The following is a 56829-nucleotide window of genomic DNA, read 5'->3' as shown; positions in this document are numbered from 1 at the left end:
AAGCGTGCTCAGCGCCGTGGGCGGCGGCACCGGCCTCGTCGGCCCCGTCACCAGGCTCGCCGACGCGATGGGGCATGCGTGGACCGGCACGACATACGCCCTGCTCGTCGGGGCACTCTTCCTCGCCGCCGCCGCGTATGTCGCCCGCTCCCGCCCCAGCCTCGCGGCTGCCTGGCTGGGGCTGGCCGGCCTCGTTCTCATCGCCCTCGTGGGCTGGAATCAGCTCTTCCCCGGCCCCGAGTGGGGTGGCTTCACGATCACCGACATCGCCCGGGCGGGGTCCGTGCTCCTCCTCGCGGGCGCGGTGTGGTTGCTCGTGCGGCTGCGGTCATTGCCGCTGCTGCTCGCGGCGTTCGACGTTCGGGAAGCCTTCGCGATCAGCGGCGTGCTCGTGTTGATCTTGCAGGGCTCGTTCGCGGCCGATCCGTTCGGTGCGCTCTTCGGCTTCGCCGGGATCGGGTTGGTCTTCTTCGGTGTGGTCTGGGGCTTCCTGACCTCCGGCGCGCACTCCTCCGTCACCGGCCTCCCCGGCCTCGGGCGCACGGCGGTGTTGTTGTCGTATGCCGTGCTCAGCACCACCCTGCTCGCCTGGGGGCTCGCAACCGGCCCGGACGCGCACGCCACGATGAGTGGCGCCTTCGGTCAGGTCGGCAGCAATCTCCTGGGCAGCACCGTGCTGCTCGCGCTCATTGCCGCGTGGCTGCCAGGTCAGTCGACGCCGATTCACTCCCGGGCAGCCTGACGCGCTCGGTAGGCCGCGACGGCATTGCGATTGCTGCAGGCGGTGGAGCAGTAAATCCGCGAGCGATTGCGCGACAGGTCGAGCACCACGCCCTCGCACGTTTCATCCGCGCACACCGCAAGCCGGCTGAGCTCGTCCGCGCGGATGAGGTCGATCATCGCCATCGCCGTCTCCACGAGGATCCGATCGGCCCACGGTGCATCCGGCCCCGACGCGTGGATGTGCCAGTCGAAACCTTCGTGCCGGACCAACTGCGGCAAGGCTTTGGCCTCCGCGAGCATGGCGTTGATCAGCGCGGGCGCGGTGTCGCGGTCGGCGAGCAGCAACTCGCGCAGCCGTGGCCGCAGGCCGATGACCTGCGCAAACTCTGCCCTGTCCCGGTCGTGACGACCGGTGTATTCCCATTGGACAAAGAACGCATCGAGGTCGGCCGGGGTCGTGAGGGTCGCCGGCTCCAAGCCCGAGTTGACCAATGCCGCGGCGGCCGTGAGGGCCAGCCGTGCGTCATGAGTCAAATTCATGTTGACATATTACCTGCTCCTTCCGTACTGTAATGCGTCATGGCACTGATGACGGATGACGTGGTGGCCGTGCAGGGGGCGTCTACCGCGTCCTCCCGACTCGGCGTCGGCCTGGGCTTGGCTCTGGCGTCGGCGACCGGGTTCGCACTCTCCGGCCCCCTGGCCCGCGGTCTCCTCGACACCGGCTGGAATGCCGCCGCTGTCGTCCTCGTGCGTATGACCGTCGCCGCGCTCGTCCTGCTGCCCTTTGGCGTGCGCGCCCTTCGCGGGAACTGGACTGCGCTGCGCCAGACCTGGCGCACCGTCCTGCTCTATGGCGCGCTCGCCGTCGCCGGCGCCCAGTTCTGCTACTTCTCCGCCGTCGCCCACATGGCCGTCGGCCCGGCCCTGCTCATCGAGTACACCGCCCCCGCAGCGGTCGTCGGTTGGCTCTGGCTGCGACACGGTCAGCGCCCGGGATTGCTCACGCTCGCGGGAGCTTTCGTCGCCGTCCTCGGTTTGGTCCTCGTGCTCGACCTCCTTTCTGGTGGAGCCGACGTCAGCCCCATCGGTGTGCTCTGGTCTCTCGGCGCTATGGTCGGCGCCGCGTCGTACTTCATCATCTCGGCCGACACTGACAACGGCCTCCCGCCGATCTCGCTGGCCGCCGGAGGACTGGTCGTTGGCGCTGCTCTGCTGGGCCTCCTGGGCCTCAGCGGGATCCTGGACATGCAGCGCGCGGCGGAGGACACGACATACGCGGCCCACACTTTCCCCTGGTGGGCACCCCTGCTGGCGCTGGGCGTGGTGACGGCCGCGGCGGCATACGTCCTGGGCATCATGGGCACCCGCATCCTCGGCTCCCGCCTGGCCTCCTTCGTGGCGCTCTCCGAGGTGCTGGCGGCCGTGATCTTTGCCTGGCTGCTGCTCGGCCAGGTCCCCGCCCCCGTGCAGATCCTCGGCGGCGCGCTCGTGCTGCTCGGCGTCATCGGCGTCAAGCTCGGGGAGAAGACCGTCGAGGTCGGCCCCGAACTCGAGCTCGACATTCCCTAAGCCGACGCCCGCAACGTCAGCGAGCGGCCGCAACAACACCCGACCGGCGCATCGACACCCACTGCAGAGTGTGTCAATGCGCGGATCGGGTGTTTGAGTGGCCCGGCGAACTGCCCTCAGCCCGGCAGAACGCTGACTCCCGCCGTCCCCGCAGCCCTTCGCAAGCGCACGTCCAATGTCGCAAGGGGCAGGCCGCGGGCTTCCGCGAGCCAAAGGTTTGATGCGTCGTAGGTCGTGAGCCCATGAGTTCGCGCGAGGCCAAGCACGACGGCTGGAGTCGGACAGTCCGGCGCGATGGTGATCGGAAGTTGCATCAGCAGATTCACAAAACGTGCGCTCTGTGCTTCCGTGAGCCGACCGCGCCGCTCCGCGGAGATCAGCCCATTCGTGACTTCCAAAGTCCACAACGGCGAGGCCAATGCGCCCTCGGCGACCACGAGGTCAAGGATGTCCTCCGTCGAGGGAGTCGCCTCATCCTCAAAGCACCACGTCATCGTCACCGAGGTGTCGATGACAACGCTCACCGCCGGCCCTCATCTCGCAGTCTGAATGGACTCAGCTGTCCTGAGTCAGCCCCAAGGGGTCGGCGACGGCGGCGACCGCCTGCTCGTGCTCGGACTGCATACGTCTCAGGAAGGTCTGGGTGCGCTCGTGCTGCGGGTTGTTGATGACCTGCTTGGGGTCACCCTGCTCGACGACGACCCCGCCGTCCATGAAGACCACTCGGTCGGCGACATCGCGCGCGAAGGCCATCTCGTGGGTGACGACGATCATCGTCATCCCCTCCTTGGCCAGCTCCCGCATGACGGTCAGGACCTCGCCGACCAGCTCGGGGTCGAGCGCCGACGTCGGCTCGTCGAAGAGCATCAGCTTCGGTCGCATCGCCAGAGCCCGCGCAATCGCGACCCGCTGCTGCTGCCCACCCGAGAGCTGCCCGGGGTATGCCAGCGGCTTGTCCGCGAGCCCCACGCGCTCGAGCAACTCCTTGGCCCGGACGGTCACCTCGGCCTTCTTCTCCCCCTTGACCTGCACCGGGGCCTCGATGATGTTGTCGAGGACGGTCTTGTGCGGGAAGAGATTGAAGCGCTGGAAGACCATGCCGATCTCGCGGCGCTGGCGGGCGATCTCCTTGTCGTGCAGGCGATGCAGCACCCCGCCCTTGTCGGCATACCCCATGAGCTCGCCATCGACCCAGATCCGGCCGCCGTTGATGGTCTCCAACTGGTTGATGCAACGCAGGAAGGTCGTCTTGCCCGAGCCGGAGGGGCCGAGGAAGCAGACGACTTCACCCTTGTGGACGTCCATGTCGATGCCCTTGAGCACCTGGTTGTCGCCGAATGACTTGGTCACATTGACCGCGTGGACGAGCGGCATATCGGCCATTAGTGATCACCCGTCCGAGAGAGCAGGTCCTTGACCTTGCGTTCGCGCTTGGTTGGAGCCTGGGCGCCAAAGCCGCGACCAAAGTAGCGCTCCAAGTAGCTCTGGCCGACCATGAGAATCGAGCAGACGATGAGGTACCACATCACGGCCGCCATGAAGCCGGGCACGATCTTGAAGCTGCGCTGGCCGAAGCCATAGGCCTGGAAATACAACTCGGTGATGATCGAGGCCGCGATGAAGAGCGAGGTGTCCTTGACCATGGCGATGGTCTCGTTGCCCGTGGGCGGCACGATGACGCGCATGGCCTGGGGCAGGATGATGCGGCGCATGGCCTGGCCGGGCGACATACCCAGGGCTTGGGCTGCCTCGCCTTGGCCCTTGTCCACGGACAGGATGCCGGCCCGGGCGATCTCGGCCATGTAGGCCGCCTCGGACAAGCCCAAGCCGAGGATGCCGACCCAGATCGTGCTGGAAATGTCATTCCAACTGAACGACCAGAAGGTCAGGTCCGTCGAGAGCCCGAGGGCTCCGGCGATCTGTTGACCAAACGGGACGCCGATGTCGAACTCGCGGTAGAGCAGCGCAATCGCGCCGCCCATGAAGGCGAGCAGCACATAGCGCGGCATCGCGCGGAAGAACCAGGTGTAGGCGAAGGAGACTCCGCGCAGAACGGGATTCTCCGACAGGCGCATTACCGCGAGGATCACCCCCAGCACGATGCCGAGGATCATCGCGCCGATGGTGCCGAGGATCGTGCCCTTCCAGAGGCCGTTGATGACCGGCTTCTGCTGCATGATCTGGAACGCGAAACCCCAGTCCCACTTGGGATTCGTGATGAACGAACTGATCAACATCGCGACGAGGATCGCGATGATCACCAGGGCGACCCATCGGCCGGGATGCCGGACCGGCCGGGCGTGGATCTCGCCCGGCCGGTCGACGGTGTCGGTGCTCATCAGCCGACGGACGGGTTCACGGCGAAGTCGTTGATCGCGCCGCCCTCGGTCTTCCACTTGGTGAGGATGGTCTTGTACGTGCCGTCAGCATCCAGCGACTTCAGCGCATCCGCGATGGCCTGACCGAACTCGGTCTGATCCTTGGGCAGGACGTAGCCGTAGGGCGCGGAGTCGTACTACTCGCCGAGGAGTTCGAGCTCCCCATTGGTCGTCTCGACCGCGGAGATCGCCGGCGGCAGGTCGACCATCATCGCGTCGGCCTTGCCGGACTGAACCATCGCGGTGACCTTGCCCTGGTCGGCGTCGATCAGCAGCTCGATCGGGGGCTTGCCGGCGTCCACGCACTTCTTGTTCCGCGCGGGGTAGTCGACATCGGACTGCACGGTCGCCTTCTGCGCCGCGACCTTCTTGCCGCAGGCGTTCTCGGGGTCGACGCCCGCCGGATTGCCCTTGGCAACGACCCACTGCGTGCCGGCGGTGAAGTAGCTGACCATCGTCGCTTCCTTCATCCGGTCGGCGTTGATGGTGAAGGAGGAGATGCCGATGTCGTACTTCCCGCTGCCGACACCAAGGATGATCTGGTCGAAGCCGGTGGGGACCCACTCGGTCTTCATGCCGAACTTTGCGGCGACGGCGTTGAAGAGGTCGACATCCATGCCGATGACGGTCTTGCCGTCGGCGTCGAGATATTCGTTGGGCTGGTAGGTCGCGTCCGTGCCGATCTTGATGACGCCCGCTGACTTGATGGACGCCGGCAGCTTCGCGACGAGCGCGGGGTCGACGGCTTCGGTCGTGCTGGACGAGGTCTGGCTGCCAGCGCCGCCGGAGGTCGAGGAAGTCGTCGACAGGGAATCGGACCCACACGCGCTGAGTGTCAGGGCGGCGCAGGCGATGCCGGCGAGGGCGAATGCGGGGGAACGGCGGAACACGGTTGAGCCTCCAGAGCGCGGCGATGCGGTGGCCACCGGCTGGCGGCCTCTCGGGGAGAGTAACCCGTCTCACTTTCCCTGCCCAGCACGCACACGTCACGATCCTGTTCCCGTCGCGCCGCGGTTCTGCCAGTTGTCGGCCGGGCCTGCCAGGATGGGGCGTATGCAGAACATGCTCATCAAGGTCGGGGTCAACGCGGTTGCCCTGTGGGTTGCGGCGCTCGTGGTCGACGGCGTGCGACTCGGCGAGGACGCGGACAAGCTCTCGACGCGGCTGCTGACCATCCTGCTGGTGGCGGTCATCTTCGGTGTTGTGAACGCTCTGGTGAAGCCGATCGCCAAGGTCCTCTCGTTCCCGGCGATTGTGCTGACGCTCGGGCTGTTCACCTTCATCGTGAACGCCTTCATGTTGCAGATCACCGAATGGGTCTGTGATGCGTTGAATTGGACTTCACCATCGACCACTTCTTCTGGAATGCCGTCATGGCGGCGCTGGTGATCACGTTGGTCTCGATGGTCCTGAACTTCGTTCTGCCCGACAACGATTGATGCAGGACGTATGACGATGGGTCACGACCTCCCCCAGCCGCGCGCCGTCCTGGGCGGGCTCCCCGCATACAAGCCAGGCAAGCCGCCGACCCCGGTGGCCGGGTTGACGGCATACAAGATCTCCTCCAACGAGAACCCATATGCCCCGCTGCCCAGCGTCCTCGACGCGGTGCGGTGTGCGGCCGAGCGGATGAACCGCTATCCCGATATGGGCAATACCGCTCTGCGGGAAGCGCTTTCGACATACCTAGGTGTCCCCGCTGAGTGGATCGCCTGCGGCACCGGCTCGGTCGCCGTGCTCGGTCAGATCGTCGATGCGATGTGCGATGCCGGCGACGAGGTGATCTACGCCTGGCGCTCCTTCGAGGCCTATCCGATCGTGGTGGCTCTCGCGGGTGCCTTCTCGGTGCAAGTGCCGCTGACCAAGGAACACCGCCACGACCTGCCGGCGATGGCCGCGGCCGTCACCGACTCGACCAAAGTCATCCTCGTCTGCACTCCCAATAACCCCACCGGGACGATCGTCACCGACACCGAGTTGCGGACCTTCCTCGGGCGGGTGCCGCCGCACGTGCTGGTGGTCATCGACGAGGCGTATCTAGAGTTCGGGACCGATCCGGCGGCGCCGGATGCGCTCGCGTTGCTGCACGAGCACCCGAATGTCGTTGTGCTGCGGACCTTCTCGAAGGCCTACGGCCTCGCCGGCCTGCGGGTCGGATATGCCGTGGCCCACCCCGAGATCGCCGAGGCCTTGCGTATGACGGCCACGCCCTTCGGCGTGAACCTGCTCGCCCAGGAGGCGGCGGTGGCGTCACTGGCTGCGCGCGACGAGTTGGAGGTGCGGGTCAAGGACTTGGTCGCCGAGCGCGACCGCGTCGAGGCCGGGCTGGCCGAGCAGGGCTGGGTGTTGCCGCCCTCTCAGGCCAACTTCGTCTGGTTCCCGCTCGGCGAAGACACCCCCGCCTTTGCGGCCGCCTGCGAGGAGCAAGCCCTCACCGTGCGCCCGTATGCCGTCGACGGCGTCCGCGCCACCATCGGCGAGCCCGAAGCCTCCGACCGCCTGCTAGACATCGCCGCCGCCTGGCGCGCCGCGCGTCACTAGGTCCCGCCCGCCCAGGGTTTAAGGGCCCGGGTGATCAGGCGCGGACAGCTGCTGAGGGTGTAACAAGGTGTAAAGTTTCCCGTATGGCCCTGAACATCAAGAATGACCGGGTCTGCGCTCTCGCAGCAGAGGCGGCGCGCAAGACCGGGCGCACCCAGGTCAGCGTGCTCGAGGAGGCGCTGACCAAATTCCTCGCCGACCTGACCACCGACGAGGACCACGCAGCGGCTGTGGCGCGCCGCATGGCCGCGTCGGAGAAGGTTGTGCAGGCCGCTAGGGCACTACTGACCGACGCCGACCGCGCGGCCATCAAGGCGGAGATGGCGGATATGTATGACGAGTGGGGCCTCCCGCGCTGATGGTCTCGATCTGATGGTGCCTGTCTGATGGTCATCGACACTTCGGCCGTGATCGCCATACTGCTCGGCGAGCCCGGGGCTGATCGGCTGCTTGGAGCCGTGAGCGCCGCGCCCGACAGATTGATGTCCTCGGCGAGCCTGGTCGAATGCGGGTTGGTCCTGCAAGGCCGCCTGGGAGCCGGCGCGGAGTCGCTTGTTTACGCGTTGTGCGCGGCGCAGGAAATCACGATCCTCCCGCTCACGACCGAGCAGGCTCGCATGGCCATTGCGGCACACTCACGATTTGGGCGCGGCAGTGGAAGCCGAGCCAGGCTCAACTTCGGTGACTGCTGCACCTACGCGCTGGCCAAGGCCACCCACCAGGAACTCCTCTTCGTCGGCGATGACTTCACGCATACCGATCTCAACTGGGCACCCTGGTGACGGCCGGGGAGCGAGTGCTCGGCGGTCCGCGCGGCATACGACCTCCGATAACCTTGCCCACAACGCGCAAGCGAGACGCGGCCACGAGGACGTGACCGTGACGCCCGCCGCGCCGCAGCCCGTCTCAGCCGGTCACCCCCGGAGCGGACGCCGGCTGTGGACGGCGATTCGACTGAAGCACCCGGCCGGCGGACACCCCGCATACGGGTGGGGAACGGAGCGAGATGGGTGAGCAGGAGCGCCAGCGGCGGATCGAACCCTCCGACGGCGGGCCGGACATGGTCCAGCTGGTCACACCGGAGGGCGAGCGCGTCTCGCATCCGGAGTATGACGCGATCGCCGATGAGGTGACCACGCAGGAGCTGCAGGGCTTCTACCGCGACATGGTCATCGTGCGGCGCTGCGACAACGAGGCCACCGCGCTGCAGCGGCAGGGTGAGCTCGGCCTGTGGGTGCCGAGCCTGGGCCAGGAGGCCGCGCAGGTCGGCTCGGGTCGCGCGATGCGCACGCAGGACTTCGCCTTCCCGACCTACCGCGAGCACGGCGTCGCCTGGTGCCGCGGGGTCGACCCGCTGAACCTGCTCGCGATGTTCCGCGGCGTGCACAACGGCGGCTGGAACTCCTTCGAGAAGAACTTCCACCTCTATACGATCATCATCGGCGCCCAGACTCTGCACGCGACCGGCTACGCCATGGGCATCCAGCGCGATCACGCCGTCGGATCCGGCGACCCGGACCGCGACGCCGCGGTCATCGCCTACTTCGGTGACGGGGCCTCCGCGCAGGGCGATGTGGGCGAGGCCTTCGTCTTCGCCGGCGTTAACAATGCGCCGGTCGTCTTCTTCTGCCAGAACAACCAGTGGGCGATCTCGGAGCCCAACGAGCGGCAGATGCGCATCCCAATCTACTTGCGCGCCAAGGGATATGGATTCCCCGGCACCCGCGTCGATGGCAATGACGTGCTCGCGACATATGCCGTGACCAAGCGCTTCCTCGATGACGCCCGCGACGGGCAGGGGCCGGCGCTGATCGAGGCCTTCACCTATCGGATGGGCGCGCACACGACCTCCGACGACCCGACGAAGTACCGCGTCTCCGCCGAGGTTGAGGTCTGGAAACTCCGCGACCCGATCGCTCGGTTGCGCAACCTGCTGGCGCGGGCACACGGCGTACCCCAGAGCTTTTTCGAGGAGGTGGACGCGGAGGCGGCCGAGGTCGGCACCGACCTGCGCGCCCGCTGCCTCGCCCTGCCCGACCCGAGCCCGGCGTCGATGTTCGATCATGTGTATGCCGAGCCGCACCCGGTCATGGATCGCGAGCGAGCCGAGCTGACGGCATACCTCTCGTCTTTTGAGGGGGCTCACGCATGAGCACGATGACCATGGCCAAGGCGCTCAACAGCGGGCTGCGGGCCGCGATGGAGAAGGACCCCAAGGTCCTGCTCATGGGCGAGGACATCGGCAAGCTCGGCGGGGTTTTCCGGATCACCGAGGGGCTGCAGAAGGACTTCGGTGAGGACCGGGTCATCGACACCCCGCTCGCGGAGGCCGGCATCGTCGCGACGGCGATCGGTATGGCGCTGCGCGGCTACCGCCCTGTCGTCGAGATCCAGTTCGACGGCTTCGTCTATCCGGCCTTCGACCACATCGTCAGCCAGGTCGCGAAGCTGCACGCGCGCTCGCTCGGGAATGTCACGCTGCCGATGGTGATCCGCATCCCCGTCGGTGGCGGCATCGGTGCGGTCGAGCACCACAGCGAGTCGAATGAGGCGTATTTCGCGCACACCGCCGGGCTGCGCGTCATCTCCTGCTCGAACCCAAATGATGCGTTCTGGATGATCCAGCAGGCGATCGAGTGCCCGGACCCGATCATCTTTTACGAACCCAAGCGTCGCTATTGGGACAAGGGTGAGGTAGCCGAGGCGCCTGAGCGGGACTTGTTCTCCGCCAACGTGATTCGGCCGGGTTCCGATGTCACGGTGCTGGCGTATGGACCGATGGTCCGCTCCTGCTTGCAGGCCGCCCAGGCGGCCGAGGAGGAAGGCATTTCGATCGAGGTCATCGACCTTCGCTCGCTGTCACCGCTGGACACCGAGGCGATCTTCGCCTCGGTCCGCAAAACCGGGCGGTGCGTCGTGGTGCACGAGGCCGCGACCTTCCTCGGGCTCGGCGCCGAACTGGCCGCGCAGATCCAGCAGGAGTGCTTCTATTCGCTGGAGGCGCCGGTGCTGCGCGTGGGCGGCTACAACGTGCCCTACCCGCCGAGCCGTCTCGAAGAGGACTTCCTGCCCGACCTGGACCGAGTGCTCGACGCCGTCGACCGGCTGATGCAGCACTGAGGAGCGCGAAACACCATGCGAGAGTTCAAACTTCCCGACCCGGGTGAGGGTCTGACGGAGGCCGATGTCGTCACCTGGCGGGTAGCCGTCGGTGATGTGGTGGCCGTCAACGACATCGTCGTCGAGATCGAGACGGCAAAATCCTTGGTGGAGTTGCCGATTCCGTATGCCGGCACCGTCTCGGCGCTGCTGGTCAGCGAGGGCGACACGGTCGAGGTCGGTGCGCCGATCATCGTGATCGATGACGGCTCGGGCGCCGCGGCAGGTGACTCGGCGACCGACGCGACCGCGACGACGACCGAGGGTGCGGCGCCCAGCGAGGCGGTGGCCGGTGGACAAGCAGGTTCCGGCGAGGCGGGCGGGCCCGTTGCGGTCGCGGCCGAGCAGCCGAAGGCTTCTGGCGCTCCCGAGCCGAAGGCTGGTGCTGCGGAGCCGAAGGCGGAGCGCACGGCGGTGCTCGTGGGCTATGGCGTCAAGCAGACCGAGGCCAAGCGTCGCCCCCGGCGCAAGCAGAACCTGCTGCAGACCATTGCGCACTATCCGGATGAAGAGCCGGCGGTCAAGGAGTCGGTGCATGCCGATGCCAGCAGCGGCGTCGGCGAGTTGGTCGCGGCGCACTCCACGCACGTCCTGCGCGACCAGCGTCCGCTGACCGAATTGGCCCAGCATTCACGCGCCGACTTGGAGCGGGCCTGGGTGCTCGCCAAGCCGATGGTGCGCAAGCTGGCGAAGGATCTCGGCGTCGATCTGGTGACGGTCGAGGCCACCGGTGATGGCGGCACCATCACGCGGGATGACGTTCTGGCAGCGCGTGATTCGGCGCGTGGCCTGGCCCCGGCGGCCTCCCCGGGCATCAGCCGCGGCGAGGCAGCCACGGGAGGGGGCGAGCGGCATACAGCTGCAGCGTCGGCCCCCACGTGGTCGGGCGACCGCGGCGAGGAGCGCACCCCGATCAAGGGCGTTCGCAAGGTGACCGCGGCGGCGATGGTCAGTTCGGCGTTCACCGCGCCGCACGTAACCGAGTGGGTCGAGGTCGACGTCACCGCGACGATGGATCTCGTCGATCGTCTCAAGAAGGACAAGGAGTTCGCGGGCGTCAAGGTCACCCCGCTGCTCGTGCTCGCGAAGGCGATGTGTGTTGCCGTGCGCCGGAATCCGGGCGTCAACGCGACCTGGGACGAGGCGGCGCAGGAGATCGTGCTCAAGCGCTATGTCAACCTCGGCATCGCCGCCGCCACCCCGCGCGGGTTGCTCGTGCCCAATGTCAAGGACGCCGATCTGATGTCGATGGCGCAACTGGCCGGGGCGATCGGCGAACTCACCGAGACCGCGCGGCAGGGCAAGACGCAGCCCGCCGACATGTCCGGCGGGACGATCACCATCACCAATGTCGGGGTCTTCGGCATCGATGCCGGCACCCCGATCCTCAACCGCGGCGAGTCGGCGATCCTCGCCTTCGGCACCATCACCCGCAAACCGTGGGTGGTCGGCAAGGGCGACGACGAGCGGATCGAGCCGCGCTGGGTCACGACCCTGGCGTTGTCCTTCGACCACCGCCTCGTCGACGGCGAACTCGGCTCCCGCTACCTCGCCGACGTCGCCGCCATCCTCCACGACCCCGCCAAGGGCCTCGTCTGGGGCTGAGCCCTCATCGCTAAGTACGACGTTCGGCGGGCCAGAACCCGCCGAACGTCGTACTTAGCGAGGGGAGGACTGCTGGATTCCCTGCTCCACCTGCCGCATGAACGCGTCCGGCGAGACGCGCAGACCGATAACGGGTATGCGGAGGACTCGCCGATTCTGCAAGGTCACGTGATTCGCGCGGAGGGCATCGTCCACGGAAGCCAGGCCCCAGCCGTGTTGGGCGCCGTCAATCTCCACGACCAGTCCGCAGGCAAACTCGGCGTCGAGATACACCCGGCCCTTGGGCCCACGGCATACCTTCTGGCGCACTGGTTCGGGCAAGTTTCGCGCCCGGCAGAGCCCCGCGAAGTCCAACTCTCCCAGCGAGTGGGCGCCGTCGCAGACATCCGCGATGACTGGACCGATGAGGTGTCGTCGCTTGGATCGCAGGATCTCGCCCCAGCGCTGTTGCAGCTTCGCGGGTCGCACGATGCCTTGCTGCACTGCCATACAGATCACAAGGGCGGCCTGGCGATCGCTGACGGCCAATTGAGCCGCTCGGATTGTGGCCATCGCGGCTTCCACGCGGGGGATGCCGCCGGGCGCGAGCGCCCCGACAGGCCTGCGCTGCTTGACTCGGATGCCCGGATGTCGCCAGATGCGCGAGCCGGCCTCGACGGAGACATCGATGAAGGGGAGAGTGAATCCTGATAACCCCGATGCCGTCAAGGAACTGGCGCCGTCGAGGACGGCGCCCGTACCGGACTCCCATATCGCCCACCACAACGAGGCAGGGGAACTCTTGCTCTCGTAGGTGACCGGGGTGGTTGCCATGTGAGCGTGTTTTGGGCCCCCGCCGGCGGACCAAGCGGGAAGCGGCGCTTGGAGGATGGCAATGGTGTTTGGTCCTACGGCTTGCCAGCGGCGCGCTGCCAGCTCCGCGTCGATTTCATCCTTCGTCACGCCGGCACCCAAGAGCAGCGCCCGAGCCACGATGCCGCCATACTTCCCCGCCAGATCGGTCGCGATCACCTGCCGCCTGCGGGCGCCAGCGCGCGAGTGCTGCGGCGGCGGTGCAGCTGCTGGAGTCGTCATCTCGGCAGTAGACCGCGACCTCGCCTTTCGCGCGAGGGGCTGCTCGCGAGCCTGTGGATAACGCCCCGCTGACCCGCGCTAAGTACGACATTCGGCGGTTAATAGGCCGCGGAATGTCGTACTTAGCGCGGAGGGTGTCGCTCGGCGAGGACGGGGGCCTCGCCGGGGGCGGGGCGGCGCAGGTCGATTTGGGGGATCATCCAGGTGATCACAGCGCCCACGGCCATCACCAGCGAGGCGACGAGGAAGACGTGGTCCATCGACTCGGCGAAGCCTTGCAGGAAGGGCTTGGCCAGGCGGGGGTCGAGGCTGGTCAGGAAGGAGGAGTCCTTCATGATCCCCTCACCGGCCGCACCGGACTTCAGCGAGGCGACGAATTCGGCATTCGCCGGGTCCGCCAGCGCCGCGCGGAACTCGGCGGTCCCCTGCGCCGCCGTCAACGACGAGGCGATCTTGTCCGGCAGCAGCGAGAACAGGATCGAGAGGAAGACGGCCGTGCCGAGCGTGCCACCGATCTGCCGGGTGAAGGTCGCCGACGCCGTCGCGATCCCCATATCCCGTCGCTCGGCCGCACTCTGCACCGCGAGCATCAGCGGCTGCATCATGAAGCCCATCCCGAGGCCGAAGAGCGTCGAGACGATCATGATCTGCCACATCGGGGTGTCCCACGCGATGTAGTGGAAGATGAACAGCGCCACCGCGATCAGCGGCGCCCCCAACCGCAGGAAGACGCGATAGCGGCCGGTCCGGCTGATCGTCTGACCCGAGATGATCGAGCCCGACATGATGCCCAGCGTCAGCGGCAGCAATTGCAAACCAGCCTCGGTCGGCGAGGAACCCTTGACGATCTGCAGATAGAGCGGCAAGCACGCGATGCCGCCAAACAAGGCAATGCCCAACACCGTCGAGGCGATTGAGGAGATGCCGATGGTCTTGTTGGTGAAGAGCCGGATCGGCAGCAGCGCCTCATCGCCCATCCAGCGCTCGATCGTGAGGAAGGCCAGCACGCCTAGGCCACCGATCACATAGCAGATCATCGAATCGGTTGAGCCCCAACCCCATTCGCGACCCTGCTCAGCCACGAGCAACAGCGGCACCAGCCCGACGGATAGCGCCGCCGCGCCCCACCAGTCGATCCGGTGGTCCAGACGCGTATGCCGCAGGTGCAGGGTGCGCATCACGACGAGCAGCGCGACGATCCCGATCGGGACGTTGACGAGGAAGACCCAGCGCCAGCCCGCGATGCCGAGGAAGCTCGTCATACCCGCGAAGAAGCCGCCGATCACCGGACCGAGCACGGAAGAGGTGCCGAAGACGGCGAGGAAGTAGCCCTGGTATTTCGCCCGCTCCATCGGCGGCACGATGTCGCCGATGATCGCCAGTGCCAGGCTGAACAGGCCGCCGGCACCGACGCCCTGCACCGCGCGGAAGGCCGCGAGCTGGGTCATCGAGTCGGCGAAGGTGCACATCACCGAGCCGATGACGAAGACCGTGATCGCCGTGATGAAGAAGGGCTTGCGCCCGTAGATATCGGACAGCTTGCCGTACAGCGGCGTCACGATCGTCGAGGTGATGAGGTATGCCGTGGTGACCCACGCCTGGCGATCCAGGCCCTGCAGGTCATCGGCGATGGTGCGGATCGCGGTGGCCACGATCGTCTGGTCGAGCGCCGCCAGGAACATCCCGAGCATCAGCCCGATGATGATCGTGACGATCTGGTTGTGACTGAGTGGAGACTCCGGGACGTCGGTCGACGTCAACTCGGGAGTAGCGGACATCAAAGGGCCTTGTCTCGGTAGGCCTCGACGCAATCGCCGAAGCGGGTGAGCAGTTCACGCAACTGGGCGACATCCTCGGCGCGCCAATCGGAGAGGAGTTCGGAGAACCATTCCTGCCGTTGCTCCTGCAGCGCGCCGAGGGCGTCGAGGCCATCGTCGGTGAGGGAGAGCAGGTGAGCCCGCCCATCGGCCGGGTCGGGGATGCGCTCGATGATCCCGTGGCGCTCCAGGGCGCTCGCCGCGCGGCTGACCGTCGACACTTCGACATGGGTCCGCTCGGCGAGGGTGGAGGTTCGCAGCGGCCCGCAGGCGAGGTTGAACAGCAGGGGGTATGCCGTGCCGTCCACCGCCGGGTGCGCGCGGGGTGCATCGCTGCGCATGGTGCGCAGCAGTTTGGAAACCCGCACCAGCTGGTATGCCAGCGCGTCCTCCGGTGAGCGTTCGCCCGGCATCGCCGCCGGGCACTGGCCCGTCGACGCGGGGTGAGAAACTTGCATACGCAAACAAATAGCAGATACTTGCTTGCGTCCGCAACTATTTCTCTCGGCCGGTATGCCAGCGCCGGATCAACGTGATCCGCTCGTGCACCTGCTCGGTGGTGGCCTTCGACAGTGGCGGGCCACCCGCCTGCCGGCGCAGCTCCGCGTGAATATGGCTGTGCGGCACACCTTTTGCGTGCGCGAACTGGCTCACGAGTGAGTTGAGCACGCGCCGCTGATCGGCCAGCGCTCGATGCAGCGAGACCTCGGGGGCGACCTTCTCGCGCCGATCGGCCCGGCGCTGGCGGGCGGCATGCCGGCGCTGCCGGTCGCGCAATACCTCCGCGACCTGGTCCGGCTCCAGCAAGCCGGGCAGGCCGAGATAGTCCTGCTCGTCGCGGGAGCCGGCTGCGGCCTGCAGGCCGAACTGGTGCGCGTCGAAGAGCACGTGATCGAAGTTCGCCAGCGAGGACAGCGCCTCCCACTCGCCGAGCAGATCGTCCGAAGCACCCTCCGCGCGATTGGCCTCAGCCACCAACTCCCCTTCCTCCGACCAGTCCCCGCCGCGCGCCGCGCCGAGCACGTGATCGCGCTGCCGCTCCAGCAAGGTCGCGTGCGACATCAGGGGCGCGACCGTCGGTAGGAAGATCGTCGCGACCTCGCCTCGCCGCCGAGCCCGCACGAACCGGCCGACCGCCTGGGCGAAGAAGAGCGGCGTCGAGGTCGCCGTGGCATAGACCCCGACCGCCAGCCGCGGCACGTCGACGCCCTCGGAAACCATGCGCACCGCCACCAGCCAGCGATCCTCGGACTCGCTGAACTCCTCGATTCGCTTCGACGCGCCCGCATCATCGGACAACACGACGGTCGGCTTGACCCCCGTGAGCCCTTCCAGGAGCCGGGCGTATGCCCGAGCCTGGGCCTGATCGGTGGCGATGACCAGTCCGCCCGCATCGGGGATATGGCGGCGCACTTCGGTCAGTCGCCGGTCCGCCGCGCGCAGCACTGATTGGATCCACTCACCCTTGGGGTCGAGCGCGGTGCGCCACGCGTGCGCGGTGAGGTCCTTGGTCAGTGGCTCCGCGAGCTCGGCTTCCAGCTCATCGCCGGCCTTGGTCCGCCAACGCATCGGGCCGCCATACGCCATGAACAGCACGGGGCGCACGACGTGATCGCGCAGCGCATCGGCATACCCATAGGTGTAGTCGGCGGCGGAGCGGCGAGTGCCGTCCGGCAGGTCGTCATACCGCACGAACGGGATCGGATTGTCGTCGGACCGGAACGGCGTTCCGGTCAGCGCGAGCCGCCGGCGGGCCGGGGCGAAGCACTCGGCGACCGCCTCGCCCCAGGTCCGCGCATCGCCGGCATGGTGGATCTCGTCGAGGATGACGAGGGAATTGGAGTTCTCGGTGACCGCGCGATAGTGGAAGGGGCGCGCGGCGACGCCGGCATAGGTCACGGCCGTCCCGACATACTGCTTCGAGCGGCCGCGACGCGAACCGCCCAGGCCCGGGTCGATATTGATGCCGGCACGGTGCGCAGCATCGGCCCACTGCACCTTCAGGTGCTCGGTCGGGGCGACGATCGTGATCTTGTTGATGACCCGCGCGTCGAGCAATTCGCGGGCGACCCGCAGGGCGAAAGTCGTCTTGCCGGCGCCGGGCGTCGCGACGGCCAGGAAGTCCTGCGGGGCCTCCCGGAGGTACTGCTCCAAGGCCGCCGCCTGCCACGCGCGCAGACTGGAGGCGGTGCCCCATGGCGCACGTCCCGGGAAGGCCGGGGAGAGGTGCTGGAAGTCCTTGCTCATCAATCCGTATCGAATCGTTTCGGGCGCAGGCGCGAAGTCACTATCTTGCCGCATCCTCTCGCCGGCCACTGACAGCCCGGCAATTCGGCGCTGTCGGTGCACCTCCTTAGGCTGGGTTGTATGACGCCCGCTCCGCCCACCCTCGACCGCCGAGTCAGCCTCGCGGTCCTGCTGCCGGCGCTCGTTGTCGGCGTGGTGGGTGCCGGGCTGTCCGGGGCGGTGGTCGCGTATGCCGTGGGCGACCCGGGCGCGGTCATGCGGTGGAGCGTGATCGTCACCCGCATTCTGCGCGATGTCGGGGCGGCTATGACGATCGGATTCGCCCTGGTCGGGGCCTTCCTCGCACCGGAAACCACCCGGACGCACCGGCGCGCCACGGCGAGTCGGCTCGCGGCGGCGTCGGGCACGCTCTGGCTGGTCGGGCTGCTGGGCAGCGTGGTCGCGGACTTCGCCGACGTCAGTGGACTGACGCCCAATCAGCCGCGCTTCTGGTCCCAATTCTTCGGGCTGTCCTGGGAGTTGGGCCTGACCCGGATGGGCATCATCAGTGCCTTCCTGGTCGGGATCATTGTCGTGATCTGCAGCGCCCCGCGTGGGCGCACAGGCCTGGCCTGGTCGGTCATGCTGGGCTGGCTGGCCCTCCTGCCGCAAGCGCTCGCCGGCCATGCGTCGGTCAGCCGCGATCACATGAGTGCCATCAACGGCCTGGCCGTGCACCTGATCGCCGTCACAACCTGGGTCGGCGGGCTGCTCGCGCTGATCGTCCTGCGCCGCCAACTCCAACCGCATCTCGGGGTGACGGCGACGCGCTTCTCCACGGTCGCCGGGTGGTGTTATGCCGCCCTCGCCGCGAGCGGGGTGCTCATTGCGTGGTTCGGCCTCTCAAGTCCCGGCGAGCTGGCCAGCGCGTACGGCGCCCTGCTGCTCATCAAAGCTGGTGCACTCGTCCTCCTCGGACTCGCCGGCTGGCAACACCGCCGCCGGATGCTGGATCGCCTCGACGCCGACTCTCACGACAGCGGGGCCTTCGCCCGGCTGGCCTTCGGTGAACTCGTGCTCATGGGGGTCGCAATGGGCGCCGCGGTAGCGCTCTCGCGCACCCCGCCGCCGGCCGCCGAACGCCTCTCACCCGACCCGACGACCGTCTACAAACTGACCGGCTATCCCGATCCGGGACCGCCTGGGCCGGACGCGTGGCTGACCACCTGGCATACGGACTGGCTTTGGCTCGCGGTCGCGGCCGTCGCGGTCTTCGTCTATGTCCGCTGGGTCGTACGCCTGCACCGCCGCGGCGACCGCTGGCCGGTGTGGCAGCTGATCTGCTGGGTGCTTGGCTGGGCGGTCTTCGTCTATTCGATGTGTGGTGCGCCGGGGGTCTACGGCCGAATCCTGTTCTCCTGGCACATGATCATGCATATGACGATCGCCATGCTCGTCCCGCTGCTGCTCGTTCCGGCAGCGCCGATCACACTGGCGCTGCGCGCGCTGCCCGCCCGCCGAGACAAGACGCTGGGGCCGCGCGAGTTCTTGCTCGCGCTGGTGCACTCGCGCTATCTACAGGTCGTCGCCAATCCGGTCGTCGCTGCGGTCATCTTCTTCTTCAGCCTGGCGACCTTCTACTTCACACCGCTCTTCTATTACGCGCTCGCCACCCACACCGGCCACATCCTCATGACGGTGCACTTCTTGCTCTCGGGCTATCTGTTCACCTGGGTACTCGTGGGCACCGACCCCGGCCCGCGCAAGTGGCCACCGCTGATCCTGCTCGTGATCCTGTTCGCGACGATCTCCTTCCACGCCTTCCTCGGGGTCATCATCACCGGCAGCCACACGCTGCTCGCGCCGGAGTTCTATACCCAGCTCGGCTTGCCGTGGTTGCCGGACCCGCTCGCCGACCAGCAGAAGGGCGGCGCGATCGCCTGGGGTGTCGGCGAGGCGCCGACGTTGGCCCTTGCTTTGATGGTGACCGTCCAGTGGCTGCGGCAGGATCGCCGGGAGACTGAGCGGCTCGACCGGCAGGCCGAGCGCGACCACGATGCCGAGCTGACGGCATACAACGAACGCCTTGCCCGCCTCGCCGCCCGCGATCGCGGGCAGTGACCGATCCGGATCGCCCCAGGAGGAGCCCATGAAGGTCGCCGTCATCCAGCTCGCGTATGACGATGCCGAGCCCCTCGCCACGCGGCGCGAGCGGGCGGCGGACCTGGTGCGCGCTCAGCGCGGACACGACCTTGTCATCCTCCCGGAGCTGTGGGGCCCAACGGGTTTCGACTATTCACGCTGGGAGGCGAGCGCCGAGCCGCTCGACGGCCCGACTATTGCCGCCTTGTCCGCGGCTGCTACCGAGATCGAGGCGCTGGTGCATTGCGGCTCGATCGTCGAGCGCCTGACGGAGCCGGGCGTCGAGGGGCGCACGCTGTGCAACACCTCGCTCGTGGCCTCGCCGACGGGCGAGCTCGTCGCGGTCTATCGCAAGATCCACCGTTTCGGTTTCGGCGCGGGTGAGCCGAAGCTCATGGAGGCGGGGGACCAGATTGTCACCGTGGGCTTGCCCACGACCGGGCACACGGCGGCGCTCTCCACCTGCTACGACCTGCGCTTCCCCGAGCTCTACCGGCGCCAGGTCGACGCGGGCGCGGACGTCTTTCTGATTCCGGCCGCCTGGCCGATGCCGCGGGTCGAACACTGGCGAGTGCTCGCGCGGGCGCGCGCCATCGAGAACCAATGCGTGGTGATCACCTGCAATACCGCAGGCACCCACGGTGGCTATCAGATGGGCGGCGCGTCCGCCGTGATCTCGGCCAAGGGCGAGGTGCTCGCCGAAGCCGGGCCAGCGCAGGAGGTGCTCAGCGTCGACATCGACCTCGGCGAGATTGGGCAGTGGCGCGCGAACTTCCCGGTGTTGGCCGACCGGCGCCTCTGAGCTTGCGCGTGTTCCGTTGAGGAACGGTCAGAGGCCGTCGACGCGGGTTTCGTCGACCTGGGTGCCAGTGTTGGGGTCGGTGCGGGTGACCCGGGTCGAGGAGTAGCCGCCCGCGGAAGTGCCGCGGTTGCCCATGACCAGCGAGAGCAGCACGGCCAGGGCGCCGCCCGCCATCATGATGTAGCCGATCATCGTCAGGTCGACGGCGCTGATGCTGTCGCGCACGGCGAAGGACAAGATGGCGCCGACGACGAGGAGGAAGATTCCGAGGCCGACATACATGAGATAACTCCTGAAGGCAGGGGTAATTCGTCGGCGCAAGGTTAGACAGAGATTGACCGCCCAGTGGGCCTTAGCGGTCGCCTAATTTGGCGAGGGAATCCCGTAGAACGATTCCAACAGCATGACTGCTGCCCCGGTCGCGACGAGATCGGCCGGGCCGGGCAGCACCCGGTCGGCCCGTGCCTTCGTGGCTCTGGGAGCTTTGGCGTTGGGCGGATTCGGCGTGGGCGCCTCGGAGTTCGTCTCGATGCGTCTGCTGCCGCAGATCTCGCAGGGCTTGCTCGGGGATCTTTTCGCTGCCGATCCGCAGGCGGCCACCGCCCGCGCCAGGTGGCTGATTGGTGCTTACGCGCTTGGCGTCGTCGTGGGCGCGCCCGTGATTGCCGTCGCCGCGGCCCGGGCGTCCCGTTCGCGCCTGACCGTGGGTCTTCTCCTCGCGCTGGCCATCGGCACCTTCGCCTCCGCGCTGGCCCCGACCTTCGAGTCGGTGCTTGCGGCGCGCTTCGTCGCCGGGCTGCCGCACGGGGCATACCTCGGGCTCGCCGCGCTCGTCGCGGGCCGCATCCTCGGCCCCGGCAACCAGGGCAAGGGCATCGCGGTCGCCATGAGCGGACTGACGATCGCCAACGTGATCGGTGTCCCGGCGATGACCTGGCTGGGGCAGGCACAGGGCTGGCGGGCGGCATACCTGCTGGCCGGGGCGATCTTCGTGCTGGCTCTCGTGCTCGCCATGCACAGCCTCCCAACACTGCCCGGCGACCCCACCGCCAACGCTCGCCGCGAACTCTCGGCCTTCGGCAATGGCCAGGTCTGGCTCGTCATGGGGATCGGCGCGATCGGCTTCGGCGGCTTCTTCGCGGTCTACGCCTACCTCGCCGATGTCACCACGCGGGTCACGGGCCTCGCAGACGCCGCTGTCCCCGCCGTGCTCGCGGCGACCGGCCTCGGGATGACGCTCGGCAACCTCCTCGGCGGCCGCGCCGCCGACCGCAACGGGGAGCGCGCCCTGCTCACCGGCCTCGTCGGTCTTGCCCTCTCCATGCTCGCCTTTGCGGCTCTGACGGGCAGCGCCATGGGCCTGTTCGCGGCTGCCTTCGCCGTCGGATTCGCCGCGATGTATGTCGGCCCCGCCGTCCAGGCGCGCCTCATCGCCGCTTCCGGCGACGCCCCGCTGCTCGGTGCCTCGATGAACCACTCGGCCTTCAATGTCGGCAACACCCTCGGCGCCGTCCTCGGCGGCCAGGTCATCTCGGCCGGCTTGGGCTACCGCGCGCCCGCCCTCGTCGGGGTAGTCCTCGCGCTCGCCGGCCTGGCGCTGGCGCTGATCAGCCTCCGCCTCGAGCGGCGCGCCGCCACCCGCCCGCCGACGTCTGCCTCCCGGCCACGTCATATGCCGCGGTTCCCTGCTGCTGAAACGGCGCGCTGAGGCTGAAGGTTTCCCGCCCGATGCCGGAACCCTTTGTTTGTGCCGGAAAGAATCTGACACGAACAAAGGGTTCTCGGCACTGGGCGGGAAACCTACATGGGCCCGCTCAGGCTTGGTCGTCAGAACGCGGCCTCGGGGACGTCCATCAGGGAGTTGTCCATGGCCTCGGCGATCGCGCGCTCGGCGGCGAGCTTGGGCAGGACATTGCGGGCATAGAACTGCGCGGCGGCGACCTTGCCGGTGTAGAAGTCCTTGTCGGCCCCGTCGGCGCCGGCATCGAGCTTGTCCTGAGCGATCGCGGCCTGGCGCAGCAGCAGCCAGCCGACGATCAGGTCGCCTGCGGCGAGCAGGATGCGGGAGGTGTTCTGCCCGACCTTGTAGACATTGGCGACATCGCCGCCGGTGCGCGGGTCGGCGGACATCAGCTGGCCGACCATCGCCGTGACGATGCCCTGCACATCCTCGACGCCCTTGGCGAGCAGTTCGCGGTCCTTGTCGAGTGTGCCGCCTTGCTGGCCGAGGTCCTTGGCGAACTCCTGGATCTGCATCGAGACCACGGACAGGGCCTGCGCCTTGTCGCGGATGATCTTGCGGAAGAAGAAGTCCAGGCCCTGGATCGCGGTCGTGCCTTCATACAGGGTGTCGATCTTGGCGTCGCGGACGTACTGCTCCACGGGGTACTCCTGCAGGAAGCCGGAGCCACCGAAGGTCTGCAGCGATTCGGTGCCGAGCAGCACCCACGCGCGCTCGGAGCCGAGGCCCTTGACGATCGGCAGCAGTAGGTCGTTGACGCGCGACGCGAGGTCGGCCGGGCTGTCCTTCTCCAACTGTTCCGAGCCGGTCTCCAACTGCGCCTGGTCGACGACATCTTGCTGGCACGCGGTGTAGAGCACGAGCGCGCGCAGGCCCTCGGCATACGCCTTCTGCAGCATCAACGATCGGCGCACATCCGGGTGGTGCGTGATCGTCACGCGGGGAGCGGCCTTGTCCGCCATCTGGGTCAGGTCGGCGCCCTGGACGCGGTTCTTGGCGTATTCCAGTGCGTTGAGGTAGCCCGTCGAGAGCGTGGCAATGGCCTTGGTGCCCACCAGCATTCGTGCGTGCTCGATGACGCGGAACATCTGCGCGATGCCGTCGTGGACATCGCCGAAGAGGGTGCCGATCGCCGGGTGCTGGTCGCCGAAGGTAACCTCACACGTCGTCGAGACCTTCAAGCCCATCTTGTGCTCGACATTGGTGACATAGGCGCCATTGCGCTCGCCGAGTTCACCGGTCTCGAGGTCGACATGGAACTTCGGGACGATGAAGAGCGAGAGGCCCTTGGTGCCTGGGCCGGCGCCCTCCGGGCGGGCGAGGACGAAGTGGATGACATTGTCGACCATGTCGGACTCGGCGCTGGTGATGAAGCGCTTCACGCCCGAGACATGCCAGGTGCCGTCCTGCGCCTCAACGGCCTTGGTGCGGCCGGCGCCGACATCGGAGCCCGCGTCGGGCTCGGTCAGCACCATCGTGCAGTGCCAGCCCTTTTCGACGATCCACTTCGCGAGCTTCTGCTGCTCCGGCGTGCCGAGGACGTACAGCAACTTCGCAAAGGCGTAGGACGCGGCGAACATCGCGATGGCCGGGTTGGCACCAAGCACCATCTCGTTCATCGCCCACTTCATCGACGGCGGGGCGACCGTTCCGTCCAACTCGCCGGGCACGTCCACATTCCAGAAACCGGAGTCCTGGTAGGCCTGATAGCTCTTGGCGAAGGCGGGCGGCATCGTGACCGAGTTGGTCGAGGGGTCGAAGACCGGCGGGGTGCGGTCGGACTCGACGAAGGAGGCGGCAAGCTCGTTCTCCGCGAGGCGGGCGACCTCCTTCAGCATCTCGCGCGCCGTGTCGGCGTCGATGTCCGCATACGGACCGTGCCCGAGCACCTCGCCTCGACCGAAGACCTCAAAGAGGTTGAACTCGATGTCGCGCAGGTTGGCCTTGTAGTGACCCATGGTCGTCCCCTTTGTCCGACGGCGTGCTGACTAAGCGCTTGCTTACCTTCCGACGGTAGTGTGCAAGAGGTCCCGGTGGGGCGCAAGCGATTGACCGATTTCGAGCGCATTCCGTGACCCGAGACACGTTGCCGTTGCGGGACATGGCGTCCCACATCCCGTATCAGTTCGCCGATTTTCCCCTCTGCTCACGTGAGGCAGGCCAGGTGCGCCGCCAGAAGGGGAGGCAATCGTGCAGCCCACTGTCGTGACCGACGCCGGCATGGAGACTGATCTGATCTTTCATCGAGGCATCGACCTGCCGGAGTTCGCCGCCTTCCCGCTACTGGACAGTGCCCCCGGCCGCCAGGCGTTGCGCGACTATTACGCCGCCTTCGCCGAGATCGCGGCCAGGCACCAGCTCGCCTTGTCCTTAGAGAGCCCCACCTGGCGGGCCAATCCCGACTGGGGAGCCCGGCTGGGGTATGACGCGCCCGCCCTCGCCCGCGTGAACGCTGACGCCATGTCCTTCCTGTCCGCCTTGGCCGATGAGTATGCCGTTCCGGTCACCTTGGTGGGAATGATCGGCCCTCGCGGAGACGGTTATGTCAGCGACGGTCCGGTGGATCCCATTGCGGCGCATCGCTATCACGCACCCCAAGTCGCCGCCCTGGTGAACGGCGGGGCGCAGCAGGTCACGGCATACACCCTGACCGAGGTGGGCGAGGCCGTGGGGATCACGCGTGCGGCGCGCGAGGTGGGAGTGCCCGTCGCGGTGGGCTTCACCGTCGAGACCGATGGACGGCTGCCCAGCGGTATGACGCTCGGCGACGCCATCGCCCGGGTGGACGAGGACGCGCCTCCGGACTCCTATCTCGTCAACTGCGCCCATCCTCGCCACATCGCCGCCGGGCTGTCCGCGGAAGCCTCGTGGCTCGGGCGCATCGAGGGCGTGCGCGTCAACGCCTCCCAGCTCTCGCACGCCGAACTCGACGAGTCAGAGGCGCTGGATGAAGGCGATATCGGGAGCCTGGCACGCGAGGTGGTCGGCCTGATTGACCTGCTGCCGAACCTGCGGCTGGTCGGCGGCTGCTGTGGGACCGACGCGCGTCACGTCGCGACAATGTGGGAGATGCTTCAACCCGGATAAGGCTGCAGTCGGCTGTGCACGCGCACCGTGCCGGGGCCGTATGTTGTGTCGAGCTCGCGCTGGAGCGTCCCGTCGTCGTAGATCACCTCGACGTCGACGAATCCCTCCGGGCCATTTGCCGAGGAGGTGAGCACGGTCTTGTTGGTGCTGACCTCCTTCTGGATGCGCAGCAGGTCCGCCTCGGGTTTGCCGCCCTGACTGACGCACAGCATGCCGCCCCAGAGCTTTCGGAGCTCCTGTTCCGCCGCCGCGGCGTCGTGGGTCACCCGCACATTGATGATCATCTTGACCGGGTCGTTCATCGCCTCCGGCTGCTTCTCCGGGTCGGCCGGGTTGATCGACTGGTCAAGCCACGCCCCGGCATAACCGGGCAGTCGGGTGGCCGCCTCCAGCATGGCGTCCTGCGCCGCCTGGGTCGTCTTGGCCGGGTCGACGACCTGCCAGCCGCCGTCGGGCACGGGGCAGGGTGTCGTGAAACTGGGGTCTTCTGGCGCACTCGGTTTGGGCCCGGTATAGGCCTCGGGCGTGACCGGGTCGCGGGTCAACTCGAAAGTGTTCGCCTCGGCGTCGTAGTTCCCGACGACGACATAGCTACCCCACCGCACACCTGCCGCCTCCTCGGGCGACGGCGCCTTGGCCCACTCCCAGTTGGTGATCAGGGGCCCACCGCACTGTGGAGGGAGGGAGGTAGCGATGCCGCCGAGGCACAGCTGCGGGCCCTTGCCGGGCGCCTCCAAAACCGTTGCACTGGCGAAGAGTGCCCCGGGATTTCCGGGGCTGGTTCCGGTCTCGCCGTCTGCCGATGGGGTCGAGTCGGCGGTCGGGGCCGTGTTCCCGCCGTTGACGCTCGATGAGGCGCCGCCTGGGCCAGCAACCTCGCTGCCGCAGGCGGTCAGGAGCAGGGCGGTGGCGGCGACGGCGAGCAGCGAGATCCTCATCGTGCTTCGACGCGAGCCAGAGCCCAATCGTTCCACTACGCCTCGGCTACCATCGCCCGGTGAATGAGCCGGGGGCCGACGGGGGCGAGCGGGCGGCATACCCCCGGCTCGACCCGGCCGACCTGGCGACCACCCTTGCGACGCTCGGGATGCTGCACGAACTCGCGCCCGACGACCCGGACATCCAGATCATCAAGCGCGCGGCCGGGGTGATGACCAGCCGTATCCGCAAGGCCCGGCGGCGCGAGGCGCGCGAGGCGGCGATGGCCCCAGGGCGCGAACACGACCAGCGGATCATCGCCTCGACCGCCACCGGCTCACCAGAGCGTATCGATGACGAGACCCGCGGCATACCCCTTGCAGCGCACGGGGATTCGCCATATGCCGGGGAACTTACCACCGCGCGCGGCTGCTATATCTGCCACGAGAAGTACACGCTCGTCGACGCCTTCTATCACTGGCTCTGCCCCCGCTGCGCCGCCTTCAGTCACGGCAAACGCGACCAGCACACCGACCTGCGCGGGAAGCGGGCGCTACTGACGGGCGGGCGCGCCAAGATCGGCATGTATATCGCGCTGATGCTGCTGCGCGATGGCGCCGACCTGACGATCACGACACGCTTTCCCCGCGATGCGGCGCGGCGCTTCGCGGCCCTGGCCGACTCGCCCGAGTGGCTTAACCGGCTGACGGTCGTCGGTATCGACCTGCGCGATGCGACCCAGGTCGTCGCGCTCGCCGACGAGGTCGCCGCCCGCGGACCGCTGGACATCCTCATCAACAACGCCTGCCAGACCGTGCGGCGCACGCCGGGTGCCTATGCGCACCTCGTCGCCGGGGAGGCTGAGCCCCTGCCTGCGGGTATGCCGTTGCCTCGCCTCATGGCCTTCGACCGGATCTCGGAAGCCCACCCGGCCGCGCTCGTCGGAGTCATGGCCGAGCACGCACACACTCACCCGGACGGCGGGGGAGCGGCCATGGCGTCGGCGGCCTCGCTGACTTCGCTTGCGCTGCAAGCCGGTTCGGCGAGCATGGAGCGGCATCTGGCGGGGACGGCGATTGACGCGGGCGGGCTGTTGCCCGATGACGTCCTCGTGAACTCGTGGACCCAGAAGGTGCAGGATGTCGATCCCCTGGAATTGCTGGAGGTGCAACTCTGCAATTCCGTCGCGCCCTTCCTCCTCGTCTCTCGGCTGCGGCCGGCGATGCGGGCTGCGGTTCAGGCTGGTGCCCGCCGGGCCTATGTCGTGAACGTCTCGGCCATGGAGGGGCAGTTCTCGCGCCGCTACAAGGGGCCGGGGCATCCGCATACGAACATGGCCAAGGCGGCGCTGAACATGCTCACGCGCACCTCGGCCAAGGAAATGTTCGAGACCGATCGGATCCTGATGAGCGCCGTCGATACCGGCTGGATCACCGACGAGCGCCCGCACCGCGAGAAGCTGCGCATCGCCGCCGAGGGGTGGCACGCCCCGCTCGACCTGGTCGACGGCGCCGCCCGTGTCTACGACCCGATCGTGCGCGGCGAGGCGGGCGAGGACATCTACGGCTGCTTCCTCAAGGACTACGCGCCCCACCCCTGGTGACGGCGGAACCGCCACTATGCCAATGCCCGGCGCGGACCACTCGCTCCACGGTTACCTCCCGGCCTGGGCACACCTTTTGGCATAGCGGCGAACACCCTGGCGACTCGATGCGTGAGGCACGGTCCTAGCCGAGGAAGGCAGCGATGGCGGCCTTGTCGGAGGCGATGGTGTCGGCGCCGATGTTGTGGCCGGCGACGTCCGTGAGCATGGCGGCGATGGTGTTCAGCCGCTCGGCGGCATAGCCACTCGCCAAGAGCTCTTGCCGAAGCCGTTGCGCGGCAGTGGTTTTCCGCGCCGCAAAGTCCGCGTTGGCTTCAAAGCGGCGGGAGAGCACATTGCCGCTCTGGTTGCCGCGGTTCGCGCCGCCGGGTGCCATCCCGCCGCCCGGAGCGCCGCCGCCTTGCTGGCCACCGGGTCGGTTGGTGACACCGAAGGTCAGATTGTGGTCCCAGCCGACGACTCTCATACGCCTCGTCGGCGCGGCCCACCACAGATAGGAGTTGTTGCCCGGCCCGTCGATCGCGTCGTAATTGCCGATCAGATCCTCGAAGGCGAGATAGGTCGCAAGGGCGTCGACCTCGACGTGCTCGCCAAGGCCCGAGGCGAAGCCCGCGTCGTCAATGTCGTTGACCCACTTCAGGAAAGCGATCAGCGGCGTGAGATCGTCCTCGCCCGCCTCGACGTCGAAGCGGTCGTCATATGCCGCCGCGTCGTCGCCGAGATAGTCGTAGTTCGACTGGGCCTCGGCCTTATAGAGAATGCCCTCGGTGTCGAACGTCCGCGCCACCCAGGGGTCGGACGGTTGCTCCATGATCAGCCGCAGCACCGGGGTCGCCCCGGCGACCGAGACCGCGGCATACGACCAGGGCTGCGACGGCATACCCGCCTTCGCCATCAAGTCGAGTGACATCGCCTCGTTGAGAGCGGAGGCCGAATTGTTCAGCCGCACAACGATTTCCGTGACGTCGCCGTGCGCCTGACCATCGACATACTTGTCTAACCGCACGAGCCATGGGTATGCGGATGCGCTCGATCCCGTCGCCACCCGCCAGATCGTGGAATTGCCCTTCAGGCGCACCCCGCAGCGCTCGTATGTCGTCCCGTCGATCGTCACGCCCGCCTCGACCCAGTCCTTGGAGCGGTCGCTTTGATAGGCCGCAAGGATCGACTGAAAGTCACTGTCGGACAGCGAGATATCGAGAGTATGCAGCCGGGTCGAGTCGAAGACGCCGGTGGCGGTGCTCTGGGCGGCCGGCTCCGCGGACGCGGCCGCGCCGGATGCGGTGCTGGTGTCGGCGCCGGATGAGCATGCGGCCAAACCGACGACCACCGCAGCTCCGGCACCCCAGCGCAGCATCGATCGCCGGTCGAGTGTCTTTGTCATAGCCCCATGGCACCCCTGGTGTCTACGGGCCACCCTTGCCCCGGCTGTGCGGCGCCTGTGACATTGGCCCTGCGGCCAGACGGTCTTGGGCTGGGTGGCCCGGCGGTCAGGCGGGCAACTTCGGGTGGGAAATGTGCGCTTCGGGTGGCCTAGAAAGTGGGGTGAACCTCAGGTTTCCGGCATCCGGAGAGAAATAGCGAGAGCCGGTGACGGGAATCGAACCCGCGTGTCCAGCTTGGGAAGCTGGCGCTCTACCATTGAGCTACACCGGCGCGCCCGGGGGCGAACCAGCGGGCCCGGGAAGTCTAACCCAGTCTCGCGGCCGACCCGGCAGGGTGTCAGGGCAGGGCCAGCGCCATCCGGCCGGTCCACGAGCGCAGGGTCTCGAGCATCGCCGGGGAGGCCACCTCGATGGTGAAATGGGCATCGAGTTTGCCCAGAGCGACGAGCACCCAGGCGGCATCGCGGGCCACCAATTCCACCTCGCACGTGCCGGCGTCCAGCGGCGTCACGCTCGCCCAGCGGCCGATGAGTGCCTGCGCATCGGCCGCGGCGAGATGCACGAGCGCGCGGACGCGATCCTCCTCGCGGCCGGCCTGCTTCAACCCCGCGCGGACGTATGCCGCCGCGTCACCCCCGGGGATTTCGCGTTGCCGGAAGCGTGCCCGGGTGCCCTCCGGTTCGCGAAGCCGATCGAGGCGGAAGGAGCGCCAATCGGCCCGGTCCAGGTCGTGGGCGACGAGGTACCAACGGCGCCCGACGGTCACGAGTTTGGCCGGCTCCACATGGCGGATGACCTGCGCGTCGGCACCGTCGCCGGACCGGGCGACATACGTGAAGCGCAGTCGCTCTGAGTCCCGAATCGCTTGCGCGACAACGGCAAGCACGGATGCATCGATCTCCGGAGACTGGCCTAATGGCGAGTCGACGGTGACTGCGCGCAGCGCCTCGGCCCGGCGGCGCACGCGCGGCGGCAAGACCTGCACGACTTTGCCGAGCGCGGAGAGGGTCGAGTCCGCGAGCGCGCCCGACGCCGAACTGGCGGCCGCACCGAGGGCCACGACCATCGCAATCGCCTCCTCTTCCTCGATCACCAGCGGCGGGAGCGAGCCACCGCTGCCCAGTTGGTAGCCGCCCTCGGTCCCGCGGCTGGACGAGACGGGATAGCCCAGGTCGCGCAGCCGCTCGACATCTCGGCGCAGGGTGCGCTCTGAAACCTCCAACCGATCGGCCAACTCCGGCCCCGGCCAAAAGCGGTGCGACTGCAACAACGTGAGCAGCCGAAGGGTCCGCGAGGACGTGTTCGCCATGTCCCTCAGTATGAATCGGAATCAGGTCAAAAAGTGACCGGAAGTCTGAATAGCGTCGTTGGTGCACGACATCGACCGGAACGACTCGAAAGGCAGATCCGCATGTCCACCACGCTTGTTCCATCCCGCACCGACGCCCCAGAGGTGCTCGACGTGCACCCTTCGCCCCAACCCGTCGCTGGCCGGGCCCGCACGCTGGCCTTGGTCAGCCTGCTGCTCTCCGTCACGATGGAGTTGCTCGACCTGACCATCGTCAATGTTGCTCTCCCGACCATCGAGGCGGCCCTCGGGGCCAGCGCCTCGATGCTGCAGTGGGTGGTCGCGGCATACCCGCTGGCGTTCGGTATCGCCCTCATCACCGGTGCGCGCCTCGGTGACCGCTTCGGCCGCAAACGCGTGTTTGTCCTCGGCCTGATCGGCTTCACCATCGCCTCCGCCGCCTGCGGATTCGCCCCAAGCATCGGCGCACTCGTCGCCTTCCGCGTCCTGCAAGGGTTGGCCGCGGCCGCCATGGTTCCTCAGGTGCTGACCAGCATCCAAGTGATGTATGCCCCCCACGAGCGCGGCCTGGCCCTGGGCTTGTTTTCTGGGCTTGCCGGGATCGCTGCCGTCCTCGGCCCGATCATCGGCGCCGTCCTGACCGAGGGTCCCGGCTGGCGCGCGGTCTTCCTCGTCAACGTGCCCGTTGGCCTGATCGCGATCGCTGCCGCTGTGCGCTTCATCCCCGAATCGCGCGCCGAGCGCCCGGCCCGCATCGACCTGCGCGGCGTCGCCGTGCTCTCCGGCGGCCTGTTCGCGATCCTTTATCCGCTGACGATGGGCCACGAGTTGGGCTGGCCGATCTGGACGTATGCCGCCATGCTCGCTGGCCTGGTCGTTCTCGGATTCTTCGTCGCCGCCCAGCGCCGCCACGAGCGCACCGGTGACGAACCCCTCGTGGCAACCGCGCTTTATGCCGGGCGGGCCTTCACCGGCGGTTCGCTCGTGGCTGCGTCGATGTTCGTCACGACGGGCGGCTACTTCCTCGCCTCGACCCTCTATTTCCAGATCGGTCTCGGATGGTCGGTGCTCAAGGCCGGCCTGGTGAACCTGCCCTTCGCCATCGTCTGCACCGTGACCGCTGGGCTGGGCGCGACCGTCCTGCTCGCGCGTCTCGGGCGCCGGGTCCTGGCGCTCGGCGCCGCGATCATGGTCCTCGGCTTCGCCGTGCTGGCACTCGTGGTGCGCAGTGCCGACGCCATGACCTCGGTCTGGGCGTTCGTCCCAGGTCTCGCCATCGTCGGCGCCGGCTTCGGCTTCGTCGTTTCCTCTGCAGCGCCGGTGGCGTTGGCCCGGGTTCCGCTCGAGCGCGCGGGGGCGGCGTCCGGGCAGTTCAATACCACCGTGCAACTCGCCAACGCCATCGGCGCGGCCGCCTTGGGCACGCTCTTCTTCGAGGTCGCGGCGCGTCACCTGACGGCAGGCCCGGCCGACGCTTTCGGTCGCGGGTTCCTGCTGGTGCTGCTCGTTGGCATCGCGATGATGGGCGTCGTCATCGCGGCGACGCGGATCGTCCCCGAGGACGTCCAGAACGGCCTGCAGCCGGGCGCGCACTAACCGCAGCCACCGCGTCCGAACCCGGCTATCCAGCCCGAGCTGGCCGCCCCGCCCGAGCCCGCCGGTCCGGCATCCGCCGGACCGGCGGGCTCTGCGCTGCCGCCGCGCGATGGGTAGGTTTGCCCCCGTGCTGCTCTCCGATCGTGACATCCGGGCCGAGATCGACAACGGACGGGTCGTCCTCGACCCGTGGGATGCGTCGATGATCCAGCCGAGCAGCGTCGATGTGCGGCTCGACAAATACTTCCGGCTGTTCGACAACCACAAATATCCCGTCATCGACCCGGCCCAGGACCAGCCCGAGTTGACCCGCCTCGTCGAGGTCGACCCGGCCGAAGGATTCGTGCTGCACCCGGGCGAGTTCGTCCTTGGCTCAACGCTGGAGACCGTGACCCTGCCCGATGACCTCGCGGCTCGCGTCGAGGGCAAGTCCTCCCTCGGCCGGCTCGGGCTGCTCACGCACGCCACGGCTGGCTTCGTCGACCCGGGATTCAGTGGCCACGTCACCCTCGAGCTGTCCAATGTCGCGACCCTGCCGATCATGCTGTGGCCGGGGATGAAGATCGGCCAGCTCTGCTTCATTCGCCTCTCCAGCCCGGCCGAGAATCCGTATGGCAGCGCGGCCTACGGATCGCATTACCAAGGCCAGCGCGGCCCGACCGCCTCACGCAGCTTCAAGAACTTCCACCGCAGCGAGGTCTGACCCGACTTCGGTCGCAGATTTAAGGTCTGAGCTTTGGCACTACATATGGGGCCAAACCTCAGACTTACCTGCCGGTACGCCCCCGCGTGCCCGCCAGCCCAAACCAACTGACGATGCCGCCGCCGGCCAGCAGCGCCGCGCAGGCGAGCATCGCGGGACGGTAGCCGGCGGTGAAGGCGGCGGGATCGGCATACGCATCCCCGGTTAGGCCGACGAGCGGCGGCAGGGCGGCCACGGCGATCAGGGAACCGGCCCGTGCGACCGCATTGTTGATGCCCGACGCCGTCCCGGCGAGCCGGTCGGGCGCGGCGGCGAGCACAGCGGCGGTCAAGGGCGAGACGAGCGCCGCGAGGCCCAACGCAAACAACACCATCCCCGGGAAGACACCGGTCCAATAGCGCGTCTCGGCACCCACCCCCGACATCAGCGCCACCCCAACGGCGCACACCAGGGGCCCGACCGTCATGGGCACGCGAGGCCCGATCCGTTGCCCAAGCGCGGCCGCGCGAGACGAGAGGGCGAACAGGGCCGCCGTCACGGGCAGGCTGGCGAGTCCCGAGGCCATCGGGCTGAAGCCTGACGAGACCTGCAACTGGATGACGAGGAAGAACATCACGGCACCCAGCGCGCCATACACAAGGAAAGTCATGCCATTCGCTGCGGAGAAGACCCGCGAGCCGAACAAGTCCATGGGCACGAGCGGACGTGGTGCTCGCCGTTCGTATGCCGTGAACCCCGCCAGCAGGGCCAACCCGCCGCAGCAGCCGAAGACCGTCCGACCGAGCGGTCCATCGCTCGCCCCGATCAATCCCCAGGTCAGCAGACCCAGACCGGCCACGGTGAGCACCGCACCGACCCCGTCGAGCCCGCCGCTGGCCTGCGGATTTCGGCTCTCTGGCACGAAACGCCAGACCAACAACATGACGGCCGCCGCGATCGGCAGATTGATCGCGAAGATCCAGCGCCACCCGCCGTGATCCAGCAAGAAGCCCCCGACGAAGGGCCCGAGGGCCGTCGCGATGCCCGAGGTCCCGGCCCAGGTGCCGATCGCCGCGGCCCGATCCTCGGCGGCGAAACTCGCCTGGATCACTGCCAGCGCGCCCGGTGTCAGCAAGGCACCCCCGACCCCTTGGATCACCCTCGCGAGGATCAACTGTGTCGGATCCTGCGCCACCGCGCACGCGAGGGAGGCGAGCGCGAAGAGCGCGATGCCCACGACATACACCCGCCGTCGTCCGACCCGGTCGCCCAGCGCGCCGCTGACCAGGATGAGCGCGGCCAGCGACAACAGATAGCCGTTAACCACCCACTGCACCTGCGCGAGGGAAGCCCCCAACTCTCGGCCGATTGTCGGAACCGCGAGATTGACGACCGTGCCATCCAGCAACGCCATCCCCGAGCCGAGCGTCACGGCCGCGAGCGCGCCCCGGCCGGCGCGGGTGCCGCGCCGCAAGGGCTGTTGGGTTGGGAGACTTGTCATGACCGCGAAGACTAGATCCCTCGACCGACACCCCCGCTAGCTCCGGCACACGGCTGGTCCACGCTCGAACCGACCTGGGCCACTACTCGCGACAGCCAATGGGAGCCGTCGAGGGCCCGCAGGTTATGTCTGCGGCCCGTCGTCGCTTTCTGGCACCTCGAACTCGGCCTCGCCGCCGGCCGGGCGCACCACGAGAACATCGCATCTGGCCCTGCGGGTCACTTCCTCGGCCGTTGTGCCCAATAGGCGATCCGCCAGCGAGCGGTCATGCACGGCTCCGAGCACGATGAGGTCTGCCGAGCGCTCCTCGGCGACAGTCACTAGCGCCCTTGATGGGTCGCCGTCGATGAGTAGCGCGGCTGACACGACAGCGCCTGCTGCGCGCGCGACCTCGCTTGCCGCGGCCAGGGCCGCGTCGGCAGCGGCCCGGCCCAGGACTTGGCCGACCCGCGTATCGCCCCCGATAGCCGCCGTGTTGCGGGCGTCCTCGCGACGAGAAAGCGCCGCATAAGCACACACGATCACCAGATTGGCGTCATCGCGGTGCGCCAACCAAGCGGCTCGAGCAACAGTTGGTGCGGCGAGGGCTGAGCCATCTGTTCCGACGACGATGGTGCGGTAGTCCTTCATGGTCATGATCCGCTCCCTTCTAGTGGCCGCCGGCCATCGGCATGGCCCCGACCTCGTCGACATCCCGCACAATGGGCGGTTCCTTGATCCATTGCATGGCGAGAGCAGCGAGGCCCAGGAGAACTCCGGCCGCCGTGATCGCGTTATTCGGGTTGTCACCGAGCAGCGTAGAATATATCTTGCCGAAGGTTAGCGACTGAATAAGCATTGGGATGACGATCATCATGTTGATGATGCCCATGTACACGCCGTAACGCGTTGAGGGGATCATGCGAACTGCCATGATGTAAGGCACGCCCATGATCGATGCCCAGGCGATCCCCAGTCCGATGATGGGGATAAAGAGAGTGTATTTGTTGGTCAGGTGGGGGAAGATTACAAGGCCGACGGCCGCGAGTAATAGGGCCCCGGAGTGCACCATCTTGGCGCCCCTTCGGCGTGCGACAGCGACCAACGAGAAGGCTACGGAGAATGTGATGATGTTGTACCAACCATTGACCAGGCCCGTCCAACCGCCTGCCTCGGCGAAGCCATCGGATTGAGAATCGGTGGTATGCCAGACAGATTTGGCGATAGATGCGGTGACGAACTGCCAGTAGCAGACCATCCCGTACCACTGGAATAGATAGACCAATGCCAGCTTGCGCAATTCGGTCGGCATTTCAACGACGGCTTCCCAGATCTCTTTGATCGCCGCGCCGACTCCGCCGCCTGCTTCTTTCCTCGCCTTGATGGCTGCGAGCTCTTCGGGCGTCGGGGGGATCTCTGGCGTCGTCAGCACAGACACCAAGACGGAGCCGATGGAGCACACGGCGCCGAGCATGAACGCGCCGACCGCCCAGTACGGGATGCCTGCATCGGTGGCGCCGTCAATGAGCTTCTGGAAAACGAAGAGCGACAGGTTGGCCAAGGTGATGCCGAAGCCGGTGAAGAACGACTGCGCCAGGAAGCCCTTGCCGAGCTGGCTTGGCGGCAACTTGTCGGCGATGAACGCCCGGTAGGGCTCCATGGCTGTGTTGTTGCTCGCATCCAACAGCCAGAGCAACAAAACCGCCATCCACAGCGCGCTGACGAAGGGGAAGAAAAATAGGCAGAACGAGCAGCCCAGGGCACCAATCAAGAAGAATGGTTTGCGCCGACCCCACCTCGGGCTCCACGTGCGGTCGGACAATGCTCCGATCATGGGCTGAATGAGCAGACCGGTCATCGGGCCGGCCAGATTGAGAATCGGCAACTCCTCCGGTTTCGCATTCAGGAACTGGAAGATCGGATTTATGGCAGTCTGCTGCATGCCGAAGCTGTACTGGATTCCGAAGAAGCCAAAATTCATAAGGAGGATCTGCCGCATATCCATTAACGGCTTTTGCCGCACGATGGTCGTGTGCGTGATATCGCTTTGGGTGCTCATGATGCGTCCTCCCCGTTCGCGTACTCGCCCGTGCCGGCAAGGTAGTTCTGCAGTCTGGTGAGTTCTTTTTCCCAGCCCTCGCCGTGCCACCCGGCCACATCGGGGTCGTAGGGACCTTGGATGATGCGGAGTAATGTTCCTCGGCCGTCACGGCCATACTTCGTGAACTCCACCCGCAATTCCAAGGGAGTGTTCGGGTCGATACCGGGGTCGCCAGTGATGCGCTCGCGACTGACGAAAACATCCGGCTCGAAGTACTCCGTGTACACCCCGTCGGTGGTCACGCGTGTGCCAGGATCGTTGTCGCGCACCTTGACGTGCGTGTGGCGTCCACCGATTTGTAGGTCGCCGGCTACGGTCTCGGACTCCACATGCCAACCCGGGCTACCGCGCCAACGTCGCAACTCCTCAGGAAGGGTCCACGCTCGAAAAACGCGATCACGTGGCACGTCGAACTGCCGTTCAACCACCACCATGACGTTCGCTGTCATGCTCGCTTCCCCTTTTCACCTGGGCGCTGCGCAACAGGCCCCGCGGCCATGCCTTTGCTCGCGCGACGAAGACTCTTCTCTCGACTCGCACCTATGTAAATGGGCGTCCACATAGTGACCTCCATCACACTGACCGGCTGTCCATCGAGGAGGTTGTCGGACTGCTGGATTAGCGTGTCAACCACTCTCGGGAAGGACCGCACGTGATCCGGTTCGACGCAGTGACCAAGACCTATCCAGGCGGCACGACCGCCGTGGATGGGCTGACCCTCGAAGCCCCAACGGGCCAGATCACCGTTCTGGTGGGGCCGTCGGGCTGCGGCAAGACGACCTCATTGCGCATGGTCAACCGGATGATCGAGCCAACCTCGGGCACGATCTCGATCGACGGCCGCGACACCGCGTCAATGGATCCGGCGACCCTGCGCCGCGGCATCGGTTATGTCATCCAGCACGGCGGCCTGTTCCCGCACCACACGATCGAGCGCAATATCGCGACCGTTCCTCTGCTGCTCGGCACGGACAAGAGCACTGCGTATGCGCGCGCCCGCGAGTTGCTGGAGCGGGTTGGTCTGCCGCAATCGCTGGCCAAGCGCTATCCCGCGCAGCTGTCCGGAGGTCAACAGCAACGCGTCGGCGTGGCCCGCGCGCTCGCCGCGGACCCACCGGTCATGCTCATGGACGAGCCCTTCTCGGCCGTCGATCCGGTGGTCCGCACTCAACTGCAGGCCGAGTTCCTGCGCCTGCAGCGCGACCTCGGCAAGACGATCCTCTTCGTCACCCATGACATCGACGAGGCCATCACGCTCGGGGATCAGGTGGCCGTGCTGCGGGTCGGCGGTCACCTCGCGCAGATGGCGTCCCCGAGCGAACTGCTCGCGCATCCGGCAGACGACTTCGTCGCCGATTTCGTGGGCCGTGACCGCGGCTATCGCGCCCTGAGCTTCGTCGACGGTGTCCTCCCCGCCCTCGCCGAACCGACTGTGGCGGTGGGGGATTCGGCTGAGCTCGCTCGAGAACGCGCCATCGATGGATGGGTCCTGGTCACCGATGATGAGCGCCCGCTGGGGTGGTATGCCGTGGGCTCGCCCGGCGACCAGGTCACCGCCGAACGCCTCGCCTTGGGCGGCACGCTCGCGCGCCAGGGCGGGACCTTGCGGGCCGCGCTGGATTCCGCCTTGTCCGCTCCGAGCGGGCGGGGCGTCGTCGTCACGGACGAGGGCAAGCTCGCGGGCACCCTCACGGCCGCGGCGGTCATCGAGGTGATCGAGCAACAACGCACCGGCCGAGATCGAGCGCCGGCAGTGCAGGACGACCCCTCCGCCGAGCCGCGCATCCAACACTCCCCAGGTGGCGAGAGCCCGTGACCTGGATCCAGGACCACCTGGGCCTGATCGGCTCCCTCGCCGTGCGGCATGCGGTGCTGGCCGGCATACCCCTGCTGCTCGGGCTCGTTGTCAGCCTGCCCCTCGGCTGGCTGGCACACCGTTATCGGCGGCTCGCGCCGGTTGCCCTCGCGGGCACCGGCCTGCTGTATACGATCCCCAGCCTGGCGCTTTTCATCCTCATGCCGCTGCTGCTCGGCACCAAGATCCTCAACCCGATCAATGTCGTGGCGGCGATGACGATCTACACCATCGCCTTGCTCGTGCGCACTGTTGTCGACGGCCTCGACTCCGTGCCGAAAGATGTCGATGCCGCCGCGCTCGCCATGGGATTGACCGGCCTGCGCCGGCTCCTGGGCGTGCAACTCCCGTTGGCCATCCCCGTTATCGCGGCCGGTTTGCGCGTGGCCGCGGTCAGCAATGTCAGCATCGTCAGCGTCGCCTCCATCATCGGGGTGAGCCAACTGGGCGATCTGCTCGTCGACGGCTACAACCGCGACATCCCGGGCGCCCTCTGGGCAGGCATCATCGGCTGCCTCGCCCTGGCGCTGCTCTTCGACATCGTCATCCAGGTGGTCGCCCGCCTGCTGACCCCCTGGCGGGCCTCCACCAAGCCGGCCGCGGCGGGAGCCCCCGCATGATCACCTCGATCTGGGCCTGGCTTCGCGATCCGGCGCATTGGAGCGGAGCCGACGGCATACCTACCCGCCTGGCGGAGCACCTCGGCTACACCGCGATCGTGATGGTGCTTGCCGCCGCGATCGCCCTACCTCTCGGTCTGTATGTCGGTCACTCCGGCCGTGCCCGCTGGCTGATCACCGCGGCCAATGCCGCTCGGGCCGTCCCGACGCTGGGGCTGCTGTTCGCCCTGTCTTTGTGGCTTGGCCCGAAGCTCTCGGGAGACCTGGCGTTCAGCGCGCCGAGCATCATCGTGCTGGTGCTGCTGGCCATCCCGCCGCTGCTGGCGGGAGCGTATGCCGGGGTGGAAGCCGTCGATCCGGCCGCTCGCGATGCGGCAAAAGGCATGGGTATGCAACCCGCCCAAGTCCTGCGCTCGGTCGAGTTGCCGGTCGCCCTCCCGCTGCTGCTCTCCGGCGTGCGCGCCGCACTCTTGCAGGTCATCGCCACCGCGACCATCGCTGCCTATGTCGGCCTCGGCGGCCTTGGGCGCTACCTGATCGACGGGCTGGCGACGGGCGACTATGCCGCGACTGCGGGGGGCGCCCTGCTGGTCGCAGGACTAGCGCTGGCCGCCGATCTGCTCCTCGCCGCGCTGACCCGCGCCGTCGTCAGCCCCGGCCTGACGGGGAAGTATCGGGGCGCCGACGGTGTTGACATTCCCGGCCGCACCGATGTGGCCTTCGAGCGCTGAGCAGACCGAGCGTTCTCACCCGGCTGGGGAAAGCCCCGAGCTGGCCCGACGAAGGAGTATGCCGAATGCACCGAAGCCGATCGCGCCGCGCCGCGCTCACCCTGGGCCTGTCGATGGCCTCCGTTCTCGCACTCACCGCGTGCGGCGGTAGCAGCGACCCCCTCAACAGCTCGACCACCTCGAGTTCCGCGACGTCGAGCACGACAGGTGCGACCAATATCGTCGTGGGCTCGGCCGACTTCTCCGAGAGCGTCCTGTTGGCCGAGATCTATGCCGGTGCCCTGCAGGCCAAAGGCGTCAATGCCACGACCAAACTCAATATCGGCTCACGCGAGATTTACCTCAAGGCCCTGGACGACGGCTCGATCAATCTGATCCCCGAATACACCGGCGCCCTGGCCTACTACTACGACAAGTCCTTTGCCGAGACCGACCCCACCAAGGTCTATGACGGCCTGGTCGGCCTGCTGCCCGCTTCGCTCCAGGTCCTGACGGCCTCCGCGGCGGAGGACAACGACTCCATCAATGTCACGACCGAAACGGCGCAGAAGTATTCGCTGAAGACCGTCGGCGACCTCGCCGCGCACGCCAAGGACCTCACCCTCGGTGCGCCACCGGAGTTCAAGGACCGCCCGCAGGGCATCCCCGGCCTCCAACAGACCTATGGCATCACCTTCAAGAGCTTCCGTCCGCTTAAGGGGGCGGCCCTGGTCAACGCCCTGAAGAATGGTCAGGTTGACGCTGCCAATATCTTCTCCACCGATCCGGCGATCGCGGCCAATGGCTTTGTGACCCTCACCGACGACAAGCGGCTCTTCGGCGCTCAGAATGTCGTGCCGCTGATCGCTAAGAGCGCCGCGACCTCGGATGTCGTCGCGGCCCTGGATGCCGTTAGCGCCAAGCTGACCACGGCGACTTTGTCGGATCTGCTGAAGAAGACCGATATCGACAAGCAGGACCCGGCGACGGTCGCCAAGGAGTTCCTCAGCGCCAACGGATTGGGCTGAGCGGGTTGGCCTGACCCCTCATCCCTCGCCGGGCAGCAGAAACTCGCCGGGCAGCAGAAAGGAGGCGAGCCAGTCTCCCCCGAGGCCGGCTCGCCTCCTTGGTGCCGGGCCAGCGCCCCCACGCCGGAACCGTCTGGCTGAAGCGGTGATCGAAGCTCCTCCCTCCAAAGCTTCGCTCTCCGGGCTGGGCCCCGGCCGTTTCAACTGACTCTTACTCTTGTCCACTTGTCGGGCCCGCACATCGGTAATTTCACTCAAGTTGCCTACTCGCGGAGCATGTTGTTGCCCCCGAAGGCGCCGGTGCGCGGTCGGCTAGCCTGAATCTCGTGCTGCCTGCTTGCTTGGGACGGCGCGAGGTCCTCGCGCACGTGCGCTCCAGCCTGCACGAACGTCGCTGGGTCACCTTGGTTGGGCCTTCGGGAGTCGGCAAGTCGCTCATTGCCCGACACCTCGCGACGGGCTCCGATGCGGCCTGGGTGGACGCGCGCGGAATCCCGGACGCAGCGGGCTTGTGCGCTCGCTGGCTGCCTGCTCTCGCCCCGGATCTGGCCCCGGGGGACCAGCCCATGGAAACCCTCATCCGCACCCTGGACGAGACCGGCCGACTCACCGTCATCGACGGTGCGTCCGACGAACTCGCGCCCGCCGTTCGCGATTTGCTCGAAGGTGTCATCGCCGCCACCTCCACGCCCCGCATCCTGTGCACCGGCAGTATGCCGACCGGTTCCCCCGTCGAGCGGGTGATCCGTGTCGAGCCCCTCCCGTTACCGGCGCCGGACCAGGCCCTCGAAGGGGCCGCGGCCGAGCTTTTCATCGGCCGCCTCGCCAGTGCTGGCGGACCTCTCGTCGACCTCGAGCGAGACGGTGATCTGCTGCGCTCGCTGCTGGAGGCGAGTGGCGGCCTGCCCTTGGTGATCGAGCAGATGGCGGCGCAGGCCGCTCAGGTGGGGTTGGCCGCGGTCGCTGCCCCGGATTCGCTCGCGGCGGCGATCGAGGCGTCCTATGCGCTGGTCGATGAGGCGACCCAACGGGCATACCGCCGCTTCGGGACCCTGGATTTCGCGATCGGCTTCGATGTCTTCGCTGCTCTCGCGGGTCAACCCCGCGCGCTGGCTATCGGCACGGCAGCACAGTTGGAACGACATTCGCTCCTGGAGATCAGCTCCGAGGAACGGCTGCGGATGCACGTGCCGGCCCGCCGTCACGCACTCGATCTCTCTCTCGACACCGATGACGCCGCCGCAGCGGCGGATGCCCTGGTGCAGTGGGCCGATAGTGCCCTGCCGGCGCTGGATGAGGGCTCGGCCAGCGACGCCTGGTTGCCGGACTTCGACGCCGTCCAGATGGCGATTCGCACGGCAGCCGCCGATCCCGGGCGACGCGATCATGCCTACAACCTGGCCAACCGGGCCTTCGGTCCGCTCTATTCGGCGATGCGCCCCCGGGACGCCCTCGCGCTGCTGGAGACCGTCCTGGCCAGCGGCGATGGCCCGCCCGATGTCGGCGCCCAGGTCGCTCGGCGAGCCGGCATCTGCGCCTCGGAGGTCCTCGGCACCTTCGAGGGCCTGCGGTTCCTGGACCGCGCCGAGCAACACGCGATCGCCTCCAGCGATCTCGCCGGCTTGCAGCAGGCCCGCACCGCCTCCATTCGCGCGGAGATGTTCCTCGACGCCGGCCAACTCGACGACGCCCGCCGCGAGGTCGAGCGGCTGATGACGATTGAGGGCGCCGACACTTATGCCCTGCGCCAGGCGCACCGGACCCTGATGGATGTTGAGGTCAGTTCGGGCAATCTCGAGGCGGCGGGCGCCCTGCTTCCCGCGATCATCGAAGGTGCGAGCGGAGAGGAGGCCTGGCTGGGCATCGCCGCTCGGATCCTCAGTGCGCAGATCGCCTGGGCCCAAGGCCGCGATGTCGAGGCGCTCGCGGCGGCCAAGACCGCCAGGCAGGATGCCCTCGGCCGTGGTGAGGACCGCATTGCTCTGCTCGCCGATGTGCTCGCCCGCCGGATCACGGGCGAGGCGGCGGTGATGACGCCGGAGCCCGAGGAGCTGCCGTGGGCCGTGCGCCTCGGCTACCAATTGCAATCGGCTCGTGATGCCGCAGCACGTGGCGATGCCGTCCGGGCGGCGGGCATCGCCGCCGATGTCGTCGTCCTCGCCGACAGCGCCCGGCTGGGGCGCGATGCCGTGGAGGCGCGCATCGTGCTCGCGGATGCCCTTCTCGCGCAAGGGGATCTGTTGCAGGCGTCCAGCACATATGCCGCGGCGGCTCGGCATGCCGCCGCCTGCCCGCTTCCGCTCGCGGCTGCCGACGCTTTCGACGGCATTGCCTGGTGCCTGCGCGACGCGCGGCCCGATCACGCCGGGAGGTGCGCCTGGCTCGCGGCCCAGTTGCGCTCCTGGCGCGGAGCCGTCGCCCACGCGCGTCCCGGAGTCGAGGAGATGCCTGGCCCGACGCCCCGACCGGCTCCCGCGTGGTTCGACAGCGGCCAGGTCTCGGCAACCGGCTTGGCGGCCGCCGTGCGACTCGAGGGGAGCGAAGACGGCGGCTCGGGTGCCTCCCCGTTGGCCGCCCTCACGCGGGCCCAGCGCGCCGTCGCCGAACTCGTGGGCGCGGGCCTGACGAGCAAGGAGATCGCGGACCGGCTATACCTCTCGCCGCGCACCGTCGACAACCACCTCGCGACGATCTATCGCCGGCTGGAGATCCCCTCGCGCGCCCGGCTCGCGGCGATGATGGCTGACCTGACGTGAAAACGCCTCCCGAGCAAGACTTTTCGCCGAGCGCGCAGGGCACGGACGAGATGCTCTATGCCCGGGTGGGGACCACGGCATACGCCCGGCTCAACCGGCCAAAGGCCCTCAACGCGCTCACCCGCACGATGGTCGAGGACCTGCTTTTCCAACTCGACCAGTGGGAGAGCGACGACGGCATCGAGGACGTGGTGCTCGATGGCGCCGGCGAGCGCGCCTTCTGCGCGGGCGGCGATGTCAAGGCGGTGCGCGACGCGATCGTCCGCGGTGACCACGCGGATGCCGTCGACTTTTGGGCGCGCGAGTATCTCTTGGACCTCCGGCTCGCGACCTTCCCCAAGCCGGTGACTGCCCTGATGACCGGCTATGTCATGGGCGGCGGGCTCGGCCTGAGCGCCCACGTCCGGCACCGCCTGGTCGCCCTCGATGCCGTCCTCGCGATGCCGGAGACCGCCATCGGTATGTTCCCCGATGTCGGAATCACCCGGCTCTTCGCCCGCGCGCCGGGGGAGCTTGGGACGTATGCCGCCCTCACCGGGGCCACCTTCACCGCCGCTGATGCGATCACACTCGGTCTCGCCGACGAACTGTTCGGGCCCGGAGGAAGCGCGGAAAGTCTTGCCCCTCAGCGAGACTGGATCGACGAGTGCTTCGCCGGGGACGACGCCGCCGCCATCGTGGGTCGCCTGGAGACCAGTTCGTGTGACGCCGCCCGCGCCTGCGCCACCATGCTGCGGGAGCGCTCACCGCTGGCCGTCTGCGCGACGCTGGCGCGGGTGCGCCGGGCAGCGGAGGAGCCAGATCTCGCCTCGACGCTCGCCGTGGACACTACGCTGGCCCGCGGGCTGATGGCGGCCGGCGACTTCGCCGAGGGCGTGCGCGCCAAACTGATCGATCGCGACAACGCCCCGCGCTGGCGACACGCCCGCATCGAAGAGGTCACGCCAGCCGAGGTCGACGCCCTCTTCGCCTGAGCGCATTACGTGTCTGGACGCCACTCGCCGACGCGAGGTTGCGCTCAGCCTTCGGTGCGCACCGCCGCCAGCAACATCTGTGCGATATCGACGACCTCAACCTGCTCGAAGCGGCCCTCGGACTGACGGGCCGTCAGACCATCGGAAAGCATGACCCGACAGAATGGGCAGCCGACCGCGATTCGCTGCGCGCCCGTGCCGAGGGCTTCGTCGGTGCGGTTGACATTGATCCGCTCGCCGAGCTTCTCCTCCATCCACATCCGGGCGCCGCCGGCGCCGCAGCAGAAGGACCGCTCGCCATGGCGCGGCATCTCCTTGAGCGTGACCCCCGGCAGGGTGCCGATCAACTCGCGCGGCGGGGCATACACCTGGTTGTGCCGCCCGAGATAGCACGGGTCGTGATAGGTCACCGTGTTCGCGGTCGAGGCGGCATCCTTGGCACTCGACTTGGTGGGCTCCCCGGCCGGGCGAGCAACCGGGACCAGCCGCTTGTCGCGCACGAGCCGGTTCAGCAATTGCGTGTGGTGCAGCACTTCATACGACCCGCCGAGCTGGGGGTATTCGTTCTTGAGCGTGTTGAAGCAGTGCGCGCAGGTCACCACGATGCGCGACGCGTCGGCCTCGCCGAGGACCTCGACATTCTGCTGGGCGAGCATTTGGAAGAGGAACTCGTTGCCCGCCCGGCGTGCCGAGTCGCCGGTGCAGGTCTCGCCGTCCCCGAGGACCGCGAACTTCACGTCCGCGAGGTGCAGCAGCTCGGCGACGGCCCGGGTCGTCTTTTTGGCCCGGTCCTCATACGCCCCGGCACAGCCGACCCAGAACAGATAGTCGTAACCGTCCAGGTTCTCGATATCGGTCCCGACCACCGGCACCTCGAAGGGCAGGTCCTTGGCCCAGTCGAGGCGGGCGCGGGCCCCCATACCCCACGGGTTGCCCTTGCCTTCCAGGTTCTTGAACAGCCCCGCGAGCTCATTGGGGAAGGCGCTCTCGACGAGCGTTTGGTATCGGCGCATGTCGACGATGTGATCGACGTGCTCGATGTCGACCGGGCATTGCTCGACGCACGCGCCACAGGTGGTGCATGACCACAGCACGTCCTGGTCGATGATCGCGTCCGGCCCGTGCGGGTTGTATGCCGTCAGCGGCGCGGTGATGTCGTATCCGGTATCGCCGATGAGTGGGACCTCGAGCAGCGAGGCCAGCGCGGAATCCTGCTCCAGGACGTTCGCGCGCTGCTCGGCAGCTGCGGTCAGATAGGGCGCCTTGGCGTTGGCGTGCTCGCGCAAGGTCATCATCAGCAGCTTGGGGGAGAGCGGCTTGTCGGTATTCCACGCGGGGCACTGGCTCTGGCAGCGGCCGCATTCGGTGCACGTCGAGAAGTCGAGCAGGCCCTTCCACGTGAAGTCCTCGACCTTGCCGACGCCGAGGATCAACTCGTCGTCCTCGCCGAGTTCTTCCAGGGACTCCATCGTCACGGGCTCGCCGTCCCGGACCATCGGCTGCAGCGCTCCGAGCGCGGTGCGACCCGAGGACTCGCGCTTGAACCAGATATTCGGGAACGCGAGGAAGCGGTGCCACGCCACGCCCATCGTCGGTTGCAGCGCGATGGTGATCATCCACGCGAACGAGACGAGAATCTTGATCGTCGCCACGAGATAGACGACATTCTCGATTGCACCCAGGGACAGGCCATTCCACATCCCTGCGAGCCAGCCCGTCAGCGGGAAGTGGAGGGCGATCGACTCGTGCGGGTGGCTGATGCGCAGCATCGCGGCCTCGAGCGTGCGCAGCAGCAGGATGCAGATCGTGACCGCGAGGATCGTGAACTCGACGTAATAGGCCTGCCACCACACCGATCCGAAGAAGCGCGACCGGCGACCCGCCTCACCAGCGGCGGTGCGCGGGTGGGCCAGCTGCCGCACCCCGATGAGGATGAGTATGCCGATCAGCCCGCCCCACGCGAAGAGCTCGATGAGCCACTCGAAGGGCGGGAAGTGCCCGATGATCGGCAGCCGGAAATCGGCCCAGATGAGCTGGAAGAAGGCGTTGACCAGCGTCGCGAACAAGATGAGGAAGGACAGCGCCGTGAACCAGTGCGCCAGCGCGACCAGCGGCAGGCGCGACATCCGGGTGTGCCCGAGGAACTCCTTGATCAGGGTCCACGTGCGGGCGGTGGGGTTGTCGGTGCGGGCCGCGGGCTGGCCCGAGCGGTAGAGCGCGCTGAACCGCCATACCTGCTTGAACAGCAGGGCCCAGCCCACGAGAGGGATCGTGAAACACAAGGCGATCCCGATGATCTGTAGTGCCGACATGCCCGCGAGTCTATGGATCGAGGCCGACATCCCCTCCCGGATGTGACGGCGCGCTCATGTGGCGTCCGTCAACCCGCGGGGCCATCGCTCACCCAGAGCGAAAGTCACATAACGAGATGTTTGCTCGGGCATAAAGGCGCGTTAGGTACTGTTAACTCGTCAGTTCAATCTTCCCCACACAACGGAGTAGGCAGTGCCCATCTACGACGACGTCACCAAGCTCATCGGCAACACCCCGCTGGTGCGCATCAACCGCATCATCACCTCCGACGCGACGGTGGCCGCGAAGCTGGAGTTCTACAACCCCGCCAACTCCGTCAAGGACCGCATCGGCGTCTCGATCATCGACGCTGCCGAGGCGTCCGGGGCCCTGCAGCCCGGCGGCACGATCGTCGAAGCGACCTCCGGCAACACCGGCATCGCGCTCGCGATGGTCGGTGCGGCCCGCGGCTACAACGTCGTGCTGACGATGCCCGAGACGATGTCGAAGGAGCGCCGGGCGCTGCTTCGCGCCTATGGCGCCGAGTTGATCCTCACCCCGGGCAGCGAAGGGATGAAGGGCGCGGTCAACCGCGCCGACGAGATCGTCGCCGAGCGCGACGGGGCGATCCTCGCGCGCCAGTTCGCCAACGAGGCCAACCCGGCGATCCACCGCAAGACCACGGCCGAAGAGATCTGGAAGGACACCGACGGCGGCGTCGACATCCTCATCTCCGGCATCGGCACCGGTGGCACGATCACCGGCGTCGGCCAGGTCCTGAAGGAGCGCAAGCCCGGCGTGCAGATCATCGCCGTCGAGCCGGCCGAGTCCCCGATCCTCAATGGCGGGCAGCCCGGCCCGCACAAGATCCAGGGTCTCGGTGCCAACTTCGTGCCGGAGATCCTCGACACCTCCATCTATGACGAGGTCATCGACATCAATGCCGACACCGCTGTCGAGTGGGCCCGCCGCGCCGCCAAGGAGGAGGGCCTGCTCGTCGGGATCTCCTCCGGTGCCGCGCTGGCCGCCGCCAACGAGGTGGCGAACCGTCCCGAGAACGCCGGCAAGACGATCGTCGTCGTCATCCCGAGCTTCGGCGAGCGCTACCTGTCCACCATCCTCTTCTCCGACCTGCTCGACTGAGCCCGTCGGTATGCCGGGCGGCCACTGACCGCCCGGCATGCCGGCCCACCGAACCATGGGGGATCGCATGCTCGTCTCACCGCAGCCGACCAGCCCCGGCCTGCTCGCTGCCGCGCGCGCCGGCATTCGTGAGGACCTAGACGCGGCGATGCTGCGCGATCCGGCGGCTACCTCGCGCCTCGTCGTCCTGTTCACCTCCGCCGGGCTGCACGCGATCTGGCTGCATCGAGTGGCGCACGCTCTCTGGGGCAAGCCACTCGGCCGCCCGCTGGCCCGCCTGATTGCCTATGTCTCCCGTGCGGTCACCGGCGTCGAGATCCACCCTGGGGCCACGCTCGGACGCCGATTTTTCATCGATCACGGCATGGGCGTGGTCATCGGTGAGACGGCCGAAGTGGGCGATGACGTGATGCTCTATCACCAGGTCACACTCGGCGGCCGGTCCATGGAGCGGGTCAAGCGCCACCCCACGTTGGGCAATAACGTCACCGTCGGCGCGGGAGCCAAGATCCTCGGGCCGGTGTATGTCGGCGACGGCGTCCAGGTCGGCGCCAACTCCGTCGTCGTCAAAGACGTCCCCGCCGGCGCCATCGCGACCGGCGTGCCCGCGACATACCGCTTCCCCACCTCGCCCACCGAGGACCCCTACGAAGCCCTCTTCCGCGACCCCGCCCTCTTCATCTGAATTTCCGAGCACCGCACGCTCCCAACTGCCCGGGTATGACGGTGCCTCCCCTCCGCGCTACCGTTGGACCCCGCCCCGCGCCCATGGCGTCCGGGCGAAGGAGGGCTCGCATAGTGGCCTAGTGCGGCGGTCTTGAAAACCGCTATGGCGGTAACGTCATCGTGGGTTCGAATCCCACGCCCTCCGCCATGACGGCCGTATTCCAACTCCTGCGGGAGGTTGCCTCCCCGGAGGCAAGGAGTACGTCGGTCAAGGTCGGCAAACGAGACGCTTCGGCGTCTCGTTTTGCTTTGGTACGCGTTGCGACCGCGCGAGTGCCATCACCTGCTTGTTGCGCCGCTGCGTAGATCTCTGCCGCTTCGTCGTCCAGTCCACTCTTGTGACGTCTTGGTCGATGTACAGCCGGGTGAACAGCGCGTCGTTGATCGCTTGTCTCACCTCGGGGCCGTACTTGGGACTGCTGCACGGATAGGTGACAACGACTCTGTGGCGCCGTGGGGTGCCGCAGGAGAGGATGTGCACCATGCCCAAGCCCTATCCGAAGGAGTTCCGACAGAACGTGGTCGAGGTGGCTCGCGCTCGTGAGGCAGGGACGACGTTGAAGGAGATCGCGAAGGATTTCGGGATCTCGGAGTCGTGTCTGACGAACTGGATCGCGATCGCTGACCGTCAGGACGGGAGCAAGCCCGGCACGGCCGTGAGCGAGTCTGGTGAGTTGCGTGAGGCCAAGCGTCGGATCCGGTTGCTCGAGCAGGAGAACGAGGTGTTGCGCCGCGCAGCGGCGTACCTCTCGCAGGCGAACCTGCCGGGAAAATGATGTACCCGCTCGTCCGTGAGTTGGCCGCCAAGGACACCCCGATCAGGGTTCCTGTGGCGGTGACGTGCCGGGTGCTCAACCTTGCCAGAGCGCCGTACTACCGGTGGTTGGCCAACCCGGTGACCGACGCCGAGTGGGTCGCGGCGCACCGCGCGAACGCGTTGTTCGACGCGCACCGTGACGACCCGGAGTTCGGGTACCGCCTTCTGCTCGATGAGGCCCGCGACGCCGGACAACCGATGGCTGACCGGACGGCGTGGCGCTTGTGCTCGTCCAACCAGTGGTGGAGCGTGTTCGGCAAGAAACGCTCGACGAAGAATCGTCCGGGCCCGCCGGCGCACGATGACCGCGTGCAACGGGACTTCACCGCGACCGGGCCGAACCAGCTGTGGCTGACCGACATCACGGAGCACCGCACCCGTGAGGGCAAGGTGTACATGTGCGCCGTCAAGGACGTGTGGTCCAACCGGCTCGTCGGGTACTCGATCAGCTCGCGGATGAAGGCCCGCCTGGCCGTGCAAGCGTTGGAACACGCCGTGGACACCAGAGCCCGTCAAGGCGTCGACGTGGCCGGGTGCATCGTCCACAGCGACAGAGGGTCCCAATTCCGATCGAGGAAGTACCTGCGCGCGCTGTCCCGGCACAACCTGCTCGGATCCATGGGCCAGGTCGGCTCGAGCGCGGACAACGCCGCCATGGAGAGCTGGTTCGCCCTGCTGCAGAAAAACGTCCTGGACCGCCAAACCTGGCACACCCGCGACCAACTCCGCATCGCGATCGTGACCTGGACCGAACGCACCTACCACCGCCGACGACGCCAAGCCCGACTCGGCAAGTTGACCCCCATCGAGTACGAGACCATCATGACCACACCGGCCACACAGGCCGCGTGACCAACCTGTCACCTATCCGTGCAGCAGTCCCACCCGCCATGGTCTCGGCTAGGCGGACGATGGAGTATTCGCCGGTGGCGTAGAGCTCGAAGCCGAGGCGGATCAGCTTGGCGCGGTCTGGGTCGAGACCGATACTGCTGACCTGACGACCATCGACATCTTCCTTGATATTCAGGTAGCCCAGCGGGGCTGGCCCGATGGTGCCGCCGCTTTGTACTTTGTGCAGCAACTTGCGGGCGATGTCCTCACCCTCGGAGGCAGACCGGTACTGGTTGATGCTCGCCAAAATTCCACGCGTCAGTGGCCGGCGGGCGTCTCGTCAATGTTCTCGGTGGCCGAGAGCAATTTGGCGCCCGCGGCCTCCATCTGGAGCATGACCATGGCGTCATCGGTGCGATTGCGATTCAGCCGGGACAGTTGGTAGACCATGATGAAGTCGACATCGCGCTGCGTGGTGACACGCTGCATCATGGCTTGATACTCAGGCCGCCCCTGAACGTTGGTGCCGGATCGGCCGAGTTCGACGTATTCCCCGATAACGGCCAGGCCTAGGCTAAGGGCCTTGTTGCGGCAGATGTCGCGCTGCGCCTTGATGCTCAGTCCTTCCGGGTCATAGTCGGTCTCGACTTGGCTCATGGAAGAGACGCGGAGATAGAGCACGCAGTTGTGCAGATTCAGCTGTGTCGGGCGATGTGGTCACACGAAACTCCTTCTCGGGTAGCGGTCTTGGGCGAAACGGAAGCGTTGGGGCTGCCACGTAGGTGTCGAGATCGGGCGTGCGCAGCGGCCACCCTGGTTTGCGGTCCGCATCTCTGGCTCGGGGTCGACCTCGCGGGATAGGCCGGTTTGGTCGAGTCGGACTTCGATGGCTTGTTGGCTGACGCCGAAGTGGGCTGCCAGGTCGTCGGTGCGTTGGATACCACGGGTCCAGGCGCGTTTCAGTTCGCGTTTGGGGACGAGGGCGCAGCCGGCGAAGTAGTCGGCGGCTGTTTCGGCTTGCTGGCGGGCGGTCAGGGTGACGCCTCGCCGGGTGATGTCGCGGTAGAGCCGGTCGCAGGCGCCGTGGTCGATGATGTGTTTGAACTCATGCAGCAGGGTGAAGCGTTGCCGGGCCGGGCTGTCCTCTGTATTGAGGCAGATGATCCACTTCCGGCCGTTCCAGTGGCTGAGCCCACTGACCGGCAGGCGTTCGTAGGTGACGGCGATGCGTGGCATGGCGTCGATGTGGCTGACCTGCGGGCCGTCGGCGTCATCCAGGATGGCGACCAGTCGGGTGGCCTGGGCTTCGGCGATCCGCCTTGTCTCTTCGGGTTGGCAGCTTCTGGTCGGGATGAGTCGGCGGAGGCTGGTCAGGGTGCTGGGTAGTTTGGGTTCCGTGGTTGTCATGAGAGTGCCTCCTTTCAGGGTTGCTGGTTGTATTTGCTTCTAATGGGTAGGTCGTCCTATTCGTCTTCGCCGGGTGCGGGGCCAGTGGAGTTGGGGTCTACGCCGTAGCGGCGAACCACGCTGGCTATCTCCTTCAGCGCTTCTTCGGCCGGATATTTACTTCTGAGGTATGGCTGGACGCCGGGCAGAGCGTCGGTGAAGTCCCCTCGCCCTGGCAGCAGGGCGATGAGCGGTAGCGGGTCCAGGTCGAGGACGGTCGCCAGGCGCATGACCTGCTCGACGTCTGGGTTGGTGACTTGGTCGATCTCCCAGAAGCGCAGCAGCGATTTGGACATCTCGGTCTCATCAGCCGCTCGTTGGCGCCCTAAACCGGCTTTTAGTCGCGCTTCTTTAATGGTGCTGCCAAATGTCGGTGAATTCGTTTTGTTCATGTCCCTATTTTACCTCCAGGGCAACCAATTGCCCAGGGTTTCGGACTTTTCTACAACGGATTATTCGCCTTTCTGAGATAGCTATTTCCACCCATCTGCTTTTCGTCAATTGGCTATTTGGGGTCTATCTGCCAGGTGGGGGTCGGACGGCGGCACGAGCACAAGAAGGTGCTACCGAGTGCCGCGTGTTGTCCGATCCCGGCTCTTCGAACTTGAGCGGGCACGCCGGTCGTTCGCGGTGACGCGGTAGGGCCCGTGACCTTGGTGATCATGGCTGTGTCGAGCAGTTCCTGGTCACGAAGGTGAGGTCACGGGCTTGGTTCAGGGTACGCATAGTTCGCGCGAAGATGCGGCGACGGTGCTGTTGGGGATCGAGGGTCTGAGCGTGGTGTCGGTCGTCCTTGAGGACGATGGCGCCCGGGTCGTGGAGATGGTCACCGACGACGAGGCCGCGGTGGCCTGCCCCGCCTGCGGAGTGGTCTCAACCTCGGTGAAGGACCGGACGACCACTCGCCCGCGGGACCTGCCCTACGGGCCGGCACCGGTCCGGCTCCGGTGGCACAAAACGCGATGGTGCTGCCGAGAGCCACTGTGTCCCCGGGCCACGTTCACCGAGTCGCTGTCGGCGGTGCCGGCTCGGTCAAGGCTGACCGCGCGGCTGCGCGCCGAGTGCGGTGAGCAGATCGCCGAGCACTCCCGCTGCGTTCTGTCCGGCGCGCGCCGGTACGGGGTGTCGTGGCCGGTCGCGCACGCCGCGTTCGTCGCCCACCTCGCGCCGCGGCTGGCCGAGCCGTTGCCTGCGGTCGAGGTGCTCGGGATCGATGAGACGCGCCGCGGCAAGCCGGTGTGGGCCAAGGACCCCGTCACTGGCCGGTGGCGGCTCGCGGCGGACTGCTGGCATACCGGGATCGTCGACGCCGCCGGCGCCGGCGGCCTGCTCGTGCACGTCGACGGGCGGACCGCCGCCACGGTCGCCGAATGGGTTGGGGCGCAACCCGAGCCGTGGCGGGCCGGCATCAAGTACGTGTGCATGGACTTGTCCGCGTCCTACCTCAAGGCCGTCACCACGGCCCTGCCCGACGCGGTCGTTGTCGCCGACCGGTTCCACCTGGTCCGGCTCGGCAATGACATGCTCACCGAACTGCGGCAACGCCTCACCCGCGAGGACCGTGGGCGGCGCGGGCGGAATGAAGGACCCCGAATGGGCCTCCCGGCGGCGGCTGCTCACCGGACACGAACGACTCACCCCCGACACGTTCGCGCGGATGTGGAACGGGCTGGTCGACCAAGGCGACCTCGGCATCGAGATCCTGCACGCCTACGCCGTCAAGGAGAACCTGCGCCAACTGCTGGCCCTCGCCCCGACTCCCGGCACCTCGACCCTGGACCGGTCCGTCATCTCCCACCGGCTGTGGCGCTTCCTCGACCTCGCCGCCGCCACCGACAGCCCCGAGGTCCACCGCCTCGCCGCCACCATCGAGGCCTGGTGGCCAGCGGTCGAGGCCGCCATCGTGACCGGCCACTCCAACGCCCGATCGGAGGGCTACAACCGGCTCGCCAAACACGAAGGCCGCAACGCCTTCGGCTTCCGCAACACCACCAACCAGCGCCGACGCATACGCTGGGCCTGCACTCGTCAACACCGACGAGCATCAGCCAAAATCAGCGAGATGCCCGGTCAAGTTCGATGAGCCCCGATCCCCCACCTGGGCTTTTGAAGTGAAGCCCGTCTGGCTGGGCTCTCGGTGGTGCCGGGCGGCACGCCCTCGTGACCTCCGGCTCAGCTCTTACGAGCTGGGCGGCGGGTGTCAGCAGTGGGCGTGGCTTCGCCGCCGAACAGGGCCGCCAGGGCGGCTACGTGCTTCTCGATCGCCTCACGAATTGCTTCGGTGACCGAGACGCCGGTGAGCCGGGCCAAGATGGTGATCCGCGCATGCAGATCACCGTCCAACTGAGCCGCAAAGCTCCTTGAAGCTGATCGAACGCGAAGACGGCGTCCGGCTATCGAGGTAGCCTGCTACTCACTCGCCCCCACGACCACTGCCTCGGCCAACGCCAAGTCCACCCGCTAGTACGACAACTGTCGTACTAGACGCCCGCCGATGTGCGACACCAGACCGGTGCATCTCGCCTTCTCTGGCGTTGAGGGTGTACTTTGGGTCATCAAGTACCCTGTTAAAGACTTGGGAGGAAAGCCAAATGATGCACCTCGAAAAGTGCAACAAGCTTGCCGCTGCCACGTTCTCGGCCTATCTCTTAGGGAGGGCAAGCGCCAACCCGGTTAAGGTTCGCTACTAAGACAAGAGAACCCGACGCCCCCGTTTGATGTCCTTCCAAGCCGCCAGCTTAGAGTGTGACGGTCTGCTCTTTGCCTACTCACGAAAGTCTCGCCCGGCCGTATCTCTGGTCAACAGCATCAGTTTCCCTCAGGGTCGGACGGCTCTCTTGGGACCCAACGGCGCTGGAAAGTCGACTCTCCTTTCGATCATTGCTGGTGGGCTCACTCCGCAGCGCGGCGTGGTGCGCGCTGGCGGCGTCGTCATGCATCGGCAAACCCAGATCTCTCAGGTCGCATGGCTACCGCAAGCACCTACAGTTGATCGCTCCCTTACCTCCCGTGAGTATTGTGCCTATCAGGCGTGGCTGAAGGGAACCCCGAGCGGCTCGGCCTTGGAAGCAGCGGACAAGGCGCTGGCACTGGTGGGCCTCAGCGAGCAGTCACGAGCACTCACCCACCGGCTCTCCGTCGGGACGCGTGCCCGACTGTGTTTAGCGGGAACCTTGGCAACGGGCGCCAAGTATCTCCTTCTTGACGAACCTATGGCGGCACTGGACCCAGCTCAGCGTCGCAACTTTCTCAAACTAATCCGTGATCTTGCGGAGGAGCGGGCAATTATTGTCTCGACTCACGACGTCCTGGATCTTGATCAGGGATTCGATCATGTGGTCGTTCTACGCGGGGGCCGCTGCGTCTTCGGCGGCAGTGTCGAGTCATTTCTCGCTGGCTCAGAGCACGCTCAGAGAATCTCTGCGACCGAAGCGTACGTACGACTGTTGGCGGAAGACGATGCTTGAGCCGAAATGGCAGTTTGGCTTGATCCGACCATTTCGATTGGGCGTGGCGGCCCTCGCGGTCGGGCTGCTTGTCTCTACTACCGGTCTGCAAACAGACAGAAGTTATTGGTTGGCGACAACGGCGTCCGGAACTCGATCCGTTCTCTTTGTCGCACCGCTTCTGGCCGCATGGTGTGCATTTTTTGGTGGAAGAACTCGGATAAGCCGATTAACCAAGGTTGAACGATTGCAGGTTCGTTCAAAGCCGACTGTCGCACTGGCAACTTTGGTGCCTGCGACGCTCGTTGCGGTGGTATCACTGTTAATTATAGTAGGTTCTTCTGCTGGCAGCGTTTCCGGTTCGCCGCACCTGGACTCTCTGGGACTAGTATTCCTTGCATCCCTCGTACTCTTTGCGCACGCCGCGGTTGGCTATTCCCTTGGCAGGTGGCTCCCCCGGATTATTGCATTGCCGGCCTCCTCTGCGCTTTCGTACCTGTGGCTCGCTTTCCCGAGAGCATTCGAACCCTTTTGGATACGGAACATCACGGGCGAGGTAGGTTCTAGATGTTGCGATATCAGCACAACGTTGGGAAAGGGAGCGATCGTCGGCCCAGTGATTTTTAATTTCTCAGTTCTGCTTGCCTGTCTCTTGGCTATTGTTGCTAACAACCTCAAGAAAGTTACCCCACTTTGCATCCTCATGGTTGCTTTAGGCACCTTGGGCGGTAAGGGCGCCACCATGGACCTAGGTCCAGACCCTATTAAGTACAGGACTTCTGACCTTGTGTGCGACGAGACGTCGACGATAAAGCTCTGCTGGTGGCGCGAGCATTCGCAATTTGTTGACGCGGCGCGTAGCCCTCTGATGAAAGGTGCGGAGAGCCTAATAGCAGCTGGCTTCCCGCGGCCAAGCGCCATCTCCGAGGCGGGAGGCGATCCGAATATCTGGAATGTTGGGCTGACGGGAGACCAGGTAGTCCAAGGTCGAGTACTGGCGGACGCAGAACTTGCTCGCATAACTGCAGATTGCGTGTCATTGAATGCCGATCAAACTGCGACCTTGGACTTTATCGGACTATATGCCCGACATGTCCTTGATGGCGAGGAGGATTTATCTGCGAGTCCTCAGGACGAGGTGAGACTGCAAGCGTTTGCGGAAATGTCCCACGGGGAGCGTCGGGCGGCACTCGCCGAGCTTGAGGGGGTAGTTCGCTCTTGCGCGAAGTAGTCCATTTTCAGCCCGCTTGGGCCAAAGCGTTAAAGCTTGGGATGGTGGCTTCTGTTTCACTTACTGTTGGAGTGGCTACCTCGCTCCTGAGGGGCCTAGGCGTACCGTCGCCCAACGTCCAACTCGGCGGAGTTGGTCTTATCCCAATTCAAAGTATTGGTGCACTTGTTGCAGTTGCTGCAATGGTATACGCCCTACGGTCGCTCGACACTGCTGCTCAAGCCTCAACCGAGCGACCATGCTTCGCGATTATTTGTCTGGTAGGACTAGCTGCGGCTGCACTGCCGATCGCTTTATCATGGGTATTTCTTGATTCGGTATTCCCCTATAGCATCTCTTATGTTAGAAGTGTCATTGGATTCTTGGCTTTAGCTTTGCTAAGTTGGCGTCTTCTCGGTGCGACTCTTGCCTCGGTGACCCCGCTGTTCGCCCTGCTCATCATGGGTCTGCTGGGTCGCAACCCTATAAGTCGGGAACCAACATGGTGGGCGTGGGGGCTCGTTATCCAACCCTGGTCTGGTTTCTGGCTCTTGCCAGTCGTGATTCTCTCAGTAGCCGGGCTATGGGTATCGACAATCCCAATGGCAGATCTGCGTAGAGGGTGATGTCAGGGGGCGATATCACGGAATCCTTGTCGAAAGGGGAGTTGCTGGATGGCTGATGGAGGGGAGGAGACGGGACATGACTGCTTGTCTGGATCTGAGTAGTCCTCTGCACAAACATGACGCCTGCCTCATGGCTTCTTGCCTACAGGGGTTGGGCCCCGTTCCATGCCGCGAGGCGCTTTCGAACTGCTTCCTTGGTGACGCCAATCTCCTTCGCGATGGCGCTGTTGCTGGCCCCTAGCGTATGAAGCTCTTAATACGCAAAAGCTCATCGCGGGTTAGTCTTCGAGGACCGCGTAGTGCGACGCTCGCCGCATGGAGATGTGCGCGCGGTCGTTTCGGGCTCATCGAACTTGACCGGGCACCTCGCTGATCGCAGCTGAGGCTCGCCGGTGTTGACGAGTACAG

Annotated in this window: 51 protein-coding genes, 2 tRNA genes and 1 pseudogene (1 of these 54 only partly in view); 29 read left to right on the top strand and 25 right to left on the bottom strand. The window is 66.8% G+C overall.

The window, feature by feature from the left end; all coding sequences use genetic code 11:
• On the top strand, positions 1 to 742 hold the 3' portion of the coding sequence (locus ABD225_RS15140; protein ID WP_344087267.1) for a hypothetical protein. 974 nt of this gene lie to the left of the window's left edge; only the last 742 of its 1716 coding nucleotides appear in the window; its start codon lies beyond the left edge, outside the window; its stop codon occupies positions 740 to 742.
• Here the strand turns inward: ABD225_RS15140 and ABD225_RS15135 are convergent.
• On the bottom strand, positions 724 to 1263 hold the full coding sequence (locus ABD225_RS15135; RefSeq protein ID WP_344087264.1) for a CGNR zinc finger domain-containing protein: 540 nt from the start codon (positions 1261 to 1263) through the stop codon (positions 724 to 726). The genes ABD225_RS15140 and ABD225_RS15135 overlap by 19 nt on opposite strands.
• Positions 1264 to 1302: 39 nt before the next feature.
• Here ABD225_RS15135 and ABD225_RS15130 point away from each other — a divergent pair, with 39 nt between their 5' ends.
• Complete coding sequence (locus ABD225_RS15130) at positions 1303 to 2295, top strand: EamA family transporter (RefSeq protein WP_344087261.1); 993 nt, start codon at positions 1303 to 1305, stop codon at positions 2293 to 2295.
• A gap of 116 nt (positions 2296 to 2411) precedes the next feature.
• Here the strand turns inward: ABD225_RS15130 and ABD225_RS15125 are convergent, their stop codons facing one another.
• The 4 genes from ABD225_RS15125 to ABD225_RS15110 form a co-directional block, all read right to left on the bottom strand.
• Positions 2412 to 2819: a type II toxin-antitoxin system VapC family toxin gene (locus ABD225_RS15125; RefSeq protein ID WP_344087258.1), complete on the bottom strand. Its 408-nt coding sequence runs from the start codon at positions 2817 to 2819 to the stop codon at positions 2412 to 2414.
• A gap of 31 nt (positions 2820 to 2850) precedes the next feature.
• Complete coding sequence (locus tag ABD225_RS15120) at positions 2851 to 3678, bottom strand: amino acid ABC transporter ATP-binding protein (RefSeq protein ID WP_344087255.1); 828 nt, start codon at positions 3676 to 3678, stop codon at positions 2851 to 2853.
• A complete protein-coding gene (locus ABD225_RS15115; protein ID WP_344087252.1) occupies positions 3678 to 4634 on the bottom strand; it encodes an amino acid ABC transporter permease in 957 nt (318 codons plus the stop codon). Before ABD225_RS15115 ends, ABD225_RS15120 begins: the two co-directional genes overlap by 1 nt.
• 176 nt (positions 4635 to 4810) lie before the next feature.
• Positions 4811 to 5563, bottom strand: a complete 753-nt coding sequence (locus ABD225_RS15110; RefSeq protein ID WP_425564459.1) for a transporter substrate-binding domain-containing protein — start codon at positions 5561 to 5563, stop codon at positions 4811 to 4813.
• 163 nt (positions 5564 to 5726) lie between these two features.
• Between ABD225_RS15110 and ABD225_RS15105 the strand changes: the two genes are divergently transcribed.
• From ABD225_RS15105 to ABD225_RS15075, 7 genes are all read left to right on the top strand, one after another.
• Entirely contained in the window at positions 5727 to 6062 is a 336-nt protein-coding gene (locus tag ABD225_RS15105; RefSeq protein WP_344087249.1) for a phage holin family protein, read from the top strand.
• Positions 6063 to 6128: 66 nt separating this feature from the next.
• Complete coding sequence (gene hisC / locus ABD225_RS15100; protein WP_425564461.1) at positions 6129 to 7214, top strand: histidinol-phosphate transaminase; 1086 nt, start codon at positions 6129 to 6131, stop codon at positions 7212 to 7214.
• Between the two features lie 83 nt (positions 7215 to 7297).
• A complete protein-coding gene (locus ABD225_RS15095; protein WP_344087243.1) occupies positions 7298 to 7573 on the top strand; it encodes a type II toxin-antitoxin system VapB family antitoxin in 276 nt (91 codons plus the stop codon).
• A 27-nt stretch (positions 7574 to 7600) separates the two neighbouring features.
• A complete protein-coding gene (locus ABD225_RS15090) occupies positions 7601 to 7996 on the top strand; it encodes a type II toxin-antitoxin system VapC family toxin (RefSeq protein ID WP_344087240.1) in 396 nt (131 codons plus the stop codon).
• 224 nt (positions 7997 to 8220) lie between these two features.
• Positions 8221 to 9366: a pyruvate dehydrogenase (acetyl-transferring) E1 component subunit alpha gene (gene pdhA, locus ABD225_RS15085; RefSeq protein ID WP_344087237.1), complete on the top strand. Its 1146-nt coding sequence runs from the start codon at positions 8221 to 8223 to the stop codon at positions 9364 to 9366.
• Positions 9363 to 10334, top strand: a complete 972-nt coding sequence (locus ABD225_RS15080) for an alpha-ketoacid dehydrogenase subunit beta (RefSeq protein ID WP_344087234.1) — start codon at positions 9363 to 9365, stop codon at positions 10332 to 10334. Before pdhA ends, ABD225_RS15080 begins: the two co-directional genes overlap by 4 nt.
• Positions 10335 to 10349: 15 nt before the next feature.
• A complete protein-coding gene (locus ABD225_RS15075; protein WP_344087231.1) occupies positions 10350 to 11978 on the top strand; it encodes a dihydrolipoamide acetyltransferase family protein in 1629 nt (542 codons plus the stop codon).
• 54 nt (positions 11979 to 12032) lie between these two features.
• Here the strand turns inward: ABD225_RS15075 and ABD225_RS15070 are convergent, their stop codons facing one another.
• From ABD225_RS15070 to ABD225_RS15055, 4 genes are all read right to left on the bottom strand, one after another.
• Positions 12033 to 13052 carry a hypothetical protein gene (locus ABD225_RS15070; protein ID WP_344087228.1) on the bottom strand — a complete coding sequence of 340 codons (1020 nt, stop codon included), beginning with the start codon at positions 13050 to 13052 and terminating at the stop codon, positions 12033 to 12035.
• Between the two features lie 122 nt (positions 13053 to 13174).
• Positions 13175 to 14830, bottom strand: a complete 1656-nt coding sequence (locus ABD225_RS15065) for an MDR family MFS transporter (RefSeq protein ID WP_344087225.1) — start codon at positions 14828 to 14830, stop codon at positions 13175 to 13177.
• Complete coding sequence (locus tag ABD225_RS15060; protein WP_344087223.1) at positions 14830 to 15327, bottom strand: MarR family winged helix-turn-helix transcriptional regulator; 498 nt, start codon at positions 15325 to 15327, stop codon at positions 14830 to 14832. Before ABD225_RS15060 ends, ABD225_RS15065 begins: the two co-directional genes overlap by 1 nt.
• 37 nt (positions 15328 to 15364) lie before the next feature.
• Positions 15365 to 17116, bottom strand: a complete 1752-nt coding sequence (locus tag ABD225_RS15055; protein WP_344087220.1) for a DEAD/DEAH box helicase — start codon at positions 17114 to 17116, stop codon at positions 15365 to 15367.
• 120 nt (positions 17117 to 17236) lie between these two features.
• Here ABD225_RS15055 and ABD225_RS15050 point away from each other — a divergent pair, with 120 nt between their 5' ends.
• Entirely contained in the window at positions 17237 to 19216 is a 1980-nt protein-coding gene (locus ABD225_RS15050; protein ID WP_344087217.1) for a bifunctional copper resistance protein CopD/cytochrome c oxidase assembly protein, read from the top strand.
• Between the two features lie 28 nt (positions 19217 to 19244).
• Entirely contained in the window at positions 19245 to 20039 is a 795-nt protein-coding gene (locus ABD225_RS15045) for a carbon-nitrogen family hydrolase (RefSeq protein WP_344087214.1), read from the top strand.
• 27 nt (positions 20040 to 20066) lie between these two features.
• Here ABD225_RS15045 and ABD225_RS15040 read toward each other — a convergent pair whose 3' ends face one another.
• Complete coding sequence (locus ABD225_RS15040) at positions 20067 to 20321, bottom strand: DUF6458 family protein (RefSeq protein ID WP_344087211.1); 255 nt, start codon at positions 20319 to 20321, stop codon at positions 20067 to 20069.
• A gap of 121 nt (positions 20322 to 20442) precedes the next feature.
• On the opposite strand from ABD225_RS15040, the gene ABD225_RS15035 reads away from it, so the two are divergent.
• Complete coding sequence (locus tag ABD225_RS15035) at positions 20443 to 21747, top strand: MFS transporter (protein WP_344087209.1); 1305 nt, start codon at positions 20443 to 20445, stop codon at positions 21745 to 21747.
• A 119-nt stretch (positions 21748 to 21866) separates the two neighbouring features.
• Here ABD225_RS15035 and ABD225_RS15030 read toward each other — a convergent pair whose 3' ends face one another.
• Positions 21867 to 23738: an acyl-CoA dehydrogenase gene (locus ABD225_RS15030; RefSeq protein ID WP_344087206.1), complete on the bottom strand. Its 1872-nt coding sequence runs from the start codon at positions 23736 to 23738 to the stop codon at positions 21867 to 21869.
• A 232-nt stretch (positions 23739 to 23970) separates the two neighbouring features.
• On the opposite strand from ABD225_RS15030, the gene ABD225_RS15025 reads away from it, so the two are divergent.
• Complete coding sequence (locus ABD225_RS15025; protein ID WP_344087203.1) at positions 23971 to 24867, top strand: homocysteine S-methyltransferase family protein; 897 nt, start codon at positions 23971 to 23973, stop codon at positions 24865 to 24867.
• On the opposite strand, the gene ABD225_RS15020 is transcribed toward ABD225_RS15025, so the two are convergent.
• Entirely contained in the window at positions 24855 to 25805 is a 951-nt protein-coding gene (locus ABD225_RS15020) for a hypothetical protein (RefSeq protein WP_344087200.1), read from the bottom strand. The two genes, ABD225_RS15025 and ABD225_RS15020, sit on opposite strands and share 13 nt — an antisense overlap.
• A gap of 149 nt (positions 25806 to 25954) precedes the next feature.
• On the opposite strand from ABD225_RS15020, the gene ABD225_RS15015 reads away from it, so the two are divergent.
• On the top strand, positions 25955 to 27388 hold the full coding sequence (locus ABD225_RS15015; RefSeq protein ID WP_344087433.1) for an SDR family NAD(P)-dependent oxidoreductase: 1434 nt from the start codon (positions 25955 to 25957) through the stop codon (positions 27386 to 27388).
• A gap of 124 nt (positions 27389 to 27512) precedes the next feature.
• Here ABD225_RS15015 and ABD225_RS15010 read toward each other — a convergent pair whose 3' ends face one another.
• The 3 genes from ABD225_RS15010 to ABD225_RS15000 all read right to left on the bottom strand — a co-directional run bounded on the left by ABD225_RS15010 (position 27513) and on the right by ABD225_RS15000 (position 30082).
• Entirely contained in the window at positions 27513 to 28772 is a 1260-nt protein-coding gene (locus ABD225_RS15010; RefSeq protein ID WP_344087197.1) for a CotH kinase family protein, read from the bottom strand.
• A gap of 201 nt (positions 28773 to 28973) precedes the next feature.
• Positions 28974 to 29044: transfer RNA gene (locus tag ABD225_RS15005), tRNA-Gly, on the bottom strand.
• A 66-nt stretch (positions 29045 to 29110) separates the two neighbouring features.
• Positions 29111 to 30082 (bottom strand): helix-turn-helix transcriptional regulator, encoded by a 972-nt coding sequence (locus ABD225_RS15000; protein WP_344087194.1) that lies wholly within the window; start codon positions 30080 to 30082, stop codon positions 29111 to 29113.
• Between the two features lie 102 nt (positions 30083 to 30184).
• On the opposite strand from ABD225_RS15000, the gene ABD225_RS14995 reads away from it, so the two are divergent.
• Positions 30185 to 31678, top strand: a complete 1494-nt coding sequence (locus ABD225_RS14995) for an MFS transporter (protein ID WP_344087191.1) — start codon at positions 30185 to 30187, stop codon at positions 31676 to 31678.
• A 127-nt stretch (positions 31679 to 31805) separates the two neighbouring features.
• Entirely contained in the window at positions 31806 to 32381 is a 576-nt protein-coding gene (gene dcd / locus ABD225_RS14990) for a dCTP deaminase (RefSeq protein WP_344087188.1), read from the top strand.
• A gap of 64 nt (positions 32382 to 32445) precedes the next feature.
• On the opposite strand, the gene ABD225_RS14985 is transcribed toward dcd, so the two are convergent.
• From ABD225_RS14985 to ABD225_RS14970, 4 genes are all read right to left on the bottom strand, one after another.
• Entirely contained in the window at positions 32446 to 33861 is a 1416-nt protein-coding gene (locus tag ABD225_RS14985; RefSeq protein ID WP_344087185.1) for an MFS transporter, read from the bottom strand.
• Between the two features lie 123 nt (positions 33862 to 33984).
• Positions 33985 to 34497, bottom strand: coding sequence for a universal stress protein (locus tag ABD225_RS14980; protein WP_344087182.1), 513 nt, complete (start codon positions 34495 to 34497; stop codon positions 33985 to 33987).
• Between the two features lie 13 nt (positions 34498 to 34510).
• Positions 34511 to 35899 (bottom strand): MFS transporter, encoded by a 1389-nt coding sequence (locus tag ABD225_RS14975; RefSeq protein ID WP_344087180.1) that lies wholly within the window; start codon positions 35897 to 35899, stop codon positions 34511 to 34513.
• Positions 35896 to 36390 (bottom strand): SRPBCC family protein, encoded by a 495-nt coding sequence (locus ABD225_RS14970; protein ID WP_344087177.1) that lies wholly within the window; start codon positions 36388 to 36390, stop codon positions 35896 to 35898. Before ABD225_RS14970 ends, ABD225_RS14975 begins: the two co-directional genes overlap by 4 nt.
• A gap of 203 nt (positions 36391 to 36593) precedes the next feature.
• On the opposite strand from ABD225_RS14970, the gene ABD225_RS14965 reads away from it, so the two are divergent.
• The 6 genes from ABD225_RS14965 (at position 36594) to ABD225_RS14940 (ending at position 43884) form a co-directional block, all read left to right on the top strand.
• Positions 36594 to 37757 carry an ABC transporter ATP-binding protein gene (locus tag ABD225_RS14965; protein ID WP_344087174.1) on the top strand — a complete coding sequence of 388 codons (1164 nt, stop codon included), beginning with the start codon at positions 36594 to 36596 and terminating at the stop codon, positions 37755 to 37757.
• Positions 37754 to 38416: an ABC transporter permease gene (locus tag ABD225_RS14960; protein ID WP_344087171.1), complete on the top strand. Its 663-nt coding sequence runs from the start codon at positions 37754 to 37756 to the stop codon at positions 38414 to 38416. The genes ABD225_RS14965 and ABD225_RS14960 overlap by 4 nt, the downstream gene beginning before the upstream one ends.
• Positions 38413 to 39147, top strand: a complete 735-nt coding sequence (locus ABD225_RS14955; RefSeq protein ID WP_344087168.1) for an ABC transporter permease — start codon at positions 38413 to 38415, stop codon at positions 39145 to 39147. The genes ABD225_RS14960 and ABD225_RS14955 overlap by 4 nt, the downstream gene beginning before the upstream one ends.
• 65 nt (positions 39148 to 39212) lie before the next feature.
• The gene (locus tag ABD225_RS14950; RefSeq protein WP_344087165.1) at positions 39213 to 40154 is read left to right on the top strand and encodes an ABC transporter substrate-binding protein; all 942 of its coding nucleotides are present in this window, start codon (positions 39213 to 39215) and stop codon (positions 40152 to 40154) included.
• A 326-nt stretch (positions 40155 to 40480) separates the two neighbouring features.
• Positions 40481 to 42910 carry a LuxR C-terminal-related transcriptional regulator gene (locus tag ABD225_RS14945; protein ID WP_344087162.1) on the top strand — a complete coding sequence of 810 codons (2430 nt, stop codon included), beginning with the start codon at positions 40481 to 40483 and terminating at the stop codon, positions 42908 to 42910.
• Positions 42907 to 43884, top strand: a complete 978-nt coding sequence (locus ABD225_RS14940; RefSeq protein ID WP_344087159.1) for an enoyl-CoA hydratase/isomerase family protein — start codon at positions 42907 to 42909, stop codon at positions 43882 to 43884. The genes ABD225_RS14945 and ABD225_RS14940 overlap by 4 nt, the downstream gene beginning before the upstream one ends.
• Before the next feature lie 44 nt (positions 43885 to 43928).
• Here the strand turns inward: ABD225_RS14940 and ABD225_RS14935 are convergent, their stop codons facing one another.
• A complete protein-coding gene (locus ABD225_RS14935; protein WP_344087156.1) occupies positions 43929 to 46196 on the bottom strand; it encodes a (Fe-S)-binding protein in 2268 nt (755 codons plus the stop codon).
• 193 nt (positions 46197 to 46389) lie between these two features.
• Here ABD225_RS14935 and cysK point away from each other — a divergent pair, with 193 nt between their 5' ends.
• The 4 genes from cysK (at position 46390) to ABD225_RS14915 (ending at position 49714) form a co-directional block, all read left to right on the top strand.
• Positions 46390 to 47319: a cysteine synthase A gene (gene cysK / locus ABD225_RS14930; RefSeq protein WP_344087153.1), complete on the top strand. Its 930-nt coding sequence runs from the start codon at positions 46390 to 46392 to the stop codon at positions 47317 to 47319.
• A 67-nt stretch (positions 47320 to 47386) separates the two neighbouring features.
• Positions 47387 to 48004 (top strand): serine O-acetyltransferase, encoded by a 618-nt coding sequence (cysE, locus tag ABD225_RS14925; protein WP_344087150.1) that lies wholly within the window; start codon positions 47387 to 47389, stop codon positions 48002 to 48004.
• A 99-nt stretch (positions 48005 to 48103) separates the two neighbouring features.
• Positions 48104 to 48193, top strand: a tRNA-Ser gene (locus tag ABD225_RS14920).
• 334 nt (positions 48194 to 48527) lie between these two features.
• Positions 48528 to 49714, top strand: a protein-coding gene (locus ABD225_RS14915) for an IS3 family transposase (protein WP_344087147.1) whose coding sequence is annotated in 2 segments (ribosomal slippage) — positions 48528 to 48812 and positions 48815 to 49714 — 1185 coding nt in all. Because the reading frame shifts where the segments join, the coding sequence is not laid out codon by codon here.
• Here ABD225_RS14915 and ABD225_RS14910 read toward each other — a convergent pair.
• Genes ABD225_RS14910 through ABD225_RS14895 form a run of 4 tightly spaced genes read right to left on the bottom strand, consistent with a single transcriptional unit; the run spans position 49683 to position 51531 of the window.
• Positions 49683 to 50000, bottom strand: a complete 318-nt coding sequence (locus ABD225_RS14910) for a hypothetical protein (protein WP_344087144.1) — start codon at positions 49998 to 50000, stop codon at positions 49683 to 49685. The two genes, ABD225_RS14915 and ABD225_RS14910, sit on opposite strands and share 32 nt — an antisense overlap.
• Before the next feature lie 11 nt (positions 50001 to 50011).
• A complete protein-coding gene (locus tag ABD225_RS14905) occupies positions 50012 to 50374 on the bottom strand; it encodes a recombinase family protein (protein WP_344087141.1) in 363 nt (120 codons plus the stop codon).
• A 36-nt stretch (positions 50375 to 50410) separates the two neighbouring features.
• Entirely contained in the window at positions 50411 to 51100 is a 690-nt protein-coding gene (locus ABD225_RS14900; RefSeq protein WP_344087138.1) for an ImmA/IrrE family metallo-endopeptidase, read from the bottom strand.
• Between the two features lie 56 nt (positions 51101 to 51156).
• On the bottom strand, positions 51157 to 51531 hold the full coding sequence (locus ABD225_RS14895; protein WP_344087135.1) for a helix-turn-helix domain-containing protein: 375 nt from the start codon (positions 51529 to 51531) through the stop codon (positions 51157 to 51159).
• A 430-nt stretch (positions 51532 to 51961) separates the two neighbouring features.
• Between ABD225_RS14895 and ABD225_RS18780 the strand changes: the two are divergent.
• A pseudogene (locus ABD225_RS18780) lies at positions 51962 to 52645 on the top strand (transposase); the annotation flags it as partial.
• A 73-nt stretch (positions 52646 to 52718) separates the two neighbouring features.
• Complete coding sequence (locus ABD225_RS14885; RefSeq protein WP_344087129.1) at positions 52719 to 53222, top strand: transposase; 504 nt, start codon at positions 52719 to 52721, stop codon at positions 53220 to 53222.
• Positions 53223 to 53311: 89 nt separating this feature from the next.
• Here the strand turns inward: ABD225_RS14885 and ABD225_RS14880 are convergent, their stop codons facing one another.
• On the bottom strand, positions 53312 to 53482 hold the full coding sequence (locus ABD225_RS14880) for a ribbon-helix-helix protein, CopG family (protein WP_344087126.1): 171 nt from the start codon (positions 53480 to 53482) through the stop codon (positions 53312 to 53314).
• 374 nt (positions 53483 to 53856) lie between these two features.
• Between ABD225_RS14880 and ABD225_RS18775 the strand changes: the two genes are divergently transcribed.
• Positions 53857 to 54606, top strand: a complete 750-nt coding sequence (locus ABD225_RS18775) for an ABC transporter ATP-binding protein (RefSeq protein ID WP_425564458.1) — start codon at positions 53857 to 53859, stop codon at positions 54604 to 54606.
• The last annotated feature ends 2223 nt before the right edge of the window (positions 54607 to 56829 follow it).

The organism is Nostocoides veronense (genome assembly GCF_039531185.1).
Taxonomy (GTDB): Bacteria; Actinomycetota; Actinomycetes; order Actinomycetales; family Dermatophilaceae; genus Nostocoides_A; species Nostocoides_A veronense.
Note: the sequence above shows the minus strand (reverse complement) of the source record. Positions and strands in the feature narration are given on the sequence as shown.

What these genes read in the sequence shown, in the direction of transcription:
- ABD225_RS15135 (WP_344087264.1), bottom strand. Translation starts at nt 1,263, where the DNA reads ATGAATTTGACTCATGACGCACGGCTGGCCCTCACGGCCGCCGCGGCA.
- ABD225_RS15130 (WP_344087261.1), top strand. Translation starts at nt 1,303, where the DNA reads ATGGCACTGATGACGGATGACGTGGTGGCCGTGCAGGGGGCGTCTACC.
- ABD225_RS15120 (WP_344087255.1), bottom strand. Translation starts at nt 3,678, where the DNA reads ATGGCCGATATGCCGCTCGTCCACGCGGTCAATGTGACCAAGTCATTC.
- ABD225_RS15115 (WP_344087252.1), bottom strand. Translation starts at nt 4,634, where the DNA reads ATGAGCACCGACACCGTCGACCGGCCGGGCGAGATCCACGCCCGGCCG.
- ABD225_RS15105 (WP_344087249.1), top strand. Translation starts at nt 5,727, where the DNA reads ATGCAGAACATGCTCATCAAGGTCGGGGTCAACGCGGTTGCCCTGTGG.
- hisC (WP_425564461.1), top strand. Translation starts at nt 6,129, where the DNA reads ATGGGTCACGACCTCCCCCAGCCGCGCGCCGTCCTGGGCGGGCTCCCC.
- ABD225_RS15095 (WP_344087243.1), top strand. Translation starts at nt 7,298, where the DNA reads ATGGCCCTGAACATCAAGAATGACCGGGTCTGCGCTCTCGCAGCAGAG.
- ABD225_RS15090 (WP_344087240.1), top strand. Translation starts at nt 7,601, where the DNA reads ATGGTCATCGACACTTCGGCCGTGATCGCCATACTGCTCGGCGAGCCC.
- pdhA (WP_344087237.1), top strand. Translation starts at nt 8,221, where the DNA reads ATGGGTGAGCAGGAGCGCCAGCGGCGGATCGAACCCTCCGACGGCGGG.
- ABD225_RS15080 (WP_344087234.1), top strand. Translation starts at nt 9,363, where the DNA reads ATGAGCACGATGACCATGGCCAAGGCGCTCAACAGCGGGCTGCGGGCC.
- ABD225_RS15075 (WP_344087231.1), top strand. Translation starts at nt 10,350, where the DNA reads ATGCGAGAGTTCAAACTTCCCGACCCGGGTGAGGGTCTGACGGAGGCC.
- ABD225_RS15070 (WP_344087228.1), bottom strand. Translation starts at nt 13,052, where the DNA reads ATGACGACTCCAGCAGCTGCACCGCCGCCGCAGCACTCGCGCGCTGGC.
- ABD225_RS15065 (WP_344087225.1), bottom strand. Translation starts at nt 14,830, where the DNA reads ATGTCCGCTACTCCCGAGTTGACGTCGACCGACGTCCCGGAGTCTCCA.
- ABD225_RS15060 (WP_344087223.1), bottom strand. Translation starts at nt 15,327, where the DNA reads ATGCAAGTTTCTCACCCCGCGTCGACGGGCCAGTGCCCGGCGGCGATG.
- ABD225_RS15055 (WP_344087220.1), bottom strand. Translation starts at nt 17,116, where the DNA reads ATGAGCAAGGACTTCCAGCACCTCTCCCCGGCCTTCCCGGGACGTGCG.
- ABD225_RS15050 (WP_344087217.1), top strand. Translation starts at nt 17,237, where the DNA reads ATGACGCCCGCTCCGCCCACCCTCGACCGCCGAGTCAGCCTCGCGGTC.
- ABD225_RS15045 (WP_344087214.1), top strand. Translation starts at nt 19,245, where the DNA reads ATGAAGGTCGCCGTCATCCAGCTCGCGTATGACGATGCCGAGCCCCTC.
- ABD225_RS15040 (WP_344087211.1), bottom strand. Translation starts at nt 20,321, where the DNA reads ATGTATGTCGGCCTCGGAATCTTCCTCCTCGTCGTCGGCGCCATCTTG.
- ABD225_RS15035 (WP_344087209.1), top strand. Translation starts at nt 20,443, where the DNA reads ATGACTGCTGCCCCGGTCGCGACGAGATCGGCCGGGCCGGGCAGCACC.
- ABD225_RS15030 (WP_344087206.1), bottom strand. Translation starts at nt 23,738, where the DNA reads ATGGGTCACTACAAGGCCAACCTGCGCGACATCGAGTTCAACCTCTTT.
- ABD225_RS15020 (WP_344087200.1), bottom strand. Translation starts at nt 25,805, where the DNA reads ATGAGGATCTCGCTGCTCGCCGTCGCCGCCACCGCCCTGCTCCTGACC.
- ABD225_RS15015 (WP_344087433.1), top strand. Translation starts at nt 25,955, where the DNA reads ATGCTGCACGAACTCGCGCCCGACGACCCGGACATCCAGATCATCAAG.
- ABD225_RS15010 (WP_344087197.1), bottom strand. Translation starts at nt 28,772, where the DNA reads ATGACAAAGACACTCGACCGGCGATCGATGCTGCGCTGGGGTGCCGGA.
- ABD225_RS15000 (WP_344087194.1), bottom strand. Translation starts at nt 30,082, where the DNA reads ATGGCGAACACGTCCTCGCGGACCCTTCGGCTGCTCACGTTGTTGCAG.
- ABD225_RS14995 (WP_344087191.1), top strand. Translation starts at nt 30,185, where the DNA reads ATGTCCACCACGCTTGTTCCATCCCGCACCGACGCCCCAGAGGTGCTC.
- ABD225_RS14985 (WP_344087185.1), bottom strand. Translation starts at nt 33,861, where the DNA reads ATGACAAGTCTCCCAACCCAACAGCCCTTGCGGCGCGGCACCCGCGCC.
- ABD225_RS14980 (WP_344087182.1), bottom strand. Translation starts at nt 34,497, where the DNA reads ATGACCATGAAGGACTACCGCACCATCGTCGTCGGAACAGATGGCTCA.
- ABD225_RS14975 (WP_344087180.1), bottom strand. Translation starts at nt 35,899, where the DNA reads ATGAGCACCCAAAGCGATATCACGCACACGACCATCGTGCGGCAAAAG.
- ABD225_RS14970 (WP_344087177.1), bottom strand. Translation starts at nt 36,390, where the DNA reads ATGACAGCGAACGTCATGGTGGTGGTTGAACGGCAGTTCGACGTGCCA.
- ABD225_RS14955 (WP_344087168.1), top strand. Translation starts at nt 38,413, where the DNA reads ATGATCACCTCGATCTGGGCCTGGCTTCGCGATCCGGCGCATTGGAGC.
- ABD225_RS14950 (WP_344087165.1), top strand. Translation starts at nt 39,213, where the DNA reads ATGCACCGAAGCCGATCGCGCCGCGCCGCGCTCACCCTGGGCCTGTCG.
- ABD225_RS14935 (WP_344087156.1), bottom strand. Translation starts at nt 46,196, where the DNA reads ATGTCGGCACTACAGATCATCGGGATCGCCTTGTGTTTCACGATCCCT.
- cysE (WP_344087150.1), top strand. Translation starts at nt 47,387, where the DNA reads ATGCTCGTCTCACCGCAGCCGACCAGCCCCGGCCTGCTCGCTGCCGCG.
- ABD225_RS14900 (WP_344087138.1), bottom strand. Translation starts at nt 51,100, where the DNA reads ATGACAACCACGGAACCCAAACTACCCAGCACCCTGACCAGCCTCCGC.
- ABD225_RS14895 (WP_344087135.1), bottom strand. Translation starts at nt 51,531, where the DNA reads ATGAACAAAACGAATTCACCGACATTTGGCAGCACCATTAAAGAAGCG.
- ABD225_RS14885 (WP_344087129.1), top strand. Translation starts at nt 52,719, where the DNA reads ATGAAGGACCCCGAATGGGCCTCCCGGCGGCGGCTGCTCACCGGACAC.
- ABD225_RS18775 (WP_425564458.1), top strand. Translation starts at nt 53,857, where the DNA reads ATGTCCTTCCAAGCCGCCAGCTTAGAGTGTGACGGTCTGCTCTTTGCC.